Consider the following 57,671-nt stretch of genomic DNA (forward strand, 5'->3'; position numbering starts at 1 on the left):
TTGAAAAATGAAGGAATTCCTATATACGGTATTAATTATAGAGATAATAAGTTATCGGCAATTAAAGTTTTAGAAAATTATGGAAACCCATACTTAAAGATCGTTAATGATCATAAAGGCGATCTTTCCATTAATTTAGGAGTAATAGGTACGCCTGAAACATATTTAATGGATCAAGAAGGTCAGATAATTAAAAAGGTAATGGGCGTATTAGATCAAAAAACTTGGGATGATGAATTAGCGAGTTATTTTTATAAATAAAATTTAGTAAAGGGCTTTAATGAAACTATTAATATTATTATGTTCAATACTATGCGTGACATACGCTGTCGCTGAGCCTGTTTTTATATCATCAACAAAGGAGAGAAGCATTCAAGTTGAGCTGTTTGAATTTGATAGTTTAGAGCAGCAATCAAGGGCGATCGCATTGGCTAAGTCATTGCGTTGTCCACAATGCCAGAATCAAAATTTGATCGAATCAAACTCTCCTATTGCAAAAGATCTTCGATTAAATGTTTTCGAAATGATCAAAGCAGGAAAGAGTGATGAATATATTATTGAATATATGACCGAAAGGTTTGGTGAATTTGTTTTATATAATCCTGCTTTCAATAGAGGTAATTTAGTACTTTGGCTAATACCTTTTGTTATTTTTGTGCTCTTCGTTCATCTTGCAATAAAAAGTGTCAAAAGTGATGTATAAATATTATCTATACTGTTTACCTAATTAGTCTGTTTTTGTAATATACTTCATACAACTCACTGAGCTTACACAGATATAAGGACTTATTCGTGGATAATGTAATATCGAACTTAAAAAAGGAGTTTTATACGAATGTTCAATCTAAAAAGTGGAGTGAGCAGTATAGTGCTAAACCAAGCCTTTCATTTTTGACTCAAGAAGAATTATCAGAATTAGAAAATGCATGGATCCAACTGGCTATCTGGAAACTGGAAAAAACAGCAAGTAAATGAAGTTAGCCTGTAAAATCTAGCTTCAACGATCATCTAAAGTTTGTAAGTTCTCACGCATCTAATCTTGATCAGTTATATAACTATAAGTAAAACCATGATCTGTAGTGCGGGTTGTGCTTGATATTCAGTAGAGTTTATCTGTATCGAAAAATTTGAGTATTGGCAGGTTGGAATTCCATCAAATCAATGGCTCTGCCCCGAAATTTAACCCCATGTTAGAAAGGTCTAACGTGGGGTTTTTTATTACGTAATGAACAAGTTGTTATAATATAACAATTCATAGCTTCAGAGCCTTGAAAAATCGCTTAGATAGCCTCATAGTACTTAACATCAGATTGTTATTGCCCGATTGTTGAATTAGTAGGCTTTAATTAAAATAATAATTCCAAGTAGATAAAATCATCAAGTGAGTATAGATATGGCGGAAGTACGTGCCAGAGTAGATTTCAAAGTAGGGGTAGGCAGCAATATTGATGCTGAGCTTCTGTCATTCCATGGATTGAAAACAGAAAAAGAACATGTTGCTGTGATCTTTCAGTCTGCCGATAAAACTCAGAATACACCTTTGGTACGAATGCACTCTGAATGCTTAACGGGTGACGTATTTCATTCATCTCGCTGCGATTGTGGTGAACAGTTAGATGAAACGATTAATAAAATGGGTGAATCGGGCGGTATTATTTTATATCTCCGCCAAGAAGGGCGTGGTATTGGTCTTTATAACAAGATCGACGCATACCGCTTACAAAGTGAAGGTATGAATACATATGAAGCGAATAACCACTTAGGTTTTGGTGATGATTTACGTGATTTCACAGAAGCAGCTGAAATGCTAAAAGCGTTAGGTATTAACACTATCCGCTTAGTCACGAATAATCCTAAAAAGATCAGAGAGTTGAAGTCTCATGGCATTCAAATTGAAGAAGTCGTCAATACTTCAGCGCATGTAAAGTTAGGCAATGAAAGTTACCTTCAAGCAAAAGTGTCACACGGAAAGCATGATTTAGACCTTTAAATTACCTTCTTCTCATAAATCAAATAAAAACCTCACATTTGTGGGGTTTTTTTGTATTTGGCTTGCAAAAAAATTGTAAATTTGTATTATTTGGATTGCTAGTGCAAATGATAATGGTTTGCACTATTACTACTAATAATAATTCAAGCTCAACAAGGACGCTTCAATGACCATCAAATCTTTAGTGACTAAAGCTGTTACTTCGTCACTCCTTCTTGCCTCTGCTTCTTCATTTGCAGCAGTGACTCAAGATCAAGTAGTTGAACACTACGCAGATATTGCACACGCCGTTTTTTCGGATTCTGTTATTACAGCCAAGGCTCTGAACTCTTCTATTGATACATTTTTAGCTTCGCCTTCTGCTGCAAATTTCGAACAAGTTAAACAAGCTTGGTTAGATTCTCGAGTACCATACCAACAATCGGAAGTTTTCCGTTTTGGTAACGCGGTTGTTGATGATTGGGAAGGTCAGTTGAATGCATGGCCTCTAGATGAAGGTCTGATTGATTACGTTTCAACTGATTACCAATATGAATTAGGTAACGAAGGCGCTAGTGCAAACATTGTTGCTAACAAAACGTTCCAAGTTGGTCAAACAACGGTTGATGCAACAAATATTACTCCTGAGCTAATTGCTGAGCTTAATGAAATTGGTGGTTCAGAAGCAAACGTAGCGTCTGGTTACCACGCGATTGAGTTCCTACTTTGGGGACAAGATTTAAACGGCACTAATGCAGGTGCAGGTAACCGTGTATACACTGATTTTGTTGTTGGCTCTGAATGTACAAACGGTAACTGTGACCGCCGTGGTTCATATTTAAAAGCTTCAGCTGAACTTCTGATTCAAGATCTTGAATGGATGGAAAAACAGTGGTCTGCTGATCAAAAAGGTAATTACCGTCAAGAGCTTTTAGCGGGTTCTAGCGATAATGGCTTGCGTAAAATGCTATTCGGCATGGGCTCTCTTTCATTAGGTGAACTTGCCGGTGAGCGTATGAAAGTTGCTCTAGAAGCAAATTCAACTGAAGACGAGCATGATTGTTTCTCTGATAACACGCATAACTCGCATTACTACAATGAGCAAGGTATCTACAACGTTTACACTGGTCTGTACAAGCGTGAAAACGGTACGTTGCTTTCAGGTCCAAGCTTATACGACCTAGTTGCTCAAGAAGACAAGCAAGCTGCAAAAGAGATTCAAAAGCAATTTGATCTTGCTCGTGCACAAGTCGGTGAACTTGTAACATCTGCTGAGAAAAACAATCAGCACTTTGACCAGTTAATTGCTTCAGATAATGCAGCAGGTAACGCGCTTGTAAATAAAACGATTGTAGCTCTAGTTTCTCAAACGGCTGCTATTGAACGTGCAGCAGGTGTGATTGGCATTGATAGCTTGAACCCTGATACTGCAGACCACGAGTTTTAAGCGATAAATAAAGTTAACAAAGGGCTCCTAGCGAGCCCTTCATTGTTTCTGTATTGTTCAAGTTTTTGTGTTGTTCAAATCGTCAAACAATGAAATCTAAAAAATATAACTAATAATAAATAATCAAGGCAATGTATGAAGTCGTATCTCACCGCCTCGCTACTTATCTCACTGTTCGCAATGTCTCCCTTACACGCCCATGAAGTGTATTCAGGAGGGAAAACCACTACTAAAAAAGAAGGCGCTAATGCGTTTTCAATGCCAGCAACTAACTTACCTATGACTAAGCGATTAGACTTTAGTGTTGGTAATAGTTTCTTTAGAAACCCATGGGTTCCTGCACCAGCTTCTACAGACGCTCGTGATGGGCTAGGTCCTTTGTTTAATACCAATGGCTGCCAAAATTGCCACATTAAAGATGGTAGAGGGCATGCGCCTGAAACGGGAGATAAACACGCTGTTTCCATGCTGGTTCGATTAAGTATTCCAGCTGAAACCGCCGCTCAAAGACAAGCTTTCATTCGAGATGGTGGAATCCCTGAACCTACTTATGGCGGTCAGCTTCAAGATTTTGCTCTACAAGGCTTGAAACCTGAAGGCAAGGTGAATATTAGCTATATAGAAGTTCCAGTTAAATTTGATGATGGAACGATGGTGAGCTTGCGTAAACCTAGCCTAACTATTACTGAGCTAGCGTTTGGCGATATGCACCCAAAAACTGAATTTTCAGCTCGTGTAGCACCGCCTATGATTGGTCTTGGCTTATTAGAAAGCATTCCTGAAAAAACGATTCTAGGCTTTATTGAACAGCAAAAATCAGAAAACCTTGGTGTTTCAGGTAAAGCGAATAAAGTGCTTGATGTTCAAACAAATGAACTTACGCTTGGGCGATTTGGGTGGAAAGCCGGGCAACCGAACTTGATGCAGCAAAATGCCGCAGCATTTAATGGTGATTTAGGTTTGACGAGCAATCTATTCCCTAATGAAAACTGTACAGCGAACCAATCTACGTGTACCGACTTTCCAAATGGTGGTTCGCCGGAAGTCAGCGATAACATCCTTGATTTTGTAGAATTTTATTCCCAACATCTGGCTGTGCCAATTCGACGTAATGTCGATAATCCACAAGTGATTCAAGGTAAGCAACTCTTTAAAGAAATTGGCTGTCAAAGCTGCCATCAAGCTGAGATAAGAACAGCTGAACGCGCTGATTTGCCTGCGTTATCCAAGCAGCTTATCAGCCCGTATACAGATATGTTACTGCACGATATGGGCGAAGGTTTAGCCGACAATAGAGCGGAATATTTAGCGAATGGACAAGAATGGCGTACTACACCTCTTTGGGGATTAGGCTATACCAAGGAAGTGAATGGGCACACATTCCTATTACATGATGGTCGTGCTAGAAATATTATGGAAGCGATTCTATGGCATGGTGGGGAAGCTCAAAATGCTAAACAAAAGGTACTTAGCCTGAATGCAAAAGAGCGAGAAGCACTTGTCGCGTTCTTGAATTCTTTATAAATATAATAAGCTAGCGTAAGCAGTGCTGATTAAATATATTTAACTTCTAAAGCGCTGCGAACGTAAATAGTCAGCCAGTAAAAGGTCGTAAACATGAGTGAAAAATTATTCGCGATACCATTGATTGTCGCAGCTCTTGCCGGGTGCCAGTCCACAACTCAAGTAAATGATGCCCCTGTATTTAATCTTGATGAAACGCAACATGTAAGCCACGAGGTTTATGTTAAGCAGTTTGAGTCTGCTGTCGCATTCAATACACAAGCAAAATTACTTGAAGAATCGCTAGGTCAATATTGTGAAACCAATGATTATTCTATTGATGCTGTGAAGCTGCAATGGCACCAGACTATGCTTGCTTGGATGGCGCTTCAAGGGCAGGAACGAGGGCCAGCAGAAGCTCTACAAGAGAGTTGGAATATTCAATTTTGGCCAGACAAAAAGAATACAACTGGTTTGAAAATGGCTCAACTCACTCGACAAGACAAAACTTGGACTCAAGCTGAAATTGCTCAGCAAAGCGTAACCGTTCAAGGTTTAGGGGCGTTAGAGTGGATGCTTTATGACGAAAAATCACCGTTATTAATTGAAAAGAACAAAGGCTGTATGTCTGCTATCGCTATTTCGCAAAATCTATCTGTGAAATCGACCAATATTGCAGATGCATGGCAAGTTAACCCGTGGGTAGCTTTAGATGAATCCCGATGGGAATCTGAATACGTGGCTTTGCTAACGAATCAGCTAGATTACAGCATGAAAAAACTGAGTCGACCACTTGCGAATATTGGTAAGCCTCGCCCTTACTTTGCTGAGTCATGGCGCTCAGAAACGTCTTTATCGCAACTTAAAGCTAATATTCAAGCAATGCAGTCTTTGTATTTAGCAGATGGACAGGGTTTAGATAATATTTTAAGAGGTCGAGATTTAAATGATTTAGCGGACCGAGTTAAAATTCAATTTGAGCAGACGCTAGCAACTTGGCCTGAAGAAAGCAGCCTGTTTGGTATGCTTCAGAGCAAAGAGGGCTACCGAAATGTTTTAGCTCAATACAATAAGTTAGAGCGCCTCAAATATCTTATTCATGAAGAAGTGGCGATCGAATTAGGAATTGTAATAGGGTTTAATGCAACTGATGGTGACTAATCAAACTAGGCGTTCATTACTTAAAGCAGCACTATTGGGTGCTGCTGTCCCAGTACTTCCTTTTGGCTGCTCCAATATATCCTCCCAAGTAAAACGTGAGCCAGCATTAATTGGGTGCTCACTTCAGGGTAAGGATAAATACTCTGCGGTTGTAGCAGATAAATGGGGCATGCCTATTCAAACTCTCCCTATCCCAGAGCGCGGTCATGGTGTTGCGATTAGACCTAATGTCGACTCTTCACACCCCAATCAAGCGGTGGTTTTTGCTCGTAGACCGGGTAGCTACTTTATGGTGTTTGATTATCAAACCGGTCAACAGATTCATTTATCAGTGAAAGGTAAAAACAGGCACTATTATGGCCATGGTGTTTTTTCACTTGATGGTTCATTGCTGTACGCGACTGAAGGGGTATCTAATACAAGCCAAGGTGTGATAGGTGTTTATGATGCGCTTAATGGCTATAAGAAGGTCGATGAATTCACTGGTTTTGGTATTGGTCCTCATGAAGTCATCATTATGCCAGATAGTCGATTAGCTATTGGGGTTGGAGGCGTTGATACGGATGGTCGAACTCCTAGAAATTTAAAGACAATGCAACCAAGCTTAAGTTATTTGTCCGCCACAGGTGAGCTACTTGAGCAAGTCGGGTTGGCTGATAAACAACTGAGTATTAGACATCTTGCTCATGATGGAGATGAAACCGTACTTTGTGGTCAACAATATCGCGGTGAACCCGATGAATACCCAGCATTACTCGCTATGCATACTCGGGGTGGTCGTTTAGAGCAATTAAAAGCAGAGCCTGAGCAGTGGGCGAGATTTAACCATTACATTGCAAGTATTGCAGCTTCTGATGAATGGATTATCGCGACTTCACCACGAGGGAATTGCTATGGAATTTGGTCTAAACAAACAAAAGAGTTGGTCGAGCTATCTTCTTTAACTGACGCTTCAGGTGCTGTATTTATGGGCGAAGAGTTTAGGTTAAGTTCTGGAGCTGGGGAGGTTATTAGCCAAACTGAACCATCGGAAAAAACAGCCATCCAAACACTAACCCAATGGGATAACCACTGGTCTTCGATCTAGTTTTCATTAAGCTATATCGCTAACGGTTTCGGTACATTTATAGCATTTGGTACATTAATAGCTTTCAATACGTCTCTAGTTTTCTATACATCTATAGCTGTCAATACAACGATAGTTTTTGAAAGATCTGAGTGTTGACATTGCTACAGCTCATGCCTTTTTGAGCGCTGTATTTACAAACCTGTCTAGTCTCAAAATCAATATAGTCTCTAATTAATACTTGGCGCGTCCATTTCTTTGCCATACTTAAAACTGGTGGGTATGGAGCGTGCTATGTTAGCGAAATTTTTTTGTGGATTATTACTTCTGACTTCATTTCAAGTTTGGAGCTTAACGGGCTTATATGAGAAAGGGTGGATACCTGAAAGTTCATCTCTAAAATTCTATGTGCTTTATCCCGAACTCACTGAAAGCTTTTATACTGACTCATCTTCCGCTTTATTATGGAATGATTCTGAAGCCTCTCAAGTGCTTGAGTTTCAACTATCCATTATCGATCGCTCTGAGATAAGTCCTCTGTTTGAACGTCAGTTAAAAAGGCTCAGGTATTATAGAGAGCAAGAACTTTGGTTTGAGCATGATGTGCTTTCGATGGATACTCTGATTCTTTACCTTAGTTATTCTGAAAATGCCCCTTTAATAGGTAAGCCTTGGTACTTCTCAGAGCAGCTTCATGCCAAGCTTCCTAAGCCTTCCCCACATTTGCTGTTCAATTTAAAGCGAAATTTGGAATCTAATACTCTCAAAGAGTTCGTATTGTCTTATGCACCTCCTGTTGGCGATTATCAGCAATTTATCCATTCCTATTCAATATTGGAAAATGCTTTATTAGAGCCTATTGAGCTATACCACCAGCAGGGACTAAAACGTAAAGGTGATGAAGTACTTGACCGAAGTTCTTTGATTAAAAGAATGTCATTAGTCGGAATTGATACTCAGTTAATTAAACCCGATATTGTCTTTTTTGATGAAACCCTAGAGGTTGCTCTTCTGGAATTTCAAGCTATGCATGGTTTAAAGGCTGACGGCGTTATTGGACCTAAAACGATGTCATGGATAAATATGAGCCCCGAAAACAGGCTAAGAAGCCTATCGTTGAATGCCGAGCGAGCTCGGTTATGGCCGCAAGATCGAGATTCAATGATTTTAGTAAATGTTCCAAGCTTTAACATGAAGTACTGGTCTGATGGTGAGGAAGTGTTTGAGTCTAAAGTTGTGGTTGGAAAGCTATCTAGAAAGACACCGTTATTAACGACAAAATTGGATTCTGTGATTTTGAATCCGACTTGGAATGTGCCTTGGAAAATAATGGTTGAGGACATATTGCCTAAAGTTAAAGCGGATAATACTTATCTACAAAGACATAATTTTGAAGTGATTGAAAAATGGCGTTCACCTGAGTCTTTGAATCCTGATGATATTGATTGGGCAAATATTAACCCTAGAGCATTCCCATATAAGATGCGCCAGCAAGCTGGAGTGAAAAATGCCTTGGGATTATACAAATTCAATACACCTAACCGACGAGCCATTTATTTGCACGATACTCCAAGTAAAGGCTTATTCGACACTGACCGACGGGCATACAGCTCTGGTTGTGTTCGAGTGGAACATGCTGAAGAGTTTGCAGAGTTGCTAATAGAAAAGCATACGAAGAAGAACTTTGAAGACAGCACGGCTCTTAAAGCAAACACTAGAGTCCAGTTAAGAAAGCGCATTCCAGTGCATATTATCTACCAAACGGTTTTATTTGAGAAAGAAGGCATCCAGTATCGAAGTGATATTTACAAATACGACAGTATGAGTAATGAAGGGTGATCTTGACTCAATTTTAACATTTGTCGCTTTGTGAAAAATTCATAAACAGTTTCAATAACTAAAGGCAGTTTGATTACTCATTCTGCCTTTTTGACGTGTTTCATCGAATTGACTCATAAAAAAACCTTCTGTATTGTCCGTTTTTTGTTCAATTTAGATGGGTCAATTTGCTGTATGTCTCAAAATGTTTTCTCTCGCCGCCAATTTTTATCAATGGCTGGTGGTAGTGTCGTAATTGCTTCTATTGTTCCTTCTACTGCTTTTGCTTCTTACCCTGATAAACCAAGAACCATTGCAATGAATAATTTGCATACTGGTGAAACGTTAGAAACTTGCTATTTCGATGGTGTAAATTATTTAAGCGATGAAATGGCTCGTATCAGTAAGCTGTGTCGTGATTTCCGTAGAAATGAGATCCACCCAATGGATAAAGGGCTTTTTGACCAACTATCCAGTATCCAGAACCTACTTGGTGTGAATACTGAGGTACAAATCATTTCTGGTTACCGTTCCTCTGCAACGAATGAAAGCCTTCGCTCAAAATCTAGCGGAGTGGCAAAGAAAAGTTACCACATGCAAGGTCGAGCTTTGGATTTTAGGCTCAGTGGCGTGAATTTGAAAGAAGTCAGAGATGCGGCGAAAAGTCTTCAAGCCGGTGGGGTTGGCTACTATGCGAAAAGCGACTTTATCCATATAGATACAGGTCCTGTTCGCAGTTGGTAAGACTTACGTGACAAGAGACAGTAATTGATTAAAACTCAATGTGCAATTATTGATTGTATAGGTTAAAGGTAAATTCTTGAGCTTGTCAAAATGAGTGTCCAATGTCATAGTTTGCCTTTAAATTTATAGCTCACTGTAAGCGTTTTTATCTTTTACGGTGTTCATATTGGCAATTCATATAGCCAATTATCAAGCTTGCTTTCAAAGGTTTATCTATGTCTCTTAAATATCAAGTAGTGCCTGTCACTTCATTTTCTCAAAATTGCTCTATTGTTTGGTGTGATGAAACAATGGAAGGCATCGTGGTTGACCCAGGTGGTGATGTTAAACAACTTGCTGCGATTATTGAAGAACTTGGCGTTAAAGTTGTTAATTTGGTATTAACTCACGGACACTTAGATCATGTTGGTGGAACAGAGCCGCTTGCTGAAATCTTGAATGTAGAGGTTATTGGTCCGCATAAAGCTGACCTTTTCTGGCTGCAAGGTCTTGAAGGGCAAAGCCAAATGTTTGGTTTCCCGCTTTGTAAAGCATTCGAACCTAATCAGTGGCTTGAAGAAGGTGACCTAGTTACGTTTGGTAATCAGAAAATTGATGTTTTTCACACTCCTGGTCACACTCCTGGTCACGTTGTTTTATTTAGTGATGAAGCGCGCTTGGCTTTCGTAGGTGATGTGCTGTTCAACGGTGCTATCGGTCGTACTGACTTTCCCCAAGGTGACTTTAACACTCTGATATCTTCAATTAAGACAAAATTATGGCCACTCGGAAAAGACGTAACGTTTGTTCCTGGTCACGGCCCTGAGTCTACATTTGGTCGAGAGCGAGTATCTAACCCATTTGTAGCTGATGAAATGCCATTGTACTAATTCATTTCGTTTGTGTTATTTAGCTCGGCAGCTGCAAGGTAGCGTCGAGCTAAACCGACAAATTCATCCCCGCTCATATTGATTTCATTGGTTGCGATAAATATATCAAAGCCGTGATAGCTTCTCTGATGTTTCATTCTATTCGCTAACATAGCCAGCATGCCTGTATAGGCGGTATGTGCAGGGCTTTTGTCTATATAGTTATTAGAATCTAAAACTATATCTTCGAACTTCGCTTCGCTTCCAGCTTGTTTAGCCCCCAAATACAGTAACCCTCTCTGACTGAGTAATAGCTCACAGGCCACTTTAGGGCAGATCGAGTCTAAATAGGGCTTATAGTGTTTAAGTTTTATTCCTATCCAAGGCAGTGGCTCGTGCCAACCATCTTGTTGAAATGTGCATATTGAAACCTCTTGTATGTTATCCCATTTTACGACCCATCCACCTTTGAAAAAGTGCTGTTGTAGATGTGTGGAAGTGAGTGTGATCATGACATGGCTACGCAAAGCAAAGTAATAAATGCTAAAGAGAATGCTGGTTAACGTTAGAATGGTCACCAGCATGGGTTTTCTATATTCGTTGTAAATCAGGAAAAAGATGAGAAACAGCGCAAAGAAGTAACCGATCGGTTTTATGAAATAATGCCAAGATGGCAGTGTAAAATTGCTAAGGTGGCGAGTATTCATAGGAAGCACCATGTTTCATATATCACCAATGGATGGATAACCAGTATATAAGCCCTTATTTAATAAAACGATGATTAAATAATAGACGTTGATAAACAATATACGTATTTTTCGTCGACTTTCGGCTCTTCACTCTACAAATAGCTCCTGTTTTTTGGTATAAATCGCGCTTCAAATTTTCACCACTGCGCAAGAGCAGTGAACTGGAGAAATATTCAATGAGACTTGCTCATAAGCGTAAGGTGCAGGCTAAACTGCAAAAACGTATTAAAGCGGCTGTTGCTAATGTAGAAGTTGCAAAAGCAGCAGTAGCGCCTAAATCGGCGAAGCCTGTCGCAGAGAAAGTTGTCGCAGAAAAAACTGTAGCAGCAAAACCAGCGGTAACAAAAACAGTAGCAGCAACGAAAAAAGTAGATGTTGCACTGACACCTAAGCAACAACAAGTATTAGACATTGTTGTGAAAAATGCTGAAGGTATTAACCCTAAAGGTATCGGCTTAGAAGCTGGTCAAGAAGATGCAAAAGCAGCTTCATGGGCTACAGGCGCATTGAAAAAACTTCTAGAAGAGAATCTAGTAGCGAAAGAGCAGCTTGCAGGTAACAAAGTTATTTACAAAGCTATCTAATTGCAATGCTCGTTGGTCTCATTTGAGATTAGGCGATTAAGTTGTACAAGTTCAAAGCCTCGATTTTCGAGGCTTTTTTGTTTTTATTAACACGCATTTTCAAACCTTCTTATTTTCCTACCACTTTACGTATTGTAAGTAGCATCCTGACTGGCTTTAGTTCTTTAGTTCTTTAGTTCTTTAGTTCTTTAGTTCTTTAGTTCCTTGAGTGCTCTGGTGACCATCAATTAGGCTTTGGCTATCTAATGGGTGACTGGTTCTCTTCATACAGATAGAAGCTTTTAACTCAATACATATTGTTTCGCACTTAATACCCGACACAAATCACGAATTGGGTACATGATGTTAATTATCAATATAAGTAACTACGTACGTATTTCTATCTTAGATCTATTTAGGTTCGGCTATAACTTATTGAAAATTAGACTCGCTATCTAAAATCCTACGTATAAATACTTAATCCTTTGGTCTAATGCCCTTTATTCCTCTAATTTTAGGTGCGTGATAGCGCTGATTTCTTATTGTTCCTAAAGCGTCCATTCTTGTTTGGAATCATAAAATGCTCATTGAAAGAGTATCTGAAACTAACCAAGGACGTGAACATGAGTCTTATCCAACACTCACTGAAACGAGTTTTTAAAAATGTGGCAGTAACTGCTGCTGCTTGTTTCGCTTTAGTTGCTACAGGTGCGACTGCTGCTGATAAAGTTTACCGCTTAAAACTGGCTGAAACGTGGGGACCTAACTTCCCAGTATTTGGTGATGCAACTAAAAACATGGCTGCAATGGCTGAGAAAATGTCGAATGGGCGTTTGCAAATCAGAATCGATTCTGCGAATAAACATAAAGCACCGCTTGGTGTCTTCGATATGGTGAAGTCAGGTCAGTATGACATGGGTCACTCAGGTTCGTACTACTGGAAAGGTAAAGTGCCAAATACGCTGTATTTCACTTCGATGCCTTTCGGTATGACACCAGCAGAGCAATATGCTTGGTTCTACCACGGTGGTGGTATGGAACTTATGGAACAGGTTTATTCTCCGCATAACTTAATGTCTTTCCCTGGTGGTAATACAGATATTCAAATGGGCGGCTGGTTTCAAAAAGAGATCAACAGTGTTGAAGACTTAAAAGGTCTTAAGATGCGTATCCCTGGTTTTGCTGGCGAAATCTTGGCTGAGCTTGGTGCAAAACCAACGAATATTGCCCCTGGTGAGCTATACACATCTTTAGAGCGTAGAACGATTGATGCTCTTGAATGGGTTGGTCCATCACTGGATTTACGTATGGGTTTCCACAAAATTGCCCCTTACTACTATACAGGTTGGCATGAGCCGGGTTCTGAACTTCAGTTCCTAGTGAATAAGCGTACGTGGAATAAATTACCTGAAGATCTACAAGAGATTTTACGTGTGGCAATGCGTACAGCCGCTTACGACATGTATACGCAAGCAACACATGAGAGTGGCAAAAACTGGGTATCGATGAAAACAGAATACCCTGATGTTCAAGTTAAAGATTTCCCACCTTCAGTGATGGCTGCTCTGCAAGAAGCTAATGACCGTTTACTTGCTAAACACGCTGAAAAAGACGCACTGGCTAAAGAAATTCAGAAATCACAATCTGATTACTTACAGCAAGTACGTTCATGGACTGATATTTCACACCGTGCTTACTTAAACAGCCAAGCGAAATAGTCTGCAACTCATAACAATAATAATGGCGTTGAAAGAATCTTAAGGCTCCGGCCCTAAAGCATGATTGAAAACGCCATCGAACAATTTTAAAAGAACAAACAACTATAAAAATGATGCTGAGGCATTGCCTAGTATCGAAGCCCAAGAACCTTTTATAGCACCACGACCAATTTGTGGTGGTGCTTTTTTAATTCCATGGAGTCGGGAATGAGAAGTTTGATTTACATTGAGCGACTGTTTAACCGTATTGGTGATGCACTTGGCTGGTTATCCAGCATGCTATTCATACTGTTGGTTGCGAATGTGGTGTATGACGTTGTGATGCGTTATGCCTTTAATGATGTTTCAATCGCTTTCCAAGAGATGGAATGGCATTTATTTTCAGCAGTTTTTTTATTAGGTGTCCCGTACGCGATTAAAGCTGGTGGGCATGTACGTGTAGATGTGTTCTACGAAAGACTTTCCTTCAAAGCACAAGCCATTATTGATTTACTCGGTACCTTCATTTTCTTGCTCCCTTTTTGTCTCCTTGTTGGCTGGTATGGAATCGACTTTGCGAGAGAAAGTTACGAGCTAGGTGAAATTTCAGGAGACCCAGGTGGTCTGCATTACCGCTGGATAATTAAAGCCATGATCCCACTTTCTTTCTTCTTAATGGCACTCAGTGGTGTCGGGCTTGTTCTTCACTCGTTGAATAAGATTATTAACCCTCATTTAGTTCATGCGAACTTAAATCAACCTAAATAGGAGACGATCATGATTGGAATTATTATGTTTTTTGTCGCTCTATTTGCATTGCTTTTAGGGTTTCCAGTTGCTTTTACTTTTGGTGGTATTGCATTAATTTTCGGTGTTTGGGCGGAAGGGGTTGAAATGTTCGCCTTTATGCCTTACCGAATTCAATCGATCATGGAAAACACGGTACTGATGGCCGTACCGCTTTTTGTTTTCATGGGGCTAGTTCTCCAAAAAACGCGTTTAGCAGAGCAGTTGTTAGAGTCAATGGGGCGCTTGTTTGGTGGCGTACGTGGTGGTATCGCCATTTCGACAGTCTTGGTAGGTTCATTACTTGCCGCTTCTACAGGGGTTGTGGGAGCTTCAGTTGTCGCAATGGGGCTGATATCTCTGCCTGTCATGCTTAAATATAATTACGATAAAGGGTTAGCTTGCGGAACCATCTGTGCATCAGGAACGCTTGGGCAAATTATTCCGCCATCGATTGTGCTGATTCTTTTAGGTGATGTGCTTGGTGTACCAGTTGGTGATTTATTTCAAGCCGCAATATGGCCGGGTGTCATGTTGGTTGGAGCGTATATCGTCTACATTTTGATTTATGCCAAGTTGAATCCTGAATCTGCACAACCGATTGAGCGAGATGACTCAATCAGCCGTAAAGAAGAGGTCATTAAAGCACTTAAAGCGATTATTCCACCTCTAGCATTAATTATTGTCGTTCTTGGTTCTATCTTTGCTGGTGTGGCAACACCTACGGAATCAGCCGCTCTTGGTGGTGCAGGTGCGATTGTACTTGCGTTCCTATATGGTCAGTTTAGCTGGCGCATGGTATTTGATGCATCAAAAGAAACAGTAAAAGTAACGGCAATGGTTTTTGCTATATTGCTTGGTGCTACTGCGTTCTCTATGGCATTTACTTACACTGGAGGAGACTACTTAGTTGAAGAGTGGATGCTTGCTATTCCGGGGGATAAGTGGGGTTTCCTAATTATTACAATGTTGGTTATTTTGATACTTGGCTTCTTTATCGATTTCGTTGAGATTTGTTTTATCATCGTGCCAATTATTGCCCCTGTTGCCGAACTTATGGGCATCAATATGACTTGGTTTGCGATCTTAATTGCAATGAATCTTCAAACGTCATTTTTAACGCCGCCATTCGGTTTCAGTCTATTTTATCTGAAAGGGGTAGCTCCGAAAGGGGTGACCACTCAGGATATTTACCGCGGCGTTATGCCTTTTATCGCCATCCAAATCTTAGTCTTGGCGTCATTACTTGTTTTCCCTGGATTCTACGGTATGTGACCAGATTCGATAATGTAGACGAATGATTTCATAGAGCGTTAATAAATTTGATAAAGTAAAACTGCTTGCTGAATAATCAGTAAGCAGTTTTTTTATGAGGAAAAGGAATGCCTCTAAAAGCCAAACTTATCTTGCTTACCTTACTGCCGTTGTTAATTGTATCTGCCAGTATCAGCTGGATTTCATTACATCAGGCTAAAACACTGGGTGAGAAAGAAGTCGAAATTTTTAGGGATAGTTTAATTAAGTCAAAGGAAAGTGCACTGAAAGACAGTGTCGACCTGGCATTTGATGCTATCTCTCATATCTACAATGACCCCAATGCTATTGAAGCAGAAGCCAAAGAAGAAGTGCGCAGTATTCTCACCAAACTTAGGTATGGATCTGATGGTTACTTTTTTGCTTACGATAGCCAAGGAACGAATCTCGTTCACCCCATCTTACCTGAGTTAGTTGGTCAGAATTTATTACACATACAAGATAATGACGGTGACTTCTTAATTGAAGCATTACTAAGAGAAGCCCGATCTGGTGGTGGTTTCCATCAATACCTGTGGCAGAAACCCTCGACTGACGAAGTCGTCTCTAAATTGAGTTATGCCGCCTGGTTAGATAAATGGGATTGGATGATAGGGACTGGTCTTTATATTGAAGATGTAAGCCAAGAAGTTGCCAATATGCAGGCGGCGATCAATAAAAATATTGAGACGACGTTCTTTTCTATCATGGTGATTTTATGCGTCACTGTAGCCGTGATCATTGTGCTTACTCTCGCGATTAATATGCGTGAACATAAAATTGCAGACAATAACTTAAAAGAATTAGCGCATAAGACAGTGATGTTTCAAGAAGATGAAAAGAAGCATTTAGCACGTGAACTGCATGACGGAATCAATCAACTGCTCGTGTCCAGCAAGTGTCATTTAGAGTTATTGAGCCATAAACTCCATGACGAAGAGCTACGGGTTTATTTAGATAAATCACAGCACTCGTTGATGACTGCCATTGATGAAGTAAGGAACATTTCGCATAAGCTTCGCCCTAGTGCTTTGGATGACATAGGTTTAGAAGCTGCTTTATCAAGTTTGCTTATTGATTTTAAAGCTCATTCCGGTGTGGAGGTTGAGACTTTTTTTAGTACTCAAACTGGGAAGTTAAAATCTGAAGCCGCGACTACGCTTTATAGAGTGGTTCAAGAATCATTGAACAATATTGAAAAACATGCACAAGCAAAAAAAGTCACAGTGGTTTTGCATCAAATGGGCAATATGCTCCAACTAATGATTCGGGATGATGGGCTAGGCTTTAACGCCCAAAGTGTCATGCATAAACGAGGAATTGGCTTAAGGAATATGAGAGAACGAGTCGAGTTCATTGGCGGTGAGTTTGAACTGGTTGCAGAAACAGGATTCGGTACAGAGATAACTGTGTTATTAACACTAGAAGGATTGGTGTATGAGTGAAGCGATTAAAGTGGTGATAGTGGATGATCACCAAGTAGTACTCGATGGCTTTATGGCAAGGTTAAGTTTAGAGCCTGATATAGATGTGATTGGTACTGCGAGTAATGGACTTGAGGCGGTTGAACTCGTGAAACAAATAAAGCCTGATGTCACACTCATGGACATTAGTATGCCGATTATGAACGGCATTGATGCGACACATCTGATTAAAGAGTCTCAACCAGATGCGAAAGTGCTCATGCTGACAATGCATAATAACCGTGAATACATCATGAAAGTGATGCAGTCGGGTGCGGTTGGGTACATGCTGAAAGAGATATCATCAGAAAAGATGGTGCAAGCGATTAAAACAGTGAATCAAGGCTCAACCTACTTTTGCGAAAAAGTGACTCAGAATTTATTTTCTCAACCCGTAAAGCCGATTCAATCGCTAAAAAACCCGTTAACAAGAAGGGAAGAAGCAGTATTGAAATTAGTCGCGGGTGGGGAGAGTAGTAAGAAGATTGCGCATCAGTTGAATATAAGTTACCGAACGGTAGAAACCCACAGACATAACATTAAGCATAAGCTTGATATTCACTCAACTGCAGAATTGGCGAAATATGCTGTAAATTTGGGCTTAGTTGAATGATTTTACGCTAAATTACGATAAAAGTGTAATTTAATTACTTTTATTGCAGGTTGACCCAACTTTTTGGAGGTTTTTTTAGTTTTATTGCGACATGTTGATACTATTCTCGACGAAATTTACGCACCGAATGCAATATTGCTGATTTAAGGTGCCGCAAATTAGAGAGGGAAAATGGAGCCTGTAAAGGATAAGTATAGTATTGATAATACTGATTACACAGTAGGTCAAGACAACGTCCAGAAATGGGGGTTTGATGTACATAACCCTGTATTTGGTATTAGTGCTGGTGCAATTATTTTATTTTTAGTTGCTTTGCTTGTTGCTGATTCAGAAACAGCGAAAGCGGCACTTGATGGCATGAAATGGAAAGTTCTTGGTAACTTCGATGGCTTCTTCATGTGGTCTGCAAACCTCTTTGTTATTTTCTGTTTTGCCCTCATTGTCTCCCCTTACGGTAAAATCCGTCTTGGTGGCAATGATGCCAAAGCAGAGCACTCAAACTTATCTTGGATGTCGATGTTATTCGCCTCAGGTATGGGTATAGGACTAATGTTCTGGGGTGTAGCAGAGCCTGTTGCTTACTTCACGGGTTGGTACGAAACGCCGCTTGGTGTTGAAGCTCACTCACCAGAAGCTATAAAGTTGGCTTTAGGTGCGACTATTTATAACTGGGGTCTGCACGGTTGGGCTATTTATGCTGTAGTGGCTCTTGCTCTAGCGTTCTTCACTTTTAACAAAGGCTTACCTCTTTCTATCCGTTCAATTTTCTACCCATTATTAGGTGATAGAGCATGGGGTTGGTTTGGTCATGTTGTTGATATCGTAGCAGTACTTGCAACGTTATTCGGCTTGGCGACATCTTTGGGCTTAGGCGCTCAACAAGCTGCAAGTGGTATCAACCATGTATTTGGTACTGATGGTGGCATCGGTATGCAGCTTATCGTGATTGCTGTAGTAACGGCGCTGGCAACAATGTCGGTAATCCGTGGCATCAATGGCGGTGTTAAGTTACTGAGTAACATTAATATGGTTGTTGCTTTTGGTCTGCTGGTTTTTGTTGCTATCGCTGGTGGCATGGCTGGTATCAAAGCAATTCCAACTGCATTAATGGGTTACATTGAGAACTTTATTCCACTAAGTAATCCACATGGTCGTGATGATGAAACTTGGATGCAAGGTTGGACTGTATTCTATTGGGCTTGGTGGATTTCATGGTCACCGTTCGTAGGTATGTTCATCGCTCGTATTTCTAAAGGTCGTACTATTCGTGAGTTTATGATTGCTGTGCTATTCATCCCTACAACGGTTATCGTTATCTGGATGGCTATTTTCGGTGGCATTGCGATTGACCAAGTAGTAAATAAAGTTGGCGAGATAGGTATTAATGGTCTTCAGGATATTACTCTGTCACTTTTTCATACTTATGACGCATTACCAATGAGTTCATTATTGTCAGTGGTTTCTATCGGATTGATTATGGTGTTTTTCATTACCTCTTCAGATTCTGGTTCACTTGTAATCGACAGTATCACTTCTGGTGGTAAGGTTGATGCGCCAGTACCACAGCGTGTTTTCTGGGCAGTAATTGGCGGTGCTATCGCTGCTGTATTGTTGTGGGTAGGTGGTACTGAATCTATTCAAGCACTACAAGCTGGAACCGTTTCGATGGCATTACCATTTACGTTCATTTTATTGCTAATGTGCTTAAGCTTGTTACTTGGTTTACGTACTGAAAGCCAACTTATGAAGTTAGAAAAAAGTACTAACTAGTAAAGTTTGGTAGCAAACGAGTAATTAAAGGCCGATCTTGTCGGCCTTTTTTTTGCCTTAAATTTACACAATATTGTTTAGTGGTCGAATAATCGTCGAACTCACTTCAGTTTGCTGAAAATACAGCACTAAGCTGCTAGAATATGTACATCCAAGTATATGAATTATTGTGAGAACGAGCTTACTCTGCTTGGGTCATTAAGATGTTCGTTTGTATAGTCATAAGGTAATAAGGGATATTAGTAGTATTCTAAAGAGAGGAATAATGACTAAAGGTATAGATAAATACAGTATCGACAGTACGGATTACACTGTTGGTCAAGATAATGTCCAGAAATGGGGTTTTGATGTTCATAACCCTGTTTTTGGGATTAGCGCTGGTTTCATTGCACTATTTCTAATTGGTGTAATGGTGACTGATGCTGCGACAGCAAAGGCTGCATTAGATGGAATCAAATGGCAGATCATTGGTTCGTTTGATTGGTTATTCATTTGGGCTGGAAACATTTTTGTCGTTTTCTGTTTGGCTCTGATTGTTTCACCATTTGGTAAAATTCGTTTAGGTGGCACTGATGCTACTGCTGATTACTCATTCATGTCGTGGCTTTCAATGTTGTTTGCTGCGGGTATGGGTATTGGTCTTATGTTTTGGAGTGTTGCAGAGCCAGTTGCTTACTTTACAGGCTGGTATGAAACACCATTAGGTGTGGAAGCTAACACTCCTGAAGCTGCCCGTTTAGCGTTAGGCGCAACAATGTATCACTGGGGTTTACACCCTTGGGCTATATATGGTGTTGTAGCATTATCACTAGCATTCTTTACATATAATAAAGGTTTACCGCTTTCTATCCGTTCGATCTTTTACCCTATATTAGGGGATAGAGCGTGGGGTTGGGCTGGTCACATTGTTGATATCTTAGCGGTATTAGCGACATTGTTTGGTCTTGCGACATCTCTTGGTTTAGGGGCTCAGCAAGCGGCAAGTGGTATACATCATGTCTTCGGAATTGACTCTGGTTTAGGGCTTCAAATTGCCGTGATTTCGGTTGTTACCTTACTGGCTGTAGTGTCTGTTCTACGTGGTATTGATGGCGGCGTAAAAGTCATCAGTAACATCAACATGATTATTGCTTTCTTGCTTTTGATTCTTGTTGGAATGATTGGTTACGCTGTTTCACTAGGTTCAATCCCAACAACCTTAATGGCGTATGTAGAAAACCTAATTCCTCTAAGTAACCCGCACGGCCGTAATGACGAAGCTTGGTTCCAAGGTTGGACTGTATTCTACTGGGCTTGGTGGATTTCATGGTCACCATTTGTTGGCATGTTCATCGCTCGTGTTTCTAAAGGTCGTACTGTTCGTGAATTCTTAACGGCAGTATTGATTGTACCGACGTCAGTCACTCTAATTTGGATGTCTGTATTTGGTGGCTTGGCAATTGATCAGGTAGTGAACAACATCGGTGAACTAGGTGCAAATGGTTTAACGGATGTATCACTGGCTATGTTCCAGATGTTTGACTCACTACCGTTTGGTAACATGCTTTCTATCATTGCGGTTGTACTGGTACTTGTATTCTTTATCACTTCGTCAGACAGTGGTTCACTGGTTATTGATAGCATTACTGCTGGTGGTAAAGTTGATGCACCTGTACTGCAACGCGTATTCTGGGCTTTCCTTGAAGGTGCGATTGCGGTTGCATTACTTTGGGTTGGCGGTACAGAAGCTGTTCAGGCATTACAAGCGGGTGCGATTTCAACGGCACTTCCGTTTACCATCATTCTACTAATGATGTGTGTAAGCTTATTGATGGGTATGCGTACAGAGAAGCGCTAATCCATCAAAATAATATACGAATATGGTTAGCTAGCTAATTGGTATTCAATATGAAAGGCAGATGATTTATTTCATCTGCCTTTTTTATAAATGTACAAAACATAAGCTGGTATTTTTTTGACTGTGGCAGTGATTTGTCATGTTTTGGAGTTCAATTACAAATACTTACATTGTTAAAATAAATGATTAAAATCGCTCGAATTTACCAGAGTAATTGGATAGTATGCGCGTGATCTCAATCACACACGGCGTAACTCATCATGACATTGACACTTAAGCAAAAGCTTATAGGCGCAAGCTTATCTGCGGTTGTATTAATGGCGACAGCCTTAACTTGGCTATCGGCAAATCAGCTTTTTGAACAAACTCGTAATGGCGTATATTTACGAGCAGAAAGCGTATCTGAAGCTGCATCGGAAGGCATCAAAAACTGGATTGATATCCGTAGAGATATTGCTTCAGCATTCAATGATTTTTCTCAAGAAAGTGATGTAGTTCCTTTCTTGAAGCAAGCTCGCGTAGCGGGTGGCTTTGACGATATTTTCTTAGGTACGCCAGAAGGCGGCATGTACCGTTCTCATCCTGAGCGTAACAGAGCGGGTTACGATCCTCGTCAACGTCCTTGGTACCAAGAAGCGAATGCAGCAGGTCGTCAGATCATCACGACAGCTTACACTGATGCGATTACTCAAGCACTATTAGTAACGATTGCTGAACCTGTTCGTAATAACGGTAACTTGGTTGGTGTAGTGGGTGCTGATGTACTTATTGACCAACTTGTGAGCGACGTTATTAGCTTAGATGTAGGTGACAATGCTTACGCAATGCTAATTGATGCAACCGACGGGACATTCCTAGCGCACCCTAACCAATCTCTTAGCTTGAAGCCAGTTAGCCAATTGTCTAATGATCTATCCATGTCGTCTATCGAGCAATCAATGCGCGCCGGCAGGATTGAAATGATTCATGAGCGTGGTGTTGATAAGCTTATCTACTTTACTAAAGTACCAAATACCAATTGGATATTTGGTGTTCAAATGGATAAGGCAACAGAAGAAGCGAATCACGGAACACTGCTAACTCAACTTATTACGACTGCTGTCGTGATTACTCTTATCGTGATTCTTCTAGTTTCATGGTTAGTAAGCTTCTTATTTAGAGACTTAAAACGAGTGTCTGATGCCTTAGAAGAAATTGCTGGTGGTGAAGGCGATTTAACTCAGCGCTTAGAGCCAAAGAGTGATGATGAAGTCGGTCAACTAGCGAAAAGCTTTAACCGTTTTGTGGGCAACATGCACCATATGGTGATCAAACTTAGCGATGTATCTGCAGCGCTTTCTGAACAGTCTCGTTTAACTGCGTCACAAGCAGAAGAAAGAAGCGCACGTATCCGTTTACAGCAAGATGAAATCAATATGGTTGCTACTGCTGTAAATGAAATGGCGGCGGCGACCCAAGAAATTGCGGGTAATGCGGATCAAACGGCTCAGAACTCTTCGGAAGCTGTAGTTGCAAGTGTTCATGGTACTGACCAAGTTTCTCAAACTCAAAGTTCAATTCAGAACTTGGCGGAAGAAGTTCAAGTCGCTACGAATGTTATTCTAGAGCTTGAAGAGCATGGTAACAGCATCAACATGATCCTTTCGAATATCCAAGGGATTGCTGAGCAAACTAACTTGCTTGCGCTGAATGCTGCGATTGAAGCGGCTCGTGCTGGCGAACAAGGCCGTGGCTTTGCAGTTGTTGCGGATGAAGTGAGAGTGTTAAGCCAACGTACGCATGGTTCAACGCAAGAAATTCAGAAGACTATTGAATTGCTTCAAGGTACAACAGGTAAAGCGGTCAATATCATGAATGATAGCCGTTCACTTGCAACAACCAGTGTTGATGATGCAAACTCAGCAGCAGCGAGCCTGACGCAGATTCATACTGCGGTTGAGCGCATCAGTGATATGGCAATGCAAATTGCTTCTGCAGCGGAAGAACAAGCGTCTGTAACTTCAGAGATCACTCGTAACACTGAAGGAATTCGTGATGTATCTAATGAGCTTGCAACTGAAGCTCATGATGCTGCCGATCAAGCTGCTCAGTTATCTGAGCTATCGCATGAGCTAGAAAACGAGATTCGTCGCTTTAAGCTGTAATCTTCTAGCTAAGTGAAAGTGACTAGATGGTGGTGAGCGAGTGTCTTTACCATCATTGAATCACAATTAAAAAAAGGAGCCTCTTGGCTCCTTTTTTGTATTCTTTCGAATGTATCACGCGTTGTTATTCTTCACTAAGCACTAAGCACTAAGCACTAAGCACTAAGCTAAAACCCAAAAGCACTAAACCAAACTAATAAGCCATAAGCCATAAGCCATAAGCCCAAAGCGTACAGCTATGATTGGCTGATAAATATTGAATAATTAGAGCCAGAAATCTTTAATGGGCTTACTCGAATCAAAGTGGTGCGCTATTTGAGCTTGTAATAACTCGGCAGTTGCAATGGCATCCGTTAAAGCATGGTGCGGAGAGTAATCAGGCAAGCTGTAGCGACGTCTGCTTTGTCCAAGTCTAACAGACTTAGGTTTCTTGCCTTTTAGCTTATTCCAAAGCCCCCCTGCGTCTTTATATTGAATTTGAGATTCAATTGCCAAAGTATCAAGAACAGGAAATTCAATGCCTTCCCCCAAACGAACCTTCAAAGCATTTTCCAAGAAATCTCGTTCGATTCGGCGATAGTGGACCACCACTATATGCCCTGATATGGCCTCTAGTACTTCATCTAATACTTCATCCAAATCGGGCGCATCAATGATGTCATTATGAGTAATACCATGGATAACCACAGATTCTTCCTCAAGCTTTTGGCTGGGTCTTAATGTCCAGTGGCGGGCATCTTTGAGAAAGATTCTATTTAATGTAAACGGCACTAATCCAATGGTGATGATCCCATCTTTTTTTGCATTTAGACCTGTTGTTTCAAAGTCCAAAGCTAAGAATTTCACATCAGACAGCGGTGTCTCAGGTGCTGGCAGAGGGTTGCTGTAGAATTGCTTTAGTCGTTCATCTTTTGCTCGCTCAAACTTTTGAGCAAATTTAAACGGCCAATCGACAGCGGGTGACTTAAATAATGAATTCATAAGCGTTACTTAAAGCTATTGTTGGCTTGATAACGGAACTTTAAGAAGTTCTGCGCGTTACTGAGGATTTGGAACGCATCTTTTAGGTTACGACGTTCAAAATCAGATAAGTTCTCAGGCTCGATATTATTATCAGGCTCAATCTCATTGGTCACATCAAGTGCTTGGTGTCTAATTCGAACCATAGAAATAAACTCCATAGCATCCTTAAGATCTTGAGCTCTTCCTTTAGGAAGAATACCCGCGTCCATAATATCGTCTAAGCGTTCAAATGAGTTCTGTGAGCGAGAAGCAACCGCGAGCGAATGCACACGAATCAGGTCAGCAAGTGGAGCTGTACCGCGTCTTTTAAGATTGATGGAGTTATTATGACGACCATCTTTTTCCATTACGAAGTCTTTAAAGAAACCAAGTGGTGGTGTGCGATTTAGCGCATTTCTTGCCAAACAAGCTAGGAAACGGTTGTTCTTACGTGCGCGTCGAATTATGAAGCTGTTCAGTTGTTCTGCCCATTTCAAACGACCAAATACGCCATCTAAATCAAAGAAGATGGATGCATTGAGTAAGGCTTTAGGGTTCGGATTATCTATCCAATCAGAAAAGCATTCTTCCCATTTTGTACGCGTCATTCGCCAAGTTGGGTTGGTTGCCATGATGTCGCCAGTACAGTAGCTATAACCACATTGGTCTAAACCATCACAAATGAATTTAGAAAGATCTTCAAAATACTTGTTATGTTTTTCATGGTTGAATGTGTCATCAAGGATAATCGCATTGTCTTGATCAGTAACGATTAACTGCTCATCACGACCCATAGAACCAAGCGCAAGGAAACAATACGGAATAGGAGGCGCACCTAAAGACTCTTCTGCAAGCTCGATAATACGTTGTTTGAAGCTTCGACCAATAACCGACATAGCCGTGCCAACCATGTGCGCATTGGCGTCCTCATTGACCAAACGAACAAAACTGTCTTTCACTTGCTCAGACAGGACTTTGAGATCTTCAATGGTTTGCTGTTGGAAAATACTGCTTACAAGCAATAAAGAGTTTTGAGATTCGTAACGAACAATATCGGTGGTTTCGATTATGCCGATAGGCTTTTTATCTTTTAGTACCGGTAAGTGGTGCACGTTATAACGGAGCATCGTCAACATTGCTTCATAAACGTAGGCATTGTGGTCGAGCGATATCACTTCTTGAGTCATCACGCTGGCAACATCATCAGATGGATCTAACCCTTGAGCAAGCACTCGGGTACACAAGTCACGGTCAGTTATAATACCAATAACCGGTGTAGAGTCATCATCTTCATCATCAACAATATCAGGGTCGATAATTAATAATGATGAAACATGCTCTTCTGCCATTATGGTAGCAGCTTCTTGAATCGTATGGTTTTTATCTATTGATGGTGCTTCACGTGTTAATAATGTTTTTACCTTAGATGTGGTCAGATCATTCGCATCATTACTGTCTGAGTTAGCTTGGCGTAATCGCGCATTATCTTCTACTTCAACAAAGTCAGCGAACGTATCAAAATTCTCATATAACTCCATGAATACGCTTTCTGGAATGCAGTAAAGCAATGTGTCTTCAATGGCTTTAACAGGAAAGCGAACTTTATTATTGGTGAGGAGTCCCATTTGACCGAAAACATGACCTTCATCCAAGCGGTTATATAGCTCCCCCTTACGGCGATACACTTCAGCTTCGCCACTTCTCACCATATAAAGATCATGAATTTGGTCGCCAAAATGAATGATCGGCGTACCTTGTCGATAGTAAGATATTTCAACGCTGTTGGTGATCATGGTAAGAGTTTCTTCAGGCAGTTCGCTGAATGGAGGGTATTGTGCTAGAAAGTTTTGAATCTCTAATAGCTCGGCTTCCATAAGGGGTATCCATAAATTCGTATGGTTTTATGTTACAACAATTGCAAATATATTGCCGTCATAATTCATTCTGTGAGCGAAAACCTTTTTAAAGTCTGATGGATAGACTACCTTTTTATTAGTTCGGTCAGTTTATTATGAGTTAAAGAGGTAGCTAATGTTCAAGTATAGTTTGGTTCCTGTATTGATGGCTTGTTCTTCAATAGCTTGTTCGTCAATCACATGGGCGAATGAAAACTCAACAGATATCCTTGATTACGATTACGTTTATGCCTCAGCAGGATCTGGTAGCTTAAATGAGGATGCTGCAGCAAACGCGAATGCATCTATTTATGCGTTGGGTGTGAGTTACATGATGAACGAGAGTTGGTTACTACTAGGGGATTATACCGCTCGGTTTATTCACCCTAATGACACTACAGCACGTGTTGATACATTAATGGGTGGGGTAGGCTATCGTTATAACCTAATGCAGGACTTCGATCTTATTGCGTCTTATAATTTAGGTATAACGAAAGCAAAGGTTGAGCTGAACTCGAATAATACGACAGTGTCTTCAGATACAGAGTTTATTCATGGCGGAAAAGTCGCCCTAAACTATGGCTTTGCAGAATCATGGATCGCGAGTGGTAGTATTCAAGTGAATCGAAGTGACCTTATTGATGAAGAAATTTATCAAACAAGTTTACGTTATTTAGTCACAGATCAGTTTGCGATAGGTGGTTTTTATGCACACCGTGATGGCAATACACAAAGAACTAACGAATTGGGTATTAACTTTTTACTTGAGTATTAAATCTCAAATGATGATCTACATAGCGTAACTAGTGATCAGCTACTATCTAAAAGCTAAAAGCTAAAAGCTAAAAGCTAAAAGTTAAAAAGCCAGCATTGCGCTGGCTTTTTACATTAATCTTTAAACAATCGATAAGACCATGTGTATTGGTAAATCAGCGTTATAAAACAGCTGCGATACCTTTACAAAGTGGACCCATGTTCGATTTAGTCATACCAGCAACACTGATTCGACCCGAACCTACAATGTAGATTGCAAACTCATCTTTAAGTCGAGTTACTTGCTCTTTAGTCAGACCAGAGAAAGAGAACATGCCGTTTTGACGTTCGATGAACGTGAAGTCTGCGTCTACACCTTCAGCTTTAAGCGTCGTTACGAAAAGCTCACGCATTTCTTGGATACGGTCACGCATCTCAGCAACTTCAGCTTCCCATTCTGCACGTAAGTCTGCATCACCAAGAATGTGAGTAACGACTGCACTACCGTGGGCTGGTGGGTTTGAGTAGATAGAGCGGATAATGCTCTTGATTTGAGAGAATGCAGTCGTAGCAATATCTGCTGATTCAGCAACAAGCGTAAATGCACCTACGCGTTCGTTGTATAGACCGAAGTTTTTAGAGAAAGAACTCGCGACTAAAATTTCCTTGTTGTACTTAGCAAAAGTACGAAGACCTGCAGCATCTTCTTCAACACCTTTAGCAAAACCTTGGTAAGCAAAATCGAATAAAGGTAATAGCCCTTTGTTTGCTACTAATTTAGCTAGAGTTTCCCACTCGTCAGCTGTTGGGTCGATACCTGTAGGGTTGTGACAGCAGCCGTGTAGAAGCACGATGTCGCCAGCCGATGCTTTTTCTAGGTCAGCAATCATGCCTGCGAAATCTTTGTCTTTCGTTTCTGCATTGTAGTAGCTGTATTGTGCTGTTTCGATACCCGCAGCGGCGAATACACCATTGTGGTTTGCCCACGTAGGGTTACTGATCCAAATTTTAGCATCGCCAAGTTGACGTTTAATGAATTCACCCGCTACGCGAAGGGCACCTGTACCACCAGGAGCTTGAGCAGTTTTAGCACGTAGACCAGATACGATTTCTGAATCAGCACCAAAAAGTAGCTTCTGAACAGCAAGACCGTATTCAGCCGTACCTTCAATTGTTAGGTAAGATTTTGTTTTTTCATTCTCAAGAAGCGAAGCTTCTGCTTTCTTTACTGTTTTAAGAACCGGAGTTTGGCCGGCTTCATTTTTGTAGATACCAACACCTAGGTTGATTTTTTCAGCACGAGTATCTTTTTTAAATTCTTCAGTCAGTCCGAGAATTGGGTCTGCAGGAGCAGCTAAAACTTTTTCAAACATAATCTTCATCCATGTCAATTGAAGGGAGGATAGTAACAACTCCAGTATTTATACCTGTAAGGTTTTTTTAAGACAACATGAAGCGAACAGAAAAGTAAAAAAAAGTCAGTTTGAGAGAAATTATTCAATCAAGACTAAAGTTTTCATAAAAAAGCCCCTAATGCGGTGCTCATTAGGGGCTGAATATTCGTGTTTTGTAAGAAATGAATTAAACAGGTTGAGATATGAAGCTTTCTCGCTCTAATTCATTCAAATCAGCCTTTCCGTCTTGGTAATTTGACGCGATATCTACAAACTTGTCTTCAACCGCTAAGAAAGCGTCAACTACTTGAGGGTCGAAATGGGTTCCGTTACCTTCAAGAATAATGCTCTTGGCTTTGTCATGAGAAAAGGCGGGTTTATAGATCCGCTTTGAAATGAGAGCATCATAGACATCAGCAAGGGCCATTAAACGCCCTGATAACGGGATATCTTCACCTGAAAGCTGATTAGGGTAGCCAGAGCCATTCCACTTTTCATGATGAGTTAATGAAATTTCTTTGGCGACTCTTAAAAATGAACTGCTTCCTAATTGTTTTTCCGCTATAGAAAGCGCTTCTGCCCCAATCTCAGGGTGACCTTTCATTATCTCAAACTCTTCATCGGTCAGTTTTCCAGGCTTTAGAAGAACATTGTCAGGAATGCCGACTTTGCCTACATCATGAAGCGGCGCAGATTTATAAAGTAACTCAATATATTGAGGGTTGAGTAAAGAAGAGTGCTTGTCAGATAAGCTCAGATGTTCTGCAAGTACTTTGACATATTCTTGGGTTCTTAAAATATGAGCGCCAGTTTCATTGTCTCGTGATTCAGCCAGTGCCGATAAACTTACAATTGCAACATCGCGCGTAGTTTTTACTTCAGTTTGAGCTGACTCTAGGCTGTCAAGCATCGAGTTTGTTAAAGAAGCCATTGAACCAAGCTCATCGTAACCAAAGATAGGCAGCCTAACGTTAGTATCCCCTTTGGTTACCTTTTCCAATGAGCACTCTTGGCTAAGTAAAACTCGCTTAATTAGCTTACTCCACAGCATCATGATGGTAACGGCATAGCCAGCAAGGACGACAGATAAAAAGATAAACTCTTTAATCACACTCACTTTCCCCGTGCCATCAAGTAAACGGGCAGGGTTGTGCTCTAACCAAAAAACATCTTTCACAGCAACCATTGTGAGCATTGTGGTTAATGTACCTAGTAACAGCACGACTAACCAAATCATCTGTTTCACTAAAGAGATACGCTGACCTGATAATGAAAAATCGAATTGACCAGTACGATCCATCTCATCCATTTGAGCAAGCTTAGCCACTAGCTGCAAAATAGTGCCGGTGAAGAAACCAAATAAAGACATGCCAAACAACACTTTCAGATTGCTGTCGATTGGGAAGTCGTAACTCATGCTGTAATAGATCGCGAAAGGAACACTCGCGATAAAAAATAAGGTTGTATCTAACTGTGCAAACTTGGTTTCTTTCACTAAGTGGTGGTTAGCAAGTGCAAAGTGTCGAATTAGAAACATTATAGTAAAAACGATACTGACGTGCGTTAAGACTTCTAGCGCGGTAAGCGTTTCTAACATCGGACACACTCGCCCGCCATATGTACCAAATAAGGCACCCGCAATAACGTATAACTTGAACGTTAAAGACGCATTATAGTTCGATTTATCCATGGATAAGCCCTTTTGTAATTTCGCGCTAGAACCTTTTTACACTGGTATTTTTGTTCAAGCTGGTCTTTTTGCTCACGCTAGTATTTTTATTCACACTAGTATCATTATTTTAGACCTAGTCATTAATTAGCGACGTAGTTCTTTTATTAGTAACGCAGCTCTTTGCAACAACGCAGATCTTTGCTTAGTTAGATGCTGTTTTTTGCATTTTATTTTTTGAAAATTGATAGATCCTAGCAAGCGATAGCCATAACTGTGATGAATAAAGACCGGGGATTCTATCGGTAGATTTCACATTATGATACAAAAGATTTAACAATAAAAAGGATAGGTAAATCGAGTGCAGACATAAAAATAGCTCCTAACAATATTTAGGAGCTATAACTAATTGATAAAAATGTATTTAATGAGCGGTTGGCTCTATTTTTTTAGATTCATTTGCGACTCAATAGAGTCTGTTTCAATTTTTGGGTGCGAAGCTAACTTGTCCGTTGCCCATTCGTTAATGTGCTTTAAAATCGCTGAAACAGCCTGTTTTTTTGAAACCGTTTGTCCTTGTTCTACTTCTAGTTTTTGTTTTGGGTGAGAACCTGTTGCATCTTCAGCAATGTGTAACCAATCTGGATGCCAGTAATACGGTTGCCCACTTGGTGTTGTCCAACTGTGAACACCATTTGATTCACCTTTGTAATCCAACTGCTCTGCATCTATTTTTTTCATTGTTATCTCGCATCTTTTGTAGGGTTAGATTCATGACTTAATTAGGTCATGTAATCCAACTTAGCAGAGCAGATAAAGTTATCTGTGAGTCATTTCACACAATTACCGAAATTTACTGCAATGGTTTGGTTCGGTAGGTTCAAGAACTCACTTAATGGTAGAGTAACCAGTTGATTGAATTTATTAAGGTAGTTGTATTACATGGCACGTTATGAAGAGCTGGCAAAGGATATTCGAGATCAGATCGCAAATAATACTTGGCGATCCGGTGAGAAAATCCCTTCAGTTCGAATGAGCTGCCGAAACTACAATGTCAGTAACAGCACCGTACTTCAAGCTTATCAGTTGTTGGAAAGCCAAGGTTGGATAACGGCAAAGCCTCAATCGGGTTATTTTGTTACTCCAAGAGTAGATGGCGTTCAAAACCAGCCTGAAGAGGCTAAAGAAAAAAAAGCCATTAATGACCGTTTGTTTGATTTCTTGAAATCGAGCTCAGCAGAAGGTGTGATTCCTTTTGGCTCCGCATTTCCAGATCCTGCCTTATTCCCCCTCCCAGCGTTGACTCGTAATTTAGCCAGTGCAGGGCGAAAAATGACAGGCGCGAGCTTGATAGACAATCTTCCCCCGGGAAGTGAGTCATTACGTCGTCAGATTGCACAGCGTTACCTTCAGCAGGGCATCACCGTAAGCCATCAAGATATCGTTATTACCTCTGGGGCAATGGAGGCTCTTAATCTTAGCTTGCAGGCGGTTACACAAGCGGGTGATAACGTTGTGATTGAGTCACCCGCTTTTTATGGCGCATTACAGGCGATTGAAAGGTTAGGGTTAAACCCAATTGAAGTGGAGGTATGCCCAATAAAAGGGCTGGATCTAGAGCAATTTGCACGTGTTTTAGAAAGCCATGACGTGAAGGCTTGTTGGCTGATGACGACATTCCAAAACCCTACCGGAACCAGCTTATCAAATGAACAAAAGCAAGAAGTGGTTAGAGTTGCGACTCAGCATAATACTTACATTATTGAGGACGATGTATATGGTGATTTGTACTACTCAGAAGTGAAACCTAAACCACTTAAAGCATTCGACAAATCTGATTCTGTATTGTTGTGCGGTTCATATTCCAAGAGTTTATGCCCGGGCTATCGAGTCGGGTGGGTGGTGAATAAGCGTTTTAATGATCCCATACAAAAGCTGCAATTGATGTCTACTTTGTCGAGCAGTGCACCAGTTCAGTTAGGCATTGCTCACTTTCTTACTCATGAAAGCTATGATAACCACCTGCGTAAGTTAAGGAAAAATCTCATTGCACGAAAAGAAGCGTTCATTGAGCAGCTCAAAAACTACTTTCCTAAAAGCATTCAGATACTTGAACCAGACGGCGGTTATTTCATTTGGGTTCGCTTTGAACCTCCTTTTGACAGTAAGACATTTTACCAACAAGCCATCGCTGAAGGGATAAGTGTTGCATCTGGCGATCTGTTTAGTGAAAACGGAAGTGTTGATCACGCCATTAGATTGAATTTTTCCTATGAACTTACCGATCAAAAGGATGCGGCTTTGAAGTTATTGGGGAAGCTTGCACATCGGCTTAACTATTGAAAGTTTGAGTGAATCTTTTAAGTTGGTTGTGTAAGTGACACCCATAAGCGCTGATTACTTGAAATTCTTATTTTTATCGACAGATCTCTCATCACATCAAACTGTATGGCTTGTTAGCGCTAAAATTGTACGCCTTTGTTCGACTAAAACTGTGTTCCAATATAAATAGATTAATAATTGGAGATACGACGATGTTGAATACACAAATGGGAAATGAAGTTAAGTTAATTCTAGTGGCGATTGTATGTGCTTTATTACTTATTATTGGGCACGTATTACTGGCTAAAGCATTCGCTGATATGGCTTGGGCTGAATACACAACCGCTGCTATCCCGTTCGTTATGCTCGCAATTTGTGGTGTCGCTATTAAGTTTGCAGTGTCTCAAGATATCGATTCTTAGCTTTAATGTACTGAACTTATATTTTTGCGTTTTTCTACAAGTACTTTGACTAATCATATCAAATGAAGCTCTACCACTTTAGGTAGAGCTTTTTTGTATATAAAGTTATGGCTTGCGCTTCACTAGCCCAATCCAATCCAATCCAATCCAATCCAATCCAAAAGTTACCCTTTCAACTATAGATAAAAGTTCCACATCCACCTGTTATCTATCTCAATGTAAGACTTTGTAAGTAATAAGTTGCAGTAACTTGGGGTGCGTATCACTTACTGACAATCGTTTGACCGGATACTTTTAGGCTTTAGCCCAACTTGTTGCTCATTCATAAAAGATCGCCGCCAATAAACTGCCTATATCATCCATTTAGACAGAAAATGATTTGCTTACAGTGGCTTACAAATTGAAAAAATCTTTACCGTACAATCACTAAGGATTAAACGGAGGGTAAAACATGAAATTAAAGCTTATTGCATTAGCTCTATTAACTACGAGTGTATATGCAGATGAAATAGCGGTAGATCTAGAGCGTTTAAGCAACGTCTCAACCGTACAGACAACCAACTTGTCTATAGAAAGCGAATTTATTGGCTATGAATTAGATGAGGGTAAATACCGTTACGCAAGAGATGTTGAATTAGACGGCTTAGATTGGGCTTTTTGGTACGGTGATAGACAGTCGGTTAGTAAGCCAAGTACTTATATGATAAGTGAAGCTACCGAGGTCGGTGAAATAAAAACAGTCGCAACGGATAGTTCAAAAAATGCAACTTCGAACCGATATCATTGGCAAGGAGGAAGTTCAGAGGATTACTTAACTCAGCTATCTTATTCTGGCTTGCTTCAAAGAAATGGTGGCTTCTCATTTCAAGTTCAGCCTGAATCTAATGGGAAATACTCAATTGAGCTTTACACACACAACTGGCTTTCATCAGCGGATGTAACGGCTTGTGTAGCAAATGAATGTATCACTATTCAAAATGACATTTCATTTCATATGACCAGCATTAAAAACACCATTACCTTTGAAATTAAGAATCCTGATGACGTGGTGGATATCTCATTTAACCGACACTATAGACAGTTTGATTTTGAAACCTCGCAGGGTTATCACGGCTTAGAAGCAATCCAACTAAAAGAGGTTCAGTAATATGAGAACAGTTATTCTTGCATCCGCTATTCTGACCGCTTTTTCTGCTCATGCTGGTTTAGGTAAAATGGACCGTTCAGTCAGCCAACATAAAGCATTTGCGCTACAGAAGCAGTTTGATTTTGCATGTCACATGAACGCAGGTTCAGCTACTTTGATAGATCCTTACTGGGTTATTACCGCGAACCATGTGTCTGGGGCTAAAAGTGAAGGCTACGAAAATGCTGTGACTTGTTCTTCTTATGAGAAAGACGAGGAAGGTAAGTATAAAGTTGTCCATACATCACGCGCTACTACCGATCCGAAAGGGGAGTGGGGAGAGTATGAATTTACCGATGGTATCTATGATTTTGCGCTTGTACGTCTAGACACTCCCATTACAGGGATTAAACCTGCCAAACTGCCTGAGAAAGGGATGTTTAGCCACTCAGAAATATACGAAGTGAACAGCGTAGGTTTCGGTAATTACAATGGGCGTAATGGCGGTCAAAAATTTGTTAAGTACAACGATACTGATAAAAAATGGCTAGCGGAATATAAATATGACCCTGTGATTTTGCCTCAAAGTGATTTGCAATGGCTAATCATCCATGGCGATTCTGGTTCAGGTATTACGATTGAACGAGAAGGTGAGTTCTATATCATCGGTGAAATCGGCTTACAATATTACGGTGAGCTTGGCTGGCAAGATACGTTTGATGATGTAATTGGTCGTTTAGATTCACTGAACCATGATATGAAAAAACATGGCTTCAGCTATTCTGAATTGGTTGAACTGCAGAATGTGAAATGGACATCTACCACACAAAATGATGTTGAAAATCTTCATGCTTTCTATAGTTACTGGAAAGCGAAAAACATGGATTTCAATAACACATATTGGACGGAAGATGGAGGTATCTACAATACCGCTTATGCAACTTCAGGAGCGAAGTATACTTTTGAAACTGTGATTCCTGCTAATCCGAAAGCACCTGCGTTTGATGTGTTTGTAAATGGACGACAAGTCGCTCATAACATTAAAGCGGATAAGGAAAGTGTATTCCTTAAAGTGAATGCTTTTGAGCAAAAGGGTGATCAAATGGTCATTGAGTTTAAACCGTTAGAAAAGACGAATGAGAAGATCTTGCTGGATCACTTCTTAGTCCGTACTGCTGATTAGCCTTAACCTTAAACTTAATGTAAGTCTTAGATTAAACCTTAGCTTCTAAGCTTGTATCAATAGGCTTTTATAAGTAAGCGCTTATAAATAAGCAAGTATAAAAAAACCTCCGTATAAACGGAGGTTTTTATTTATTTGTTACTGACTTCTTTAAGTAAGAAGCAAGCTGATATTAGAAGTTCGCAGAACGTGGAGTACGTGGGAACGGGATAACGTCACGAACGTTGCCCATGCCAGTTACGTAAGACACTAGACGCTCAAAGCCAAGACCGAAGCCAGCGTGAGGCACTGTGCCGTATTTACGTAGGTCGCGGTACCAGCTCATGTGCTCAGGGTCGATGCCCATACCAATCATGCGCTCGTCTAGAATGTCTAGACGCTCTTCACGTTGTGCACCACCGATGATTTCACCGATGCCTGGTGCAAGCACGTCCATAGCTGCTACTGTTTTGCCGTCGTCGTTTAAGCGCATGTAGAAAGCTTTGATGTCTTTCGGGTAGTTCTTAACGATAACAGGCGCTTTAAAGTGCTCTTCAGCTAGGTAACGCTCATGCTCAGAAGACATGTCGATGCCCCACTCAACGTCGAATTCAAATTTCTTACCAGAATCTAGTAGGATTTGGATTGCGTCAGTGTAGTCAACTTGTGCGAAATCAGCGTCTACGAATTGCTCTAGACGAGTGATTGCTTCTTTGTCGATACGAGAAGCGAAGAACTCAAGGTCATCACGGCGTTCTTCAAGAACAGCAGCGAACACGTACTTAAGCATGTCTTCAGCAAGTTTCGCTACATCGTCAAGGTCTGCAAACGCAACTTCAGGTTCAACCATCCAGAACTCAGCTAGGTGGCGACTTGTGTTTGAATTTTCAGCACGGAACGTAGGACCGAACGTGTAAACCTTGCTTAGTGCACAAGCGTAAGCTTCAGCATTAAGTTGGCCAGATACTGTTAGGAAAGTTTCTTTACCGAAGAAATCTTCGTTGAAGTCCACTTTGCCTTCGTCAGTGCGAGGTAGGTTTTCCATGTCTAGCGTAGAAACGCGGAACATTTCACCAGCGCCTTCTGCATCAGATGCAGTGATAAGCGGAGCTGAAGTCCAGAAGAAGCCTTGCTCGTGGTAGAAACGGTGAATCGCTTGAGATAAACAGTTACGTACACGTGCTACTGCGCCGATCACGTTTGTACGTGGGCGTAGGTGAGCAACTTCACGAAGGTATTCGATAGAGTGACGTGTCTTAGCCATTGGATAAGTGTCAGCGTCTTCAACCCAGCCTACAACTTTAACGTCAGTTGCAGCTAGTTCGAAGTCTTGACCTTTCGCAGGAGACTCAACAATCTTACCCGTTACTTCAACAGAGCAGCCAGTTGTTAGCTTTAATACTTCGTCTTCGTAATTATTAAGATTATTAGGAACCACGGCCTGAATCGGGTCGAAACAAGAGCCGTCATAAATGGCAAGGAAAGAGATTCCAGCTTTGGAATCACGACGTGAACGGATCCAGCCGCGAACAGTTACTTCACTGTCTACCGCTAGTTTGCCGCCAAGTACGTCTGTTACAGGCGCGTAAGTCATGTTGATTTCATTCTCCATTGAGGGACAAATTCAACTCAAAGTTTCTAGCATTGCAGCAAATAAACCGTTATTTGAACAATAATTAGCCGAAACATTGAGTTGTATAAACTTTTTAAATCGATTGAACATATTACCTGTCATACAGACAGCTTCAACCTTTATTCTTGCCTGCTAGGCGAAAAAATCATAACGGTTGATTTTTTGCTCTATTTACCTGCGTTTTTCGCCTGTCGGTCATTAATTTGCTCATGAGAGAACTTGAATTGGTTGATCAAAGATTCTAAATGAACAGAAAGATCTTCTAAGCTATGGCTGATGTCCCTCGTTTGGCTTGCCGACTGTGACGTGTTGTCGGCATGAGAAGAAATCATCTTCACTTTATCTTGCACTTCCTTAGTGGCATGTGTGGTTGACTGTGTCTGAGTTTGTATATTCTGCGCATGTTGAAGCACTTGCTGCATCTCATCGACCACATTACTCATCTCTTTTGATAGAGCATCGATATCCGCTGAATTAGAATATGCTTTTTCACATACATTATCAGCCGACACTAGAGATTCTTCACTTCCTTTCTGGAACTGCCCAATAATGGATTCAATACTTCCTGTTGCTTCTGCCGTGCGAGAAGCTAATTGGCGAACTTCATCTGCAACCACGGCAAACCCTCTACCTTGCTCGCCTGCCCGGGCAGCTTCAATTGCAGCGTTTAAAGCTAATAAGTTTGTTTGTTCAGCAATGCCTCGAATGACACTCAAAATAGAAGACACTTCGGATGTTTGCTGGTTGAGTGAGGTGATTTTATTTTTCACTTCCTCAATATTGCCGACCAAATCTTTAATATCTTTACTGGCATTTTGAGCCTGGCTGGCACTCTTTAATGCGACATCAGCGGTATGTGATATTAGTTCAGAAGCGGTCACCGTTGCTTCTTCTACATTGATCTGCTGCGCCTGTATGCCCCCCATATTATCTTGAACTTCACTGGTTTCTTCTTGTTGGTTACTGGCAGCATTTTCAGTGGTTTGCGCCACTCCAGTGAGCTGGTGAGCAGAAGCATTGAGTTTGTGAGAAGTGTTTTGTACTTGCTTAAGGCTATCCGACACCGTTCCCATGAATGAATTTATGGAAGTTTCGAGCGTGCCAATTTCATCTTGACGAGTAGCTTTCAATCGTTGTGATAGATCTTTATCAACACTGACTTGGGTCATGAAGCGTGACGTTTTTTGAATAGGGCGGACAATGATTTTTCTAATTAAAGTCATCGTCAAAATGAATCCGACAAGAGAAATACCCGCCATGATGCCAATCGCGGTGACCGTTTGGGTATTGATCATTGAATTGACGTGGCTAAGATTATATTCCAACCGGATTGCGCCTAACACTTCACCTTCAGGTGCCATGTGGCAAGCGACACAGTTGGTACCGCGATAATTCTCACTCGACTTCATCGGTAAGGCGACGACAATTCCTTTCCCCCATTCACCATTAAAATGTTCAATGACGGTTTCGCCAGCTAAAGCTCGTCTATCAATGTCATCTTGTGGCTGTTGGTTTGGATTACCAGCTCCATAGAGTTTACTAACTGTATCTGAACGTAGAACTCGAACTTGTTCGATCCCGTCCTGAACTAAAGCCTTTTGACGTAATGTCTCTTTTTGAGCCATGGTTCCGGTCAGCATCATCATATTGAGGCTGTCGAAATAATTACTGGCTTTGTCGTGCAACTGTTCACTTAGCACAGAGTTAACCAGCTCTTTTTGTTGGGTATATTGAAAGTAAGTGGATATAACTAATAGAAGACTGAAAACGATGACGAGAGCCACCAAAATTTTTGACGTTATAGTTGAGCGCATAATAAGTTTTTATAAATGATATTTGACAAGCGATACTGTAGCCCTAAAAACACGTACTACCTAAGTACTAGTTTCATTACTGTGACCACACTCCGGTTGTGGTTATGTATATGTGATGTAGCAGTTATGTGATAATTATTTGACGATGCAAGTGTCAAATAATTATGCCTAAATCGGAATGAATATCTCAGTTAGCATTGGTGTTAATATTTATAGATCTTGTAGTCATCAAGGCTTTTACGTAAGATTGCGTGTCATTTTTTTAGCCTGAGAAACACAATGAGAACAGAGTTATATAAAGAGTTTATGTTTGAAGCAGCACACCATTTACCGCATGTGCCAGAAGGGCATAAATGTGGTCGTTTGCATGGTCACTCTTTTCTTGTTCGTTTATATGTTGAAGGTGAAGTTGATCCGCATACAGGCTGGGTTATTGATTTTTCAGAAATTAAAGCGGTATTTAAACCTATTTACGATCGTTTAGACCATTACTACTTGAACGATATCGAAGGGTTAGAAAACCCAACAAGTGAAGTATTAGCGAAGTGGGTTTGGAACGAGCTAAAACCTTCTCTTCCTCTACTTAGTAAAGTAGAGATTAAAGAAACATGTACTGCTGGTTGCATTTACCGCGGTGAGTAAAGTTTAAGGTTAACCCTTATTCTTACATCAATTCTATAATTCTTTTTATAGTCTGATTATAAAGCGCCAATTGTTGGCGCTTTTTTGTATCTAAATTAACCTGAATGTTTATCCGTTTAACTTGGACCTTATAATTTAAATATCTGTTTGCTTAGCATTGATATGTTTAATGTTATTTAACAAAATTGAAACCTAGCATGTTGACAAGAAAGGGAGAGCTTAGGTGTTAAACACTTTTTATCGTTTTGGCATTGTATTTCAGTGTTCCTTGTATAAGATAAAACGTCTTCCATAAGGGAGAGATGTGGCAATGGATTTGTCACCTGTAACAAAATGGAATGTGACAACTGGACACATACATGAAATTCAAAATAACGTCTCCAATCATTGAACCAACAGAAGGTTCGCCCCACCGAGCAAGTGCAACTTTACTCGATACTCTACAACCTCGCTTGTTTCCTCTGCTCCATGCTTTACTTGCTCGCTTTCTGCCAGCGCACCCTTCTTATTATCGGTCTTATAACTTTATTTCACACTGATTTTTCGATATCAGCACGATAGCGATGCTTAATCACATCAAAATAATTAAACAAATAAGTTAAAGACTATATGAATATTAAAATGATAGGGAGCTCCCTAATTATCGCTGGTACCGCTTTAGGTGCTGGTATGCTTGCCATTCCAATGGTTCTCGCTCAATTTGGGTTAGTTTACGGAACCTCACTGATGGTTCTTATCTGTTTCGGAACAACTTATGCAGCGCTGCTTTTGTTAGAAGCGACGCTGAAATCTGGTGGTGGTCTTGGTTTAAACTCTGTAGCGAGAGAAACGCTTGGAAAAAAAGGTCAATTCATCACTAACGGGTTACTTTACGCGTTACTTATTTGCTTACTCATGGCTTATATTCTGGGCGCGGGTGATTTGATCAGTAAGTTGGTGGCGAACTTTGGTCTCACGCTCTCGGCAGTTCAAAGCCAAGTGTTATTTACGGTGCTAGCCGGCGCTATTGTTGCTTGTGGAACGGGAGCGGTAGACAAGCTCAATCGGCTGCTATTTTTAGTGATGCTATGCAGTTTAGTTTTGACATTGATATTTCTGATGCCTGGTGTGTCGACCTATAACATGCAGCAAGTAACGAATAATGACCACGTTGAATTAATTAAAACCAGTGCCATTTTATTCACCAGTTTCGGGTTTATGGTGGTTATCCCAACATTGGTTTCTTATAACCATGAAGCGACAGACAAACAACTGCGTAATATGGTCATTATTGGATCTTTGATTCCCTTAGTCTGTTACTTATTCTGGCTATTTGCTGTGGTGGGTAATTTAAGCCCCGAACAGTTCAGAAGCTTTCACAATGTATCCGACTTAATGGCCGCATTTGAAGCTCGTTCTCCTTGGGTTGGCAGTATATTAACTACGTTCACCGGTCTAGCGTTATTGACGTCATTTTTTGGTGTTGCGATGGCACTATTCAATCAAAACAAAGACATGTTTAACCAGAATACCGCTGTGACTTATGGCATTAGTTTTATATTGCCTTTAGCGGGGTCATTGCTGGCGGCGGATAAGTTTTTAGCGGTATTGAATTACGCAGGGATTATTTTAGTTTTCTTAGCGGTTTTTGTGCCGTTAGCTATGGTCCATAAGCAACGATTCATGAAAATAGCTGAAGACAAATACCGAGCAGAAGGGGGCAATGTAATGTTGATGTTCTCATTGGCTTTTGGTTGCTTCCTGCTTATCTCACAAGTGATTTAATTAGCTAAAGCAAGGGTCTAAGAAAGACCTGTCTTTGTGTTTCGATACAAAAACTAGATACAAAAAAAGGAACGCATCGGCGTTCCTTTTTATTATCTGCTCGTTATCAAGCAGACTGAGTTAAGTGTTGGCTTGTTAACTGATGCTGGCCAATAAATTAATGCTGACTAGCAAGCCAATGTTAACTAACTAACGAATGTTTATTAACAAACAACCTTAACAGCCAAACCACCTTGAGAAGTCTCACGGTATTTAGCGTTCATGTCTTTACCTGTTTCTAGCATTGTTTCGATAACTTTATCTAGAGAAACAGTAGGAGCAGAAGAGCGACGAAGTGCCATACGAGTTGAATTGATTGCTTTTACTGCAGCAATACCATTACGCTCGATACATGGAACTTGTACTTGGCCAGCAACTGGGTCACATGTAAGACCTAGGTTGTGCTCCATGCCGATTTCTGCAGCCATACATACTTGCTCAGGGCTACCACCCATAAGCTCAGCAAGGCCAGCAGCAGCCATAGAACATGCCACACCAACTTCACCCTGACAGCCTACTTCAGCACCAGAGATAGAAGCATTACGCTTGTAAAGACCACCTATCGCGCCAGAAGCTGCGAAGTAACGGATGTAGTCTTTCTCTGTTACTGTTTGGATGAACTTATCGTAGTAAGCTAATACAGCAGGGATGATGCCACACGCGCCGTTTGTTGGTGCCGTTACTACACGACCGCCAGCCGCGTTTTCTTCATTTACTGCGAAAGCAAACATGTTCACCCAGTCAACAACCGTCATTGGATCGTTGGTTGTTTTTTCTGACGTGATCAGTTGTTGGCGAAGTGCTGCTGCACGACGAGGTACACGCAGTGGACCAGGCAGGATACCTTCAGTATTCATACCGCGATCCATACACTCACGCATCGTTCTCCAGATGTTAGCGAAGTAAGTACGAGACTCTTCGTCTGAGTGGAACGCTGCTTGGTTTTTCATAACCAGTGTACTGATAGAAAGACCACTTTCTTTACACTGATTAACCAGCTCTTCAGCTGTTGTGAATTCGTAAGGTGCTTTAATTGGGTTTTCTTCTTCTTTGCCGAAGCTCTCTTCGTCAACGATGAAACCGCCACCAATTGAGTAGTACGTTTTTGAATAAGCGACTTCGTCATCAACCCAAGCATGAATGCTCATGCCATTTTCATGCAATGAAAGGTTCGAAGTATGGAAGTTCATTCCGCCATCTTTAGGGAACGAAACAGTATGACAGTGCATACCAACAGGTAGACGTTCAGTTTCTTCTACTCGAGCAATAAAGCCCGCTATAGAGTCGATATCTACTTTCTCAGGAGTATTGCCAGCAAGACCCATGATGATAGCGATATCTGTGTGGTGACCTTTCCCTGTCAGTGATAGTGATCCATATACGTCCACGGTGATTTTAGTGATGTCGCGCAATTTTCCCATTGAACGTAGGTCATCAATAAATTCTTTACCCGCTTTCATTGGTCCAACTGTGTGTGAGCTCGATGGACCAACACCGATTTTATAGATATCAAATACACTAATCATAGCGATTACCTCAAAAAGAGAGCCTCCCAAGGGGAGTAGGGAGGCTCATTTATTATCATTATATTTTGTGTTTAATCTCGCGATATAAGATGAAGCTCATCTTATAAAAAGTGCTTTAGATTAAAGAGCGCCGTAGATTACAGAACTAATAGCCGCTAGACCACATAAAGCTGTAAAGATTTGCACAGGTGCTGATGTTTTGTACTTAGCCATTGCTGGTACTTTTTGCATCGCGAATACAGGCATAATGAACAGGATAGCTGCAATCATTGGAGCACCCATTGTTTCAATCATACCTAGGATGCTTGGGTTAACTACCGCAACAATCCAAGTTGTAACAACGATGAACGCTAGAGATGCTTTCTCAATCGTGCTGATTGAAGAACCAGAGCGAGATTTGATTAGACCAACAAGACCTTCATGAGCACCTAGGAAGTGACCGAAGTAGCTTGAAGTAATCGCAGCGAATGCAACTAGAGGACCCATGTAAGAGATAAGTGGAGACTCATGTACGTTAGCTAGGTAAGAAAGAACCGAGATGTTTTGAGATTGTGCTGTTGCTAATTGCTCTGGAGATAGAGAAAGTACTACAGAGAATACGAAGAACATTACAAAACCCATCAGCATCATTGCTGCGCCACCAGTGATCGCGTCAGTTTTCTTAACTGCGTCTTCACCGTATACACGACGTTGCTCTTTAGAGAACTGTGAAATGATTGGGCTGTGGTTGAAAGAGAACACGATGATTGGAATCGCAAGCCAGATAATAGAAGGCATTGCTGACCATTCTGGGCTTGTTTCCATCATTGAAGTGTTCCAATCAGGAACTAGGTAGAAAGATAGTGCAAGTAGTACGAATACTAGTGGGTAAACCATCGCTGAAGTTGCTTTAAGCATCAGCTCTTTACCGAATACAACACCTGCTGTCATAGCAAGGATAAGTGCACCAGAAAGAAGAGGACGTGGAATAGATTCCATACCCATTTGGTTTACTAGGAAAGAATCAACCGTGTTGGTAATACCAACGCCGTAGATAAGAACGATTGGGTAGATAGCGAAGAAGTATGCAAAAGTAATAATGTTTGCGCCAGTCTTACCGAAATGTTCTTCAACAGTATCAGTGATATCTGCTTCAGGGTTTTTAGCTGATAGTACAAAACGAGCTAAAGATTTGTGTGCGAACCAAGTCATTGGTGCCGCAATTAGCGCTAGGATAACTAATGGCCAGAAACCACCCGCACCTGCTTTGATTGGAAGGAAAAGTACACCCGCACCTACGGCAGTACCGAAAAGTGAAAGACACCATGTGAAATCTTTATAATTAAACTTGCTAGACGTTTTTACGGCATTTGCCGAAGAAGTTGTTGTGCTCATGTTAAATTACTCATTTTTTGGGAACAGGAAATAAGTCAGGAGGGATTTTGCAGAATTTTCTTCGGCAAAAAATAGATCTAAATCATGTAATGGAACGGCTTGATACATGATATTGCAAAAACGGATTTTTGATCACGAAAATAGCGTGCTACAGGTGATTTCTATTAATGCTTACTATTAGTTTTATTAATGTGAGTGGTTAGATTCTATAGAATCATCACAAGGAAACGATTGCGCAAATTTGCATTAATAATTCTGTTCGATAAGAAAAGGGTTATTTGTTAACAGGGCGTCAATAAGGTGTGGTTGCTGTGTGATTGGTTGCTTATTTATGCAATAGATCTCTTCATTTGCTGCTGTAATGATTGAATGATTTGTGCGGTCATTCCCCAAATTAAATGTTGTTGAAAGGGCATTGCGAAAATTCGGTGCTTGAATTGGTTAAAATTAACGGTGTGGCTATAGAGATGATCAGAATTGAGTAAATGACTGGCTGGCACTTCAAAAAGGGACTCAACTTCATTTCTATCGATAATGGCTTCATAGCTAGGGTCAATCATTGCAATAATCGGTGTTACTGAGAAATGACTAATCGTTGGCAACTCTGGCAGTTCACCAATTATTTTCACTTGAGATGAAAGGATGCCTACCTCTTCTTCTAATTCACGAAGTGCAGTGAAATGCAGTGAAGGATCAGAAGGTTCAAATTTTCCACCAGGAAAACTGATTTGACCTGGATGGTGCTTTAAATGTCTTGCCCGTTTGGTGAAAATAACATGCAGCCCTTCCTTTCGATCAACTAACCCCACTAGTACGGCGGCTTTACGCAACTTACTATCCTTTAGGTGAGATAGTCGTTTAACAGACTCTGGGTGATAGCCAACGGTCGGCTTTAGCTGGAATTGCTGCAAAAAGTGCTGTCTATTCATATAGCCTCAATACATTGATTAATATAATCATAAGTATAGCGGACTCTCGTCGTTAAGTGTTTAAAGGCTTTTTACATATTATTGACTAAAATATAATTAACAGGGTGATTAATGATTGAACAACCGTGTTTGGTGGAACCAATTATTTGCCGAGTTTGAGTTATAGAAAGTGACATATGAATAGTTTTTAAAGACAACAATTTGATAAGTATGGAAATGTGGATCATTCTTATCGATAGATCATGCAAAGTAGGGAATACAATGAAAGGAATCATATTCACCGAATTTTTAGAGCTTGTAGAAGATAAGTTTGGGCTCGAGTTATTAGATGAAGTCTTAGATATGTCTGGTGATGAAGGTATTTACACTTCTGTTGGAAGTTATGACCATCATGATCTTGTTAAGCTGATCATCAACCTGAGTAAAAAAACCGAAATTGACCCTGAAACGCTTCAACGAGTTTTCGGACAATCGGTTTTTAAAAATTTACTCGCTTCATTACCAGATCAAGCAAGTTTGAGCCATTCGAACAATACCTTTCAATTTATCCAGCATGTAGAGCGTTATATTCATGTTGAAGTTAAAAAGCTTTATCCAGACGCTCAACCCCCTAAATTTGATTTTATCACTCAGAGTGAGGCGAACTTAGTTTTTGACTACAAGAGTGCACGTTGCATGTCACATGTTTGCCTCGGTTTAATTGAAGGTTGCGCTGCGTACCATAATGAAACGATTACAGTAGAAATGGAACCGCAAATAGAAGATGGCAGTGTCGTTCGTTTTAATTTAAAAATAGAGCAGCAGTAGTATGAGTTTAGTATCTGCTTTAGAGCATAAGCTAAAGCGACAGATTGCCGCAAGAAAGGAAGCTGAAAGGTTACTTGAACAGAAAAGCTTGGTACTTTTTGAAACGAACCAACAGCTGGAATTAGCGCTGAGGCAGTTAGAAAAAAGCTCTAATGCCAATCTAAGAAAAATTGAGTTTCAAGAACAAATAGATAATTTACTGATCGACTTTGGGCGGGCTTTTCTAAGAAAGAACCTTGATGATGTCATGCTGTCAGATTTAACTCAGAGTGTAACGAATAGCTATCTGATTGAGTCAAGCCGCTTAATACTGCCTCAAAATCTGTTACCAGAACTCAAAGTAAGCGATTTTGGTGATGCATCAATTCAAGGCAAGGTGATCGATACCGTTGAAGAACCTGAATGGGACGGAGAATTACTGACAATGCCTCTTGAAGTTGAGAAAGTCATTGTTGGAGTCTTGATCCTTAAAGTGAACCTCCATGGGCAAGATCATGCTCTGATTGAAAGCCAGTTATTACTAGTTACAGAGTTAATCTGCAGCGCGATTACACACCAATTAGCTATCAATAGAAATGTCGAGTCTCGATACCGAGCTGAGGAGTCCGAACGGGCGACTCGTGATTTCGTTGCCATGATTAACCATGAGTTAAGAACACCGTTGAATGGCTTGTTAGGCAGTGCGGAATTATTGAATGACACTGCATTAACGGGCTCACAAAAAGAGATAGTGAGTAACCTTAGCCAATCAGGTGAGTTTTTAAGGATCATCATCAACGATTTACTGGATTACAGTAAAATCAATGCTGGCATGCTAGAGCTTATTCCCAAAAAGTTTTCATTGGATGAATTGCGAAATACCATAGATAGCATTTTTGTGAATAGAGCTGCTGAAAAACAGTTGAAGTTTGATGTGACAGTGGATGCTGAAGTTCCTCATCACTTTATTGGTGACTTAGAAAGGGTGACGCAGCTATTTGTGAATTTAATTGGCAATGCGATTAAGTTTACCGAATATGGTTATGTAAAGGTTGATATCAGCTGGAAGCATGAGCAGTTTATTTTTTCTGTTGAAGATACTGGCATTGGCATATCGAAAAGTGCAAAAGAAACGTTATTTGAACCGTTTACTCAAGCCGATAGATCCAGTAGCCGAAACTATGAAGGAACAGGTTTAGGGCTTGCCATCTGTAAAAAACTGGTCGGGGTGATGAAAGGCAAAATAGAAGCAAGTAGTGAGCTTGATAAAGGTACTATTTTTAGAGTTGCAATACCTCTTGAATCGGTTGAAGAACCGCAATCCATTAGCGATAACAAAGAAGAGTTTTCAGCTGAAGTTATATTATCTTCATTGAAAATTTTGGTGGTTGACGACATTAAAATGAATCAGATCATCATTCAACAGATGCTGAAAAAGTTTGAAATCATGCCTGAGATTGCGGTGAATGGTATGGAAGGCTTTCAATACGCTAGCCAAAATTATTATGACGTTGTTTTTATGGATTGCCGGATGCCAGTTATGGACGGCTTTGAAGCAACAGAGAAATTAAGGGAAGACGGTTACGATAGGGCGATTGTTGCATTAACTGCTGGCACAACGCTTGAAGAGCGCGACAGGTGCATTAAATGCGGGATGGATGACATTTTAAGCAAGCCATACACAGCAAAAGATTTAAAAGAAATGCTGATTAAATGGGGATAATTCCCAGCCATTAATTGTTATCTCTATAGCTAGGCTTGTACGGTCAGATAATAAGTGACTCAGTGTTTAGTGATGATATAAAAATAGGCATAACACTGTTCAGCGTTATGCCTAAATTTTTCTGGCTTCTGGCTTCTGGCTTCTGGCTTCTGGCTTCTGGCTTCTGGCTTCTGGCTTCTGGCTTCTGGCTTCTGGCTTCTAGCTTCTAGCTTCTGGCGTTCAGTTTAAGGCGCTTAGCACTCAGACAAAACCGGCAAGATTCGGCTTAGCTTATCTAAGGTTTCCTGATACTCAGAGTCACATTTGCTGTCTGCTACAACACCTCCACCAGCCCATGCATAGAGGTTATTATTTTCCGCCACGAGAGTGCGAATTGTAATGCTGGTGTCCATGTTTCCATTTCGGCTTATATAACCAATACTTCCGCAATAAGCAGAACGTCGATGAGGCTCTAACTCTTCAATAATTTGCATAGCGCGGATTTTAGGTGCACCAGTAATTGAACCTCCAGGGAAACAAGCCCTTAATAAATCACTGGCGCGATAGGCCTCATCTAAATTTGCCCGAATGGTGCTCACTAAATGATGCACTGCAGGGAAGCTTTCGATGTCGAATAACTTAGGTACATGCACGCTACCAGGTTTAGCGACTCGCCCAATATCATTACGCAGAAGGTCAACGATCATTAGGTTTTCAGCTTGATCTTTCTCTGCAACAGAGAGATCCCTGGCATTCTCTTGATCTTGAGCGGCATCAAGAGATCGAGGTCTTGTTCCTTTAATAGGTTTTGTTTCGATCGTATCGCTGTTTAGCTTAAGAAAGCGTTCAGGTGAAATGCTCAAAATAGAAGAGTTTTCCATACGAATAAAAGCAGAAAACGGGGCTGAGTTATTTTGCTCTAACGTATTGTACGCTTGCCATTCACTGCCTTGGTACGCAGCTTTAAAACGTTGAGCAAGGTTGATTTGATAACAATCGCCAGACAATAAATATTCTTGAACTTGTTCGAACTTATTTCCATAGTCTTCTTGAGACATATTGGAGACCCAAGGGCTGGTGAGGGCAAAATTTTGTCGGTTAAGCCCTTCGCTTGTCGTCTCTTCTTCACCTTGAGTCGTTAACCAGCTCCAATGTTCCTGAATATTCACTCCCACCACACAAGCCGACTGAGTTTTGTGGTCGATAACGACTGCCCATTCATACAAACCCACGGCCATATCGGGTGTTGAAAGATCATGAGTAGCAATTGAGGGTAAACTCTCAACTCTTCGACCAAGATCATAACTAAAATACCCTAATGCACCTCCGATGAAAGGTAACTCTGTAAAGCCTTCCGTGTCTGGAAGTAATTGCTTTTGGTAAGAGTCCAATAGAGTGAATGGGTCAGCGTCTGAAACTTCAGTTTTTCCATTAACATTTACGGTTGTTTTTACACCTATTGTCTCGAAAGTGGCGATAGGCTGAGCAACTAAAATGTCGAATCTACTGTCAACATGGCTTTCTGATGCAGACCGTAATAGCATTGCCCAAGGCTGGCTTTCAATGCGTGAAAACAGTTGTTTAGCAAGGGTTGAATGATATTCAAGCGGCTTAATTTGGATAGAGTGAAATTCGTTGTTATTCATTTGTTTAATTTGTGACAAAGAGTTCGATCACTGCATGGCGTGTTAGAAGAAGCAAGAGTATCATAAATTCAAAATAAAGTGAGTTCTTGATTGAAGCCACACAGCGCTCGAGCAATAGAACATGATTTTTATTTGCTTCTGCTTATCTTCATTATTTAGTTGATAGGACAGGGCAAATATCAAATTATGCAAGCGATTGCTTTTAGCAATAATAAAAGCTCATCAAAGTGGCAAAATTAAGAACCCAACATGGAACTAGAACAATAAAGAGGCATGCAATGACGGTTATTCGTAAGCAAGATGTGATCAGCAGTGTCGCTGATGCACTTCAATATATTTCTTATTATCATCCTTTAGATTTCGTCCAAGCTCTTGAAAAAGCCTATGAAAAGGAAGAAAGCCAAGCAGCAAAAGATGCAATTGCTCAGATCCTAATTAACTCGCGAATGTCTGCTGAAGGACATCGTCCAATTTGCCAAGATACGGGCATCGTAACGTGTTTCGTTAATATTGGTATGGAAGTGCAGTGGGAAACGGATCAAACGGTTCAAGAAATGGTTGATGAAGGGGTTCGTCAAGCTTACACCAACCCAGATAACCCATTGCGTGCATCTGTCCTAATGGACCCAGCAGGTAAGCGTATTAATACTAAAGACAACACACCAGCGGTTGTTCACATTAATATGGTTCCGGGTAACAAAGTTGAAATTCAAATCGCGGCAAAAGGCGGCGGCTCAGAGAACAAAACTAAGATGGTCATGCTTAACCCTTCTGATGACATTGCGGAATGGGTAGAGAAAACATTACCAACAATGGGTGCTGGTTGGTGTCCACCGGGTATGTTGGGTATAGGCATTGGTGGTACGGCTGAGAAAGCCGCGGTGCTTGCTAAAGAATCATTAATGGAACACATTGATATTCAAGATCTGATTGATAAAGGCCCCGAAAACGCTGAAGAAGAACTTCGTCTTGATATCTTCAACCGTGTAAACAAGCTTGGCATTGGCGCACAAGGTCTTGGCGGTCTAACGACTGTTGTTGACGTTAAAATCAAAAGTGCGCCAACCCACGCAGCATCTAAGCCAGTTTGCTTAATCCCTAACTGTGCGGCGACTCGCCATGTTCACTTCACTCTTGATGGAAGTGGCCCTGCTGAACTTACGCCGCCTAAGCTAGAAGAATGGCCAGATATCACTTGGGAAGCGGGCGCGAATACTCGCCGTGTTAACCTTGATGAAGTGACAAAAGAAGATGTACAAGAGTGGAAGACGGGAGAAACTGTCTTACTATCAGGTAAAATCTTAACTGGTCGTGATGCTGCTCATAAGCGTATTCAAGGCATGCTAGAAAGTGGCGAAGGTTTACCTGAAGGTGTCGATCTGAAAGGTAAGTTCATTTACTACGTAGGTCCAGTAGACGCCGTTGGTGATGAAGCAGTCGGTCCAGCAGGTCCTACAACCTCTACCCGTATGGATAAGTTCACAGACATGATGCTAGAAGAAACAGGCATCATGGGTATGATTGGTAAAGCAGAGCGAGGCCCTGCAACGGTTGAATCTATCAAGCAACATAAAGCGGTTTACCTAATGGCAGTAGGCGGCGCAGCATACTTGGTTGCTAAAGCGATTAAGAAAGCACGTGTTGTAGCCTTTGAAGATCTTGGTATGGAAGCGATTTACGAATTTGAAGTTGAAGACATGCCAGTGACGGTTGCGGTTGATTCAACGGGGGCGAATGCTCACCAAATCGGTCCAGACACTTGGAAAGTGAAGATTGCTGAAGCGGAAGCCGCTAAGTAAAGTCACCCTGAAAACAAAAAGTGCAGAATTCACTGCACTTTTTTCGTTTTATCAATGATATAGTGAAAACAAGACTATAATGCTAATTAGATTTAGTATTGAAAAGATAGAAATAAAGAATTAGGAGAGAGGAATGCCTCGTTTTGTTCAAATCCTACAAATTGTTCTGGCTGTGGTTGTGGGTAGCTTTGTCGGTTACGACTTGATTTTACACGGGATCAGTATTTTCGATGAAAAGTACGTCACCATTAGTTTAGCGCTATTAGCTGTAGTAGAGATTGCTTTGTTTGTTATCTATAAATTAATTGAAGAAGATTAGATAGCCGACACTGAGTTTTGAATTGTATAGTCGCGATATTGTGAATTTTTAAGTTGCCGTATAATGTGTTTAGCAGCTAATAGGGTATAAAAGCCCAGTTAACTATATTAAAAAGCCCCTGATTATGATGGTAATCAGGGGCTTTTATTCATCTAACATTAATATTGAATAACCGATAATCAGCACCGAAGAAACGTTGGAGCGAAATGAATGAAGAAGATTACCCAAGAAGTGAGCGATTTTATAAGCAGAGGAACTGACTCACATGTAAGAGTCGCTGTTACGGGGTTATCTCGTGCGGGTAAAACTGCATTCATTACTTCATTGGTGAATCAACTTTTACATACCTCAACGCATAGCAACCTTCCATTATTGTCATCAGCTCGCGAAGGTAGAATCATTGGTGCTAAACGCATCCCTCAAAATAATATGATGATTCCTCGCTTTTCTTACGACGAAGCGATGAACTCGTTGCAATCTGATCCCCCAGAGTGGCCAGTACCCACGAGAGATGTCAGTGAAATCCGTTTAGCTATTAAGTACCAGCCAACTAAAGGTGCAAAAAAGCTATTTTCTAAAAACAGTACACTTCATCTCGATATTGTTGATTATCCCGGCGAATGGCTACTTGATTTACCTTTGTTAGATATGGATTTTGACACCTGGAGTCAAAACCAATTCGATACCCTGAAAGGAAACAGAAAAGAGTTTGCAGGTGAATGGCTTTCGGTTCTTGACAGTTTTGACGCATTAGCTGATATCAATGAAAAGCAATTAGCGGACATTTCGGATATTTATACTCAATACTTGTATACCTGTAAAAAAGAAGGTTTGCATTGGGTGCAACCTGGCCGTTTTGTGCTGCCTGGTGAATTGGCTGGAGCGCCTGTTTTACAGTTTTTCCCTTGTATTGTACCAAGTGGAAAGCCGAGTAAAGAGAGTAACTACTCGATGTTGAAGTCTCGGTATGAAGAGTATCAACAGAAAGTCGTTAAAGCTTTTTACAAGAATCATTTCGCAACATTTGACCGTCAAATTGTGCTGGTGGACTGCTTACAGCCTCTGAATGCAGGGTATGACTCATTTATTGATATGAGAAATGCATTGGAGCAGCTATTAACGAGCTTTAAATATGGACGCAGTAATGTAGTTAAGCGACTGTTTTCACCAAAGATAGATAAGATTCTGTTTGCCGCTTCTAAAGCCGATCATATTACGCCAGAACAGCACCCCAACTTAGTGTCACTGCTGCAGCAAATGGTTCACCCTGCGTGGCAGCACGCTGCATTTGAGCATATCGATATGAGCTGCATGAGTATTGCTTCAATACAATCTACATCGTCAGGTTATATTTCGAGAGGCGATGAGAATATACCTGCACTACAGGGGATGAATTTAGAAGGCTTCTCGCAGACGCTTTACCCTGGAGAGGTTCCTCGGAGATTACCAAACAAGCAATATTGGCAGGATAACCACTTCGAGTTTACAAGCTTTAGGCCATTAAGAGCGGAATCGGATCAGCCTTGCCAACATGTTCGCTTAGATAAAGCGTTAGAGTTTTTGATTGGAGATAAACTGAAATGAGTGAATTAAAAACAAAGCAAGTCTTTGATCAGCCTTTGAATACTAGCATGGGCTCTGATTCTAGTTTCCAGTCGGATACGACCGAAGCGCCTCAAGTGGATTTAAACACTCAGCAAATATTCACTGAACAAGAAAAGTTTACGCCGGTTGTGACTGATGAAGTGGAAGGCGAAACGGAACATGAGCAACAGTTAGAGCAAGTGATCCGTCCAAGTAAACACAGTTCATGGCTTGGGACGGGGGTTCTTACTACATTCACAGCATTAGTGGGCTGGCAAGCCGTTGACTCTGTTATTACTGCGTTTCAAACGGCTGACTGGCTAACACTGGGTTGGACGGGCTTCATTGCAGGTATTGCTTCTCTTGGCTTAGGGGCTATTGGTAAAGAATTATGGAAATTACGCTCATTGAAAAAGCATTTCAGTGTGCAAGAGGTCAGTGAGAGCTTACTGACAAGTGATAGCGTAGGAAAAGGGAAAGCATTTTGTGAAGATATCGCCAAGCAAGGTGGAATCAAAGAAGAAAGCCCAGCCTATGATAAGTGGAAAAACAGCGTAAACCCTTCACATAGTGATGCTGAAGTCCTTGATATGTACGATGCTATTGTCGTGAGCCAGCAAGATAAAGAAGCGACGCGGATTATCTCTAGATTTGCGACTGAATCTGCTGCGTTAGTGGCGGTTAGCCCACTTGCTGCGGTTGATATGCTGCTTGTCGCGTGGCGAAACTTCACAATGATAAATAAACTGGCACAAGTGTACGGTATTGAATTGGGTTACTGGTCTCGCCTGAGACTATTCAAACTAGTATTGCTTAATATGGCATTAGCGGGAGCAAGTGAGCTTGCTATTGATGCCAGTATGGATCTCATGTCTATGGATCTTGCCGGAAAAGTGTCGGCAAGAGCAGGGCAAGGTTTAGGTGTGGGTATTCTAACGGCAAGGGTTGGATTAAAAGCAATGTCATTGCTACGACCACTTCCTTGGCATAAAGACAGAAAAGTAAAGTTGTCGGATTTTCGTAAAGCCATATTGTTAGAAGTGAAACGTATCACTTTGAAATAAATAAAACGCACTCAATTAGGGTGCGTTCATTGTATGCAGCGGACTTAGCCTACATTAAAAATGCATGATGAGCTGAGCAGAAGCGCCGTAGTTATTGTCTTTGCCAGCTTGTGCCGCTAAATCGAATCCAAAAATACCAAATGGTTTAAAACCTAAGCCGACCGTGGCTAGGTCATCAGCATAATCAGTTAAACTGTGCATATAGCCTAAACGAAGTTGAGCCCAGCTAAACGCATCCAGCTCAGCACCCACTTTCGCATACTGAGTTTTGTAGTCGTATTCTTTAAAGTGCTCTACAGCATTTAAATCAATGTCAGCCGTTAGGTTGTACCATGATTTATCATATGAGATACCCAGTACAAATTCTGGTTGAACAAGTACCGTCGCTTTTTGCCCGAAGTGCGTTTTGGTTTTCAGTTCTTGCGATAAGATATTCTTAGCAGATAAGCCAATAATGGTGTTGTCCCCCCACTCATAAGCTGCGCCTAAGTCTATGTTGAATGTAGACTTTTCTACGTAATCCTCTTCAACATCAAAGTCGTCATCAAACTCATCCAGTGTTTCAACGTAGTTTAAACCATAGATGCGTTGGTACTTGGGTGAAATGCCAAACATAAAATCGTGATCTTTGATAGTAAACGTATCAGCAAAGGTAAAACCCACATCAACAATCGCCACTCCTACCGCCTGACCACTTGAAAGTAGCTCTGAATCAGTAGGATTATCATTGTGTAAGTCATCATCATGTACATTAAATCTCGCAATGGTAGCTATTTGAGATTTGATGAAGAAGTTGGTACTCATATGTTTATTTGGAATGGCGAATACGGTACCTAAATTAGCTTCGACATTTACATTGCCATTATCCAGTTGTTTTAAAGCTTTGCGCCATTCATCTAGTAACTCTTCATTGGTAGGATCAAATTGCAATTGGTCATCAATATCTTGGAAGTGATCCAGTTTGTCTATCATGTCATCTCGGTCATGAACCCTTGCCCCAAGAACTGGAAGAATTAACCCAAAGTTATCGCTTTCTTTATAGCGAGCCGCTAAAGCGGGGTTGTGAAAACTGGATGTAAGGTAAGAGGCAGACGCCGCTCCAGTGCTGCCCATGCCAACACTTCTTGTATCGAAAGAAGTCATGGCAAAACTAGACGCTGAAAAAGTACTGATTATGGTGAGGAATAGTTTGGAGTGTTTCATATTTTAGCCGGATGAGGTTTATACGGAATAATATAGGCTATGGGTGATTCATTTTAAGTTCCATACAATAACCTTGTTTTAAGTAAGTATTTATTACTAAGTGTTACAGAAAGAAATCTTGATTGGTGGGAGTGATGATAAGAGAACATCTCAACCTATTGATATTTAACAACTGAATAGATATAGACCGCTCTATGATGACTCTTTTCTTGACTGGTTCCATTGCTTAATTCAAACTAGTGTCAACTTTTCCTGACACCTTAATAGGACACATCTTGCGTCTTGAAGTTTTGTGTGAAGATCGGCTTGGCTTAACGCGTGAGCTGCTCGATATTTTAGCCTCTAAAAGCATTGATTTACGCGGTATAGAAATTGATATTAAAGGCATCATTTACTTAAATTGCCCTGACATTGATTTTGATACCTTCAGTGAGTTGATGGCGGAAATTCGCCGTATTTCAGGTGTCAATGATGTCAGGAAAATTCAGTTTATGCCGAGTGAAAGGCACAACACTGAACTACTTGCACTTTTAGCAAACCTTCCTGATCCTGTGATTGCTATTGACCTGAAAGGGTCTGTAGATATGGCAAACCACGCCGCTCTTAATCTATTCAATAAATTAGAAGAAGAAATTATTGGTGAACCAGTGATTTCATTTTTACCTACTTTTAATTTTTCACGCTGGATTGAGGGAGACGTCAATCGTCATCGTGAAGATGTAGTGTTAGATGGTTTAGATTTCTCTATTGAAATTATTCCCGTTTATCTAGGTGGGGATGTATCTGAACCAGTGCTGGCAAGCGCAGTAATGACGATTCGTTCTAGCCGCCAGCAAGATGCGAATGCACATGACTCCTTGCCTGAAAAAAATAATCTAGGTTTTGAGCACTTTGTTGGTATTTCAAACCGCCATAAAGCTCTGATTAGTCAAGCGAAGAAACTGGCAATGCTTGATCAGCCTCTTTTAATTGAAGGGGACACGGGCACAGGTAAAGAAATGCTAGCGAAAGCGTGTCATAACCGCTCGAACCGTGCTTCTTTCCCTTTTCTGATTTTAAGCTGTGCTTCAATGCCAGATGATGTGGCTGAAACCGAATTGTTTGGTCATGCTCCTGGTTCGTTCAATCATGAACAAGGTCATAAAGGTATATTTGAGCAGGCTAACGGCGGGACCGTATTCTTAGATGAGATTGGCGAAATGAGCCCTCATCTTCAAATCAAATTGCTACGTTTTCTTCAAGATGGCACTTTCCGCCGTGTGGGAGAAGAAGAAGAGATGCATGTTGATGTACGTATTATTGCTTCAACTCGTCATAAGTTAGGGGAACTGGCTGATTCAGGATCTTTCCGAGAAGACCTCTTCTATAGGCTGAATGTTTTGACTCTATCGATTCCAGCTTTAAGGGAACGTTCAAATGATGTTGGACCGCTTTTAGAATTATTTACTGCCAAATATGCGCACCAGTTAGGCATGCTAAAGCCAAAGCTAACGGAAGAGCTAGTAATTCAACTAGGTAACTACCAATGGCCAGGTAATATTAGGCAGCTTGATAACATGGTACTAAGGGCGCTGACTGAGCTAGATGGCGATACACTTTCCATTGAACAGTTCCATTTACCTAAACTTGAAGCGGTAGCCTCGGGCATGGCGAGCATGAATATTGACGGCTCGCTTGATGAAATTATGAAAGACTATGAATCTCAGATTTTAGAGAAACTTTATCAGTCTTTCCCATCAAGTCGTAAACTCGCGAAGCGCCTAAATGTCTCCCATACCTCAATTGCAAATAAATTGCGTGATTATGGAATTCGTAAAAATTGATTGAAGATACCAGCACTAAAGAGAAAGTATGTAAACGGGATGGCGATTTAATATTACGCACTGCTGCCCCTGGTGATGCTGAAATGATCAGCCAATACTTTATTACGAATCGTCCATATCTAAAGCCTTGGGAGCCAGCTAGAGAAGAACTTTTCTTTAGTGTAGAAGGATGGAGCCAAAGGTTAATCAAGCTGCATGAGTTGCATAGAATGGGGCTTGGATATTATTGTTTACTAATCAATGCTGAAACTAATGAAATGTTAGGAACCGTGTCTTTTAGTAACCTTTCACGCTTTCCTTTTCATGCGTGTAATGTTGGTTATTCTCTAGCGGAAAGCGCGCAAGGGCATGGTTATATGCGAAGAGGCTTAAAACTAGCCAAAGACTATATGTTTGACGTTCAGAATGTACATCGTTTAATGGCTGGTTATATGCCACGTAATAAGCGTAGTGAAAATGTATTAAACCACCTTGGTTTTGAACGCGAAGGGTATGCTAAAGATTATTTGCAGATAAATGGTCAATGGGAAGACCACATACTGACTGCTTTGGTTAATCCTCATTGGCAAGATACTCGAATAAGTTAAAGGTTAGTTTGAAAATAGATTCAGCTAATTTAATACGTAAATAAGAACTAAGAATATATAATGTTAGAAGCATAGCGTTCTAATAATTAAGTTAAGGATATTTGATGTCATATACAACTTTGGATGAATACCAAAGAAAATGGATTTTCACTCACCAATCTATGCCTTTACCAGCAGAAGATTTAGAGAAGATAAAACCAATGACTCAGGCTCGTGCTGCA

The 57,671-nt window shown here is 40.8% G+C and carries 49 protein-coding genes and 1 pseudogene (1 of these 50 running past the window's edge); 37 read left to right on the forward strand and 13 right to left on the reverse strand.

Annotated elements, in window-relative coordinates; genetic code table 11:
• The 11 genes and pseudogenes from F0226_RS08720 to F0226_RS08770 all read left to right on the forward strand — a co-directional run.
• Positions 1-261 (forward strand): annotated as a pseudogene (locus F0226_RS08720) (DsbE family thiol:disulfide interchange protein); the annotation flags it as partial.
• 19 nt (positions 262-280) lie between these two features.
• Positions 281-703: a cytochrome c-type biogenesis protein gene (locus F0226_RS08725; RefSeq protein ID WP_171735277.1), complete on the forward strand. Its 423-nt coding sequence runs from the start codon at positions 281-283 to the stop codon at positions 701-703.
• A gap of 89 nt (positions 704-792) precedes the next feature.
• A complete protein-coding gene (locus tag F0226_RS08730) occupies positions 793-975 on the forward strand; it encodes a hypothetical protein (protein WP_171735278.1) in 183 nt (60 codons plus the stop codon).
• A gap of 418 nt (positions 976-1,393) precedes the next feature.
• Entirely contained in the window at positions 1,394-1,990 is a 597-nt protein-coding gene (ribA, locus tag F0226_RS08735) for a GTP cyclohydrolase II (protein ID WP_171735279.1), read from the forward strand.
• Positions 1,991-2,156: 166 nt separating this feature from the next.
• A complete protein-coding gene (locus tag F0226_RS08740; RefSeq protein WP_171735280.1) occupies positions 2,157-3,416 on the forward strand; it encodes an imelysin family protein in 1,260 nt (419 codons plus the stop codon).
• Positions 3,417-3,551: 135 nt separating this feature from the next.
• On the forward strand, positions 3,552-4,940 hold the full coding sequence (locus tag F0226_RS08745) for a di-heme oxidoredictase family protein (protein WP_171735281.1): 1,389 nt from the start codon (positions 3,552-3,554) through the stop codon (positions 4,938-4,940).
• Between the two features lie 93 nt (positions 4,941-5,033).
• Positions 5,034-6,080 (forward strand): imelysin family protein, encoded by a 1,047-nt coding sequence (locus F0226_RS08750; protein WP_171735282.1) that lies wholly within the window; start codon positions 5,034-5,036, stop codon positions 6,078-6,080.
• Positions 6,070-7,167 (forward strand): DUF1513 domain-containing protein, encoded by a 1,098-nt coding sequence (locus tag F0226_RS08755; RefSeq protein WP_171735283.1) that lies wholly within the window; start codon positions 6,070-6,072, stop codon positions 7,165-7,167. The genes F0226_RS08750 and F0226_RS08755 overlap by 11 nt, the downstream gene beginning before the upstream one ends.
• A gap of 273 nt (positions 7,168-7,440) precedes the next feature.
• Positions 7,441-8,985 (forward strand): L,D-transpeptidase family protein, encoded by a 1,545-nt coding sequence (locus tag F0226_RS08760; RefSeq protein ID WP_171735284.1) that lies wholly within the window; start codon positions 7,441-7,443, stop codon positions 8,983-8,985.
• A gap of 174 nt (positions 8,986-9,159) precedes the next feature.
• Positions 9,160-9,708, forward strand: coding sequence for a DUF882 domain-containing protein (locus tag F0226_RS08765; protein WP_171735285.1), 549 nt, complete (start codon positions 9,160-9,162; stop codon positions 9,706-9,708).
• 215 nt (positions 9,709-9,923) lie between these two features.
• Complete coding sequence (locus F0226_RS08770; protein WP_171735286.1) at positions 9,924-10,577, forward strand: MBL fold metallo-hydrolase; 654 nt, start codon at positions 9,924-9,926, stop codon at positions 10,575-10,577.
• Here the strand turns inward: F0226_RS08770 and F0226_RS08775 are convergent.
• The gene (locus F0226_RS08775; protein WP_171735287.1) at positions 10,574-11,263 is read right to left on the reverse strand and encodes a DUF2982 domain-containing protein; all 690 of its coding nucleotides are present in this window, start codon (positions 11,261-11,263) and stop codon (positions 10,574-10,576) included. The two genes, F0226_RS08770 and F0226_RS08775, sit on opposite strands and share 4 nt — an antisense overlap.
• Before the next feature lie 218 nt (positions 11,264-11,481).
• Between F0226_RS08775 and F0226_RS08780 the strand changes: the two genes are divergently transcribed.
• The 9 genes from F0226_RS08780 to F0226_RS08820 all read left to right on the forward strand — a co-directional run bounded on the left by F0226_RS08780 (position 11,482) and on the right by F0226_RS08820 (position 23,471).
• Positions 11,482-11,889 (forward strand): MarR family transcriptional regulator, encoded by a 408-nt coding sequence (locus F0226_RS08780; RefSeq protein ID WP_171735288.1) that lies wholly within the window; start codon positions 11,482-11,484, stop codon positions 11,887-11,889.
• 602 nt (positions 11,890-12,491) lie between these two features.
• Positions 12,492-13,586, forward strand: a complete 1,095-nt coding sequence (locus F0226_RS08785) for a TRAP transporter substrate-binding protein (RefSeq protein WP_171735289.1) — start codon at positions 12,492-12,494, stop codon at positions 13,584-13,586.
• 207 nt (positions 13,587-13,793) lie between these two features.
• On the forward strand, positions 13,794-14,333 hold the full coding sequence (locus tag F0226_RS08790) for a TRAP transporter small permease subunit (protein WP_171735290.1): 540 nt from the start codon (positions 13,794-13,796) through the stop codon (positions 14,331-14,333).
• 9 nt (positions 14,334-14,342) lie between these two features.
• Positions 14,343-15,626: a TRAP transporter large permease subunit gene (locus tag F0226_RS08795; RefSeq protein ID WP_171735291.1), complete on the forward strand. Its 1,284-nt coding sequence runs from the start codon at positions 14,343-14,345 to the stop codon at positions 15,624-15,626.
• Positions 15,627-15,733: 107 nt separating this feature from the next.
• Positions 15,734-17,089 (forward strand): cache domain-containing protein, encoded by a 1,356-nt coding sequence (locus tag F0226_RS08800; RefSeq protein WP_171735292.1) that lies wholly within the window; start codon positions 15,734-15,736, stop codon positions 17,087-17,089.
• The gene (locus tag F0226_RS08805; protein ID WP_171735293.1) at positions 17,082-17,720 is read left to right on the forward strand and encodes a response regulator transcription factor; all 639 of its coding nucleotides are present in this window, start codon (positions 17,082-17,084) and stop codon (positions 17,718-17,720) included. The genes F0226_RS08800 and F0226_RS08805 overlap by 8 nt, the downstream gene beginning before the upstream one ends.
• Positions 17,721-17,891: 171 nt before the next feature.
• A complete protein-coding gene (locus F0226_RS08810) occupies positions 17,892-19,490 on the forward strand; it encodes a BCCT family transporter (protein ID WP_171735294.1) in 1,599 nt (532 codons plus the stop codon).
• A gap of 265 nt (positions 19,491-19,755) precedes the next feature.
• Complete coding sequence (locus F0226_RS08815; RefSeq protein ID WP_171735295.1) at positions 19,756-21,327, forward strand: BCCT family transporter; 1,572 nt, start codon at positions 19,756-19,758, stop codon at positions 21,325-21,327.
• Positions 21,328-21,587: 260 nt separating this feature from the next.
• Positions 21,588-23,471: a methyl-accepting chemotaxis protein gene (locus F0226_RS08820; RefSeq protein ID WP_171735296.1), complete on the forward strand. Its 1,884-nt coding sequence runs from the start codon at positions 21,588-21,590 to the stop codon at positions 23,469-23,471.
• Between the two features lie 264 nt (positions 23,472-23,735).
• Here F0226_RS08820 and F0226_RS08825 read toward each other — a convergent pair whose 3' ends face one another.
• A complete protein-coding gene (locus F0226_RS08825; RefSeq protein WP_171735297.1) occupies positions 23,736-24,452 on the reverse strand; it encodes a 3'-5' exonuclease in 717 nt (238 codons plus the stop codon).
• A 5-nt stretch (positions 24,453-24,457) separates the two neighbouring features.
• A complete protein-coding gene (locus F0226_RS08830) occupies positions 24,458-26,347 on the reverse strand; it encodes a DUF294 nucleotidyltransferase-like domain-containing protein (protein WP_171735298.1) in 1,890 nt (629 codons plus the stop codon).
• A 187-nt stretch (positions 26,348-26,534) separates the two neighbouring features.
• Here F0226_RS08830 and F0226_RS08835 point away from each other — a divergent pair, with 187 nt between their 5' ends.
• Positions 26,535-27,143 (forward strand): outer membrane beta-barrel protein, encoded by a 609-nt coding sequence (locus F0226_RS08835; RefSeq protein WP_171735353.1) that lies wholly within the window; start codon positions 26,535-26,537, stop codon positions 27,141-27,143.
• Positions 27,144-27,303: 160 nt separating this feature from the next.
• On the opposite strand, the gene F0226_RS08840 is transcribed toward F0226_RS08835, so the two are convergent.
• From F0226_RS08840 to F0226_RS08850, 3 genes are all read right to left on the reverse strand, one after another.
• Complete coding sequence (locus tag F0226_RS08840) at positions 27,304-28,494, reverse strand: amino acid aminotransferase (RefSeq protein WP_171735299.1); 1,191 nt, start codon at positions 28,492-28,494, stop codon at positions 27,304-27,306.
• Positions 28,495-28,702: 208 nt separating this feature from the next.
• Positions 28,703-30,205, reverse strand: a complete 1,503-nt coding sequence (locus F0226_RS08845; protein WP_171735300.1) for an HD domain-containing phosphohydrolase — start codon at positions 30,203-30,205, stop codon at positions 28,703-28,705.
• A gap of 420 nt (positions 30,206-30,625) precedes the next feature.
• A complete protein-coding gene (locus tag F0226_RS08850) occupies positions 30,626-30,925 on the reverse strand; it encodes a hypothetical protein (protein ID WP_171735301.1) in 300 nt (99 codons plus the stop codon).
• Between the two features lie 201 nt (positions 30,926-31,126).
• On the opposite strand from F0226_RS08850, the gene F0226_RS08855 reads away from it, so the two are divergent.
• The 4 genes from F0226_RS08855 to F0226_RS08870 all read left to right on the forward strand — a co-directional run bounded on the left by F0226_RS08855 (position 31,127) and on the right by F0226_RS08870 (position 35,237).
• Positions 31,127-32,527 (forward strand): PLP-dependent aminotransferase family protein, encoded by a 1,401-nt coding sequence (locus tag F0226_RS08855; protein ID WP_171735302.1) that lies wholly within the window; start codon positions 31,127-31,129, stop codon positions 32,525-32,527.
• Between the two features lie 191 nt (positions 32,528-32,718).
• Complete coding sequence (locus F0226_RS08860; protein WP_171735303.1) at positions 32,719-32,928, forward strand: hypothetical protein; 210 nt, start codon at positions 32,719-32,721, stop codon at positions 32,926-32,928.
• Between the two features lie 451 nt (positions 32,929-33,379).
• Positions 33,380-34,075, forward strand: coding sequence for a hypothetical protein (locus F0226_RS08865; RefSeq protein WP_171735304.1), 696 nt, complete (start codon positions 33,380-33,382; stop codon positions 34,073-34,075).
• Between the two features lies 1 nt (position 34,076).
• Positions 34,077-35,237 (forward strand): trypsin-like serine protease, encoded by a 1,161-nt coding sequence (locus tag F0226_RS08870; RefSeq protein ID WP_171735305.1) that lies wholly within the window; start codon positions 34,077-34,079, stop codon positions 35,235-35,237.
• Between the two features lie 172 nt (positions 35,238-35,409).
• On the opposite strand, the gene asnS is transcribed toward F0226_RS08870, so the two are convergent.
• Together asnS and F0226_RS08880 are read right to left on the reverse strand one after the other, a co-directional pair.
• A complete protein-coding gene (asnS, locus tag F0226_RS08875) occupies positions 35,410-36,810 on the reverse strand; it encodes an asparagine--tRNA ligase (protein ID WP_004734710.1) in 1,401 nt (466 codons plus the stop codon).
• A gap of 206 nt (positions 36,811-37,016) precedes the next feature.
• Entirely contained in the window at positions 37,017-38,663 is a 1,647-nt protein-coding gene (locus tag F0226_RS08880; protein WP_171735306.1) for a methyl-accepting chemotaxis protein, read from the reverse strand.
• A gap of 279 nt (positions 38,664-38,942) precedes the next feature.
• On the opposite strand from F0226_RS08880, the gene queD reads away from it, so the two are divergent.
• From queD to F0226_RS08895, 3 genes are all read left to right on the forward strand, one after another.
• The gene (queD, locus tag F0226_RS08885; protein WP_171735307.1) at positions 38,943-39,305 is read left to right on the forward strand and encodes a 6-carboxytetrahydropterin synthase QueD; all 363 of its coding nucleotides are present in this window, start codon (positions 38,943-38,945) and stop codon (positions 39,303-39,305) included.
• 359 nt (positions 39,306-39,664) lie between these two features.
• A complete protein-coding gene (locus F0226_RS08890; protein WP_171735308.1) occupies positions 39,665-39,844 on the forward strand; it encodes a hypothetical protein in 180 nt (59 codons plus the stop codon).
• Positions 39,845-39,914: 70 nt separating this feature from the next.
• Positions 39,915-41,069 (forward strand): aromatic amino acid transport family protein, encoded by a 1,155-nt coding sequence (locus F0226_RS08895; RefSeq protein WP_253820791.1) that lies wholly within the window; start codon positions 39,915-39,917, stop codon positions 41,067-41,069.
• Between the two features lie 203 nt (positions 41,070-41,272).
• Here F0226_RS08895 and F0226_RS08900 read toward each other — a convergent pair whose 3' ends face one another.
• From F0226_RS08900 to F0226_RS08910, 3 genes are all read right to left on the reverse strand, one after another.
• Positions 41,273-42,634, reverse strand: a complete 1,362-nt coding sequence (locus F0226_RS08900; protein ID WP_102307422.1) for an L-serine ammonia-lyase — start codon at positions 42,632-42,634, stop codon at positions 41,273-41,275.
• Positions 42,635-42,754: 120 nt separating this feature from the next.
• A complete protein-coding gene (locus F0226_RS08905; protein WP_171735309.1) occupies positions 42,755-44,008 on the reverse strand; it encodes an aromatic amino acid transport family protein in 1,254 nt (417 codons plus the stop codon).
• A gap of 329 nt (positions 44,009-44,337) precedes the next feature.
• Positions 44,338-44,937, reverse strand: coding sequence for a CoA pyrophosphatase (locus F0226_RS08910; RefSeq protein WP_171735310.1), 600 nt, complete (start codon positions 44,935-44,937; stop codon positions 44,338-44,340).
• 261 nt (positions 44,938-45,198) lie between these two features.
• Here F0226_RS08910 and F0226_RS08915 point away from each other — a divergent pair, with 261 nt between their 5' ends.
• Together F0226_RS08915 and F0226_RS08920 are read left to right on the forward strand one after the other, a co-directional pair.
• Positions 45,199-45,744: a heme NO-binding domain-containing protein gene (locus F0226_RS08915; RefSeq protein WP_171735311.1), complete on the forward strand. Its 546-nt coding sequence runs from the start codon at positions 45,199-45,201 to the stop codon at positions 45,742-45,744.
• A 1-nt stretch (position 45,745) separates the two neighbouring features.
• Complete coding sequence (locus tag F0226_RS08920) at positions 45,746-47,446, forward strand: ATP-binding protein (protein ID WP_171735312.1); 1,701 nt, start codon at positions 45,746-45,748, stop codon at positions 47,444-47,446.
• A gap of 233 nt (positions 47,447-47,679) precedes the next feature.
• Here F0226_RS08920 and pabB read toward each other — a convergent pair whose 3' ends face one another.
• Positions 47,680-49,071 (reverse strand): aminodeoxychorismate synthase component I, encoded by a 1,392-nt coding sequence (gene pabB, locus F0226_RS08925; protein ID WP_171735313.1) that lies wholly within the window; start codon positions 49,069-49,071, stop codon positions 47,680-47,682.
• Between the two features lie 278 nt (positions 49,072-49,349).
• On the opposite strand from pabB, the gene F0226_RS08930 reads away from it, so the two are divergent.
• The 4 genes from F0226_RS08930 to F0226_RS08945 all read left to right on the forward strand — a co-directional run bounded on the left by F0226_RS08930 (position 49,350) and on the right by F0226_RS08945 (position 53,837).
• Entirely contained in the window at positions 49,350-50,870 is a 1,521-nt protein-coding gene (locus F0226_RS08930; RefSeq protein ID WP_171735314.1) for a fumarate hydratase, read from the forward strand.
• Positions 50,871-51,003: 133 nt separating this feature from the next.
• A complete protein-coding gene (locus tag F0226_RS08935) occupies positions 51,004-51,189 on the forward strand; it encodes a hypothetical protein (RefSeq protein ID WP_171735315.1) in 186 nt (61 codons plus the stop codon).
• Between the two features lie 210 nt (positions 51,190-51,399).
• The gene (locus tag F0226_RS08940; protein WP_171735316.1) at positions 51,400-52,773 is read left to right on the forward strand and encodes a YcjX family protein; all 1,374 of its coding nucleotides are present in this window, start codon (positions 51,400-51,402) and stop codon (positions 52,771-52,773) included.
• Complete coding sequence (locus F0226_RS08945; protein WP_171735317.1) at positions 52,770-53,837, forward strand: TIGR01620 family protein; 1,068 nt, start codon at positions 52,770-52,772, stop codon at positions 53,835-53,837. Before F0226_RS08940 ends, F0226_RS08945 begins: the two co-directional genes overlap by 4 nt.
• 54 nt (positions 53,838-53,891) lie before the next feature.
• On the opposite strand, the gene traF is transcribed toward F0226_RS08945, so the two are convergent.
• Complete coding sequence (traF, locus tag F0226_RS08950; protein ID WP_171735318.1) at positions 53,892-55,040, reverse strand: conjugal transfer protein TraF; 1,149 nt, start codon at positions 55,038-55,040, stop codon at positions 53,892-53,894.
• Between the two features lie 275 nt (positions 55,041-55,315).
• Between traF and tyrR the strand changes: the two genes are divergently transcribed.
• From tyrR to F0226_RS08965, 3 genes are all read left to right on the forward strand, one after another.
• Positions 55,316-56,863, forward strand: a complete 1,548-nt coding sequence (tyrR, locus tag F0226_RS08955; protein WP_171735319.1) for a transcriptional regulator TyrR — start codon at positions 55,316-55,318, stop codon at positions 56,861-56,863.
• Positions 56,863-57,450 (forward strand): ribosomal protein S5-alanine N-acetyltransferase, encoded by a 588-nt coding sequence (rimJ, locus tag F0226_RS08960; RefSeq protein WP_171735355.1) that lies wholly within the window; start codon positions 56,863-56,865, stop codon positions 57,448-57,450. The genes tyrR and rimJ overlap by 1 nt, the downstream gene beginning before the upstream one ends.
• A 104-nt stretch (positions 57,451-57,554) precedes the next feature.
• Positions 57,555-57,671 carry the start of a DUF2947 domain-containing protein gene (locus F0226_RS08965; RefSeq protein ID WP_171735320.1) on the forward strand. Its footprint extends 357 nt past the window's final position, so the window shows 117 of its 474 coding nt (coding positions 1-117); the start codon lies at positions 57,555-57,557; the stop codon falls past the right edge of the window.

The organism is Vibrio sp. 99-70-13A1 (assembly GCF_013114625.1).
Lineage (GTDB): Bacteria > Pseudomonadota > Gammaproteobacteria > Enterobacterales > Vibrionaceae > Vibrio.

Bases quoted from the DNA above. Each gene is read 5' to 3' on its own strand.
- F0226_RS08785 (WP_171735289.1), top strand. From the start codon at position 12,492: ATGAGTCTTATCCAACACTCACTGAAACGAGTTTTTAAAAATGTGGCA.
- F0226_RS08870 (WP_171735305.1), top strand. From the start codon at position 34,077: ATGAGAACAGTTATTCTTGCATCCGCTATTCTGACCGCTTTTTCTGCT.
- F0226_RS08915 (WP_171735311.1), top strand. From the start codon at position 45,199: ATGAAAGGAATCATATTCACCGAATTTTTAGAGCTTGTAGAAGATAAG.
- ribA (WP_171735279.1), top strand. From the start codon at position 1,394: ATGGCGGAAGTACGTGCCAGAGTAGATTTCAAAGTAGGGGTAGGCAGC.
- F0226_RS08810 (WP_171735294.1), top strand. From the start codon at position 17,892: ATGGAGCCTGTAAAGGATAAGTATAGTATTGATAATACTGATTACACA.
- F0226_RS08905 (WP_171735309.1), bottom strand. From the start codon at position 44,008: ATGAGCACAACAACTTCTTCGGCAAATGCCGTAAAAACGTCTAGCAAG.
- queD (WP_171735307.1), top strand. From the start codon at position 38,943: ATGAGAACAGAGTTATATAAAGAGTTTATGTTTGAAGCAGCACACCAT.
- pabB (WP_171735313.1), bottom strand. From the start codon at position 49,071: ATGAATAACAACGAATTTCACTCTATCCAAATTAAGCCGCTTGAATAT.
- F0226_RS08750 (WP_171735282.1), top strand. From the start codon at position 5,034: ATGAGTGAAAAATTATTCGCGATACCATTGATTGTCGCAGCTCTTGCC.
- F0226_RS08795 (WP_171735291.1), top strand. From the start codon at position 14,343: ATGATTGGAATTATTATGTTTTTTGTCGCTCTATTTGCATTGCTTTTA.
- F0226_RS08880 (WP_171735306.1), bottom strand. From the start codon at position 38,663: ATGCGCTCAACTATAACGTCAAAAATTTTGGTGGCTCTCGTCATCGTT.
- F0226_RS08775 (WP_171735287.1), bottom strand. From the start codon at position 11,263: ATGAATACTCGCCACCTTAGCAATTTTACACTGCCATCTTGGCATTAT.
- F0226_RS08850 (WP_171735301.1), bottom strand. From the start codon at position 30,925: ATGAAAAAAATAGATGCAGAGCAGTTGGATTACAAAGGTGAATCAAAT.
- F0226_RS08890 (WP_171735308.1), top strand. From the start codon at position 39,665: ATGAAATTCAAAATAACGTCTCCAATCATTGAACCAACAGAAGGTTCG.
- F0226_RS08815 (WP_171735295.1), top strand. From the start codon at position 19,756: ATGACTAAAGGTATAGATAAATACAGTATCGACAGTACGGATTACACT.
- F0226_RS08935 (WP_171735315.1), top strand. From the start codon at position 51,004: ATGCCTCGTTTTGTTCAAATCCTACAAATTGTTCTGGCTGTGGTTGTG.
- F0226_RS08920 (WP_171735312.1), top strand. From the start codon at position 45,746: ATGAGTTTAGTATCTGCTTTAGAGCATAAGCTAAAGCGACAGATTGCC.
- F0226_RS08800 (WP_171735292.1), top strand. From the start codon at position 15,734: ATGCCTCTAAAAGCCAAACTTATCTTGCTTACCTTACTGCCGTTGTTA.
- F0226_RS08855 (WP_171735302.1), top strand. From the start codon at position 31,127: ATGGCACGTTATGAAGAGCTGGCAAAGGATATTCGAGATCAGATCGCA.
- F0226_RS08820 (WP_171735296.1), top strand. From the start codon at position 21,588: ATGACATTGACACTTAAGCAAAAGCTTATAGGCGCAAGCTTATCTGCG.
- F0226_RS08745 (WP_171735281.1), top strand. From the start codon at position 3,552: ATGAAGTCGTATCTCACCGCCTCGCTACTTATCTCACTGTTCGCAATG.
- F0226_RS08760 (WP_171735284.1), top strand. From the start codon at position 7,441: ATGTTAGCGAAATTTTTTTGTGGATTATTACTTCTGACTTCATTTCAA.
- F0226_RS08830 (WP_171735298.1), bottom strand. From the start codon at position 26,347: ATGGAAGCCGAGCTATTAGAGATTCAAAACTTTCTAGCACAATACCCT.
- F0226_RS08740 (WP_171735280.1), top strand. From the start codon at position 2,157: ATGACCATCAAATCTTTAGTGACTAAAGCTGTTACTTCGTCACTCCTT.
- F0226_RS08910 (WP_171735310.1), bottom strand. From the start codon at position 44,937: ATGAATAGACAGCACTTTTTGCAGCAATTCCAGCTAAAGCCGACCGTT.
- F0226_RS08825 (WP_171735297.1), bottom strand. From the start codon at position 24,452: ATGAATTCATTATTTAAGTCACCCGCTGTCGATTGGCCGTTTAAATTT.
- F0226_RS08835 (WP_171735353.1), top strand. From the start codon at position 26,535: ATGGCTTGTTCTTCAATAGCTTGTTCGTCAATCACATGGGCGAATGAA.
- F0226_RS08860 (WP_171735303.1), top strand. From the start codon at position 32,719: ATGTTGAATACACAAATGGGAAATGAAGTTAAGTTAATTCTAGTGGCG.
- asnS (WP_004734710.1), bottom strand. From the start codon at position 36,810: ATGACTTACGCGCCTGTAACAGACGTACTTGGCGGCAAACTAGCGGTA.
- F0226_RS08895 (WP_253820791.1), top strand. From the start codon at position 39,915: ATGAATATTAAAATGATAGGGAGCTCCCTAATTATCGCTGGTACCGCT.
- F0226_RS08805 (WP_171735293.1), top strand. From the start codon at position 17,082: ATGAGTGAAGCGATTAAAGTGGTGATAGTGGATGATCACCAAGTAGTA.
- F0226_RS08770 (WP_171735286.1), top strand. From the start codon at position 9,924: ATGTCTCTTAAATATCAAGTAGTGCCTGTCACTTCATTTTCTCAAAAT.
- F0226_RS08840 (WP_171735299.1), bottom strand. From the start codon at position 28,494: ATGTTTGAAAAAGTTTTAGCTGCTCCTGCAGACCCAATTCTCGGACTG.
- F0226_RS08900 (WP_102307422.1), bottom strand. From the start codon at position 42,634: ATGATTAGTGTATTTGATATCTATAAAATCGGTGTTGGTCCATCGAGC.
- F0226_RS08755 (WP_171735283.1), top strand. From the start codon at position 6,070: ATGGTGACTAATCAAACTAGGCGTTCATTACTTAAAGCAGCACTATTG.
- F0226_RS08945 (WP_171735317.1), top strand. From the start codon at position 52,770: ATGAGTGAATTAAAAACAAAGCAAGTCTTTGATCAGCCTTTGAATACT.
- F0226_RS08780 (WP_171735288.1), top strand. From the start codon at position 11,482: ATGAGACTTGCTCATAAGCGTAAGGTGCAGGCTAAACTGCAAAAACGT.
- F0226_RS08790 (WP_171735290.1), top strand. From the start codon at position 13,794: ATGAGAAGTTTGATTTACATTGAGCGACTGTTTAACCGTATTGGTGAT.
- F0226_RS08765 (WP_171735285.1), top strand. From the start codon at position 9,160: ATGTCTCAAAATGTTTTCTCTCGCCGCCAATTTTTATCAATGGCTGGT.
- F0226_RS08940 (WP_171735316.1), top strand. From the start codon at position 51,400: ATGAAGAAGATTACCCAAGAAGTGAGCGATTTTATAAGCAGAGGAACT.
- F0226_RS08725 (WP_171735277.1), top strand. From the start codon at position 281: ATGAAACTATTAATATTATTATGTTCAATACTATGCGTGACATACGCT.
- F0226_RS08930 (WP_171735314.1), top strand. From the start codon at position 49,350: ATGACGGTTATTCGTAAGCAAGATGTGATCAGCAGTGTCGCTGATGCA.
- F0226_RS08845 (WP_171735300.1), bottom strand. From the start codon at position 30,205: ATGGATAAATCGAACTATAATGCGTCTTTAACGTTCAAGTTATACGTT.
- F0226_RS08865 (WP_171735304.1), top strand. From the start codon at position 33,380: ATGAAATTAAAGCTTATTGCATTAGCTCTATTAACTACGAGTGTATAT.
- traF (WP_171735318.1), bottom strand. From the start codon at position 55,040: ATGAAACACTCCAAACTATTCCTCACCATAATCAGTACTTTTTCAGCG.